46 protein-coding genes and 1 pseudogene (2 of these 47 cut by a window edge) are annotated in these 57,671 nt (G+C 35.5%); 22 read left to right on the plus strand and 25 right to left on the minus strand.

The genetic code is table 11. From position 1 onward, the window contains the following. From ACFSC2_RS17085 to ACFSC2_RS17110, 6 genes are all read left to right on the plus strand, one after another. Positions 1–2,926, plus strand: partial view of a TonB-dependent receptor domain-containing protein gene (locus ACFSC2_RS17085; RefSeq protein ID WP_379815547.1) — the 3' portion only. Its footprint begins 359 nt before the window's first position; only the last 2,926 of its 3,285 coding nucleotides appear in the window; its start codon lies off the left edge, out of view; the stop codon is at positions 2,924–2,926. Positions 2,927–3,340: 414 nt separating this feature from the next. Further along, positions 3,341–4,684 carry a hypothetical protein gene (locus tag ACFSC2_RS17090; RefSeq protein ID WP_379815548.1) on the plus strand — a complete coding sequence of 448 codons (1,344 nt, stop codon included), beginning with the start codon at positions 3,341–3,343 and terminating at the stop codon, positions 4,682–4,684. 71 nt (positions 4,685–4,755) lie between these two features. Continuing rightward, positions 4,756–5,772: a T9SS type A sorting domain-containing protein gene (locus ACFSC2_RS17095; protein ID WP_379815549.1), complete on the plus strand. Its 1,017-nt coding sequence runs from the start codon at positions 4,756–4,758 to the stop codon at positions 5,770–5,772. A 111-nt stretch (positions 5,773–5,883) separates the two neighbouring features. After that, entirely contained in the window at positions 5,884–6,627 is a 744-nt protein-coding gene (locus ACFSC2_RS17100) for a hypothetical protein (RefSeq protein WP_379815550.1), read from the plus strand. Between the two features lie 39 nt (positions 6,628–6,666). Next, complete coding sequence (locus ACFSC2_RS17105; protein WP_379815551.1) at positions 6,667–8,019, plus strand: S41 family peptidase; 1,353 nt, start codon at positions 6,667–6,669, stop codon at positions 8,017–8,019. Positions 8,020–8,072: 53 nt separating this feature from the next. Further along, positions 8,073–8,354: a hypothetical protein gene (locus ACFSC2_RS17110; RefSeq protein WP_379815552.1), complete on the plus strand. Its 282-nt coding sequence runs from the start codon at positions 8,073–8,075 to the stop codon at positions 8,352–8,354. Positions 8,355–8,450: 96 nt separating this feature from the next. On the opposite strand, the gene ACFSC2_RS17115 is transcribed toward ACFSC2_RS17110, so the two are convergent. The 17 genes from ACFSC2_RS17115 to egtD all read right to left on the minus strand — a co-directional run bounded on the left by ACFSC2_RS17115 (position 8,451) and on the right by egtD (position 32,972). Next, positions 8,451–8,855 carry a ribonuclease E inhibitor RraB gene (locus ACFSC2_RS17115; protein ID WP_379815553.1) on the minus strand — a complete coding sequence of 135 codons (405 nt, stop codon included), beginning with the start codon at positions 8,853–8,855 and terminating at the stop codon, positions 8,451–8,453. 277 nt (positions 8,856–9,132) lie between these two features. Then, the gene (locus ACFSC2_RS17120; RefSeq protein ID WP_379815554.1) at positions 9,133–9,315 is read right to left on the minus strand and encodes a hypothetical protein; all 183 of its coding nucleotides are present in this window, start codon (positions 9,313–9,315) and stop codon (positions 9,133–9,135) included. A gap of 282 nt (positions 9,316–9,597) precedes the next feature. Continuing rightward, positions 9,598–11,619, minus strand: a complete 2,022-nt coding sequence (gene ppk1 / locus ACFSC2_RS17125) for a polyphosphate kinase 1 (RefSeq protein ID WP_379815555.1) — start codon at positions 11,617–11,619, stop codon at positions 9,598–9,600. A gap of 242 nt (positions 11,620–11,861) precedes the next feature. Continuing rightward, positions 11,862–12,155, minus strand: a complete 294-nt coding sequence (locus ACFSC2_RS17130) for a hypothetical protein (RefSeq protein WP_379815556.1) — start codon at positions 12,153–12,155, stop codon at positions 11,862–11,864. 44 nt (positions 12,156–12,199) lie between these two features. Beyond that, positions 12,200–13,102 (minus strand): glycerophosphodiester phosphodiesterase family protein, encoded by a 903-nt coding sequence (locus ACFSC2_RS17135; protein WP_379815557.1) that lies wholly within the window; start codon positions 13,100–13,102, stop codon positions 12,200–12,202. Positions 13,103–13,115: 13 nt separating this feature from the next. Next, positions 13,116–14,690: a calcineurin-like phosphoesterase C-terminal domain-containing protein gene (locus tag ACFSC2_RS17140; protein WP_379815558.1), complete on the minus strand. Its 1,575-nt coding sequence runs from the start codon at positions 14,688–14,690 to the stop codon at positions 13,116–13,118. A gap of 10 nt (positions 14,691–14,700) precedes the next feature. Continuing rightward, positions 14,701–16,134, minus strand: a complete 1,434-nt coding sequence (locus ACFSC2_RS17145) for a SusD/RagB family nutrient-binding outer membrane lipoprotein (RefSeq protein WP_379815559.1) — start codon at positions 16,132–16,134, stop codon at positions 14,701–14,703. A 7-nt stretch (positions 16,135–16,141) separates the two neighbouring features. After that, positions 16,142–19,519 (minus strand): SusC/RagA family TonB-linked outer membrane protein, encoded by a 3,378-nt coding sequence (locus tag ACFSC2_RS17150; RefSeq protein WP_379815560.1) that lies wholly within the window; start codon positions 19,517–19,519, stop codon positions 16,142–16,144. 151 nt (positions 19,520–19,670) lie between these two features. Then, entirely contained in the window at positions 19,671–20,600 is a 930-nt protein-coding gene (locus ACFSC2_RS17155) for a FecR family protein (protein WP_379815561.1), read from the minus strand. Positions 20,601–20,690: 90 nt separating this feature from the next. Continuing rightward, positions 20,691–21,278 carry an RNA polymerase sigma factor gene (locus ACFSC2_RS17160; protein ID WP_379815562.1) on the minus strand — a complete coding sequence of 196 codons (588 nt, stop codon included), beginning with the start codon at positions 21,276–21,278 and terminating at the stop codon, positions 20,691–20,693. Between the two features lie 363 nt (positions 21,279–21,641). Further along, positions 21,642–23,459 carry an alkaline phosphatase gene (locus ACFSC2_RS17165; protein ID WP_379815563.1) on the minus strand — a complete coding sequence of 606 codons (1,818 nt, stop codon included), beginning with the start codon at positions 23,457–23,459 and terminating at the stop codon, positions 21,642–21,644. Positions 23,460–23,606: 147 nt separating this feature from the next. Then, positions 23,607–25,142, minus strand: a complete 1,536-nt coding sequence (locus tag ACFSC2_RS17170; protein ID WP_379815564.1) for a RagB/SusD family nutrient uptake outer membrane protein — start codon at positions 25,140–25,142, stop codon at positions 23,607–23,609. Positions 25,143–25,161: 19 nt separating this feature from the next. Then, complete coding sequence (locus ACFSC2_RS17175) at positions 25,162–28,479, minus strand: TonB-dependent receptor (protein WP_379815565.1); 3,318 nt, start codon at positions 28,477–28,479, stop codon at positions 25,162–25,164. A gap of 129 nt (positions 28,480–28,608) precedes the next feature. Then, positions 28,609–29,535: a FecR family protein gene (locus ACFSC2_RS17180; protein WP_379815566.1), complete on the minus strand. Its 927-nt coding sequence runs from the start codon at positions 29,533–29,535 to the stop codon at positions 28,609–28,611. Positions 29,536–29,647: 112 nt separating this feature from the next. Beyond that, positions 29,648–30,205 carry an RNA polymerase sigma-70 factor gene (locus tag ACFSC2_RS17185; protein ID WP_379815567.1) on the minus strand — a complete coding sequence of 186 codons (558 nt, stop codon included), beginning with the start codon at positions 30,203–30,205 and terminating at the stop codon, positions 29,648–29,650. A 537-nt stretch (positions 30,206–30,742) separates the two neighbouring features. Further along, on the minus strand, positions 30,743–31,924 hold the full coding sequence (egtB, locus tag ACFSC2_RS17190) for an ergothioneine biosynthesis protein EgtB (protein WP_379815568.1): 1,182 nt from the start codon (positions 31,922–31,924) through the stop codon (positions 30,743–30,745). Positions 31,925–31,973: 49 nt separating this feature from the next. Beyond that, positions 31,974–32,972 (minus strand): L-histidine N(alpha)-methyltransferase, encoded by a 999-nt coding sequence (egtD, locus tag ACFSC2_RS17195; protein ID WP_379815569.1) that lies wholly within the window; start codon positions 32,970–32,972, stop codon positions 31,974–31,976. Between the two features lie 269 nt (positions 32,973–33,241). Between egtD and ACFSC2_RS17200 the strand changes: the two genes are divergently transcribed. From ACFSC2_RS17200 to ACFSC2_RS17220, 5 genes are all read left to right on the plus strand, one after another. After that, entirely contained in the window at positions 33,242–33,469 is a 228-nt protein-coding gene (locus ACFSC2_RS17200; RefSeq protein WP_379815570.1) for a hypothetical protein, read from the plus strand. A gap of 77 nt (positions 33,470–33,546) precedes the next feature. Continuing rightward, entirely contained in the window at positions 33,547–34,938 is a 1,392-nt protein-coding gene (locus ACFSC2_RS17205; protein ID WP_379815571.1) for an MFS transporter, read from the plus strand. A gap of 124 nt (positions 34,939–35,062) precedes the next feature. Continuing rightward, on the plus strand, positions 35,063–35,284 hold the full coding sequence (locus ACFSC2_RS17210) for a hypothetical protein (RefSeq protein ID WP_379815572.1): 222 nt from the start codon (positions 35,063–35,065) through the stop codon (positions 35,282–35,284). 218 nt (positions 35,285–35,502) lie between these two features. Next, positions 35,503–36,078 carry a DUF421 domain-containing protein gene (locus ACFSC2_RS17215; RefSeq protein WP_379815573.1) on the plus strand — a complete coding sequence of 192 codons (576 nt, stop codon included), beginning with the start codon at positions 35,503–35,505 and terminating at the stop codon, positions 36,076–36,078. 45 nt (positions 36,079–36,123) lie between these two features. Beyond that, the gene (locus ACFSC2_RS17220) at positions 36,124–37,851 is read left to right on the plus strand and encodes an FAD/NAD(P)-binding protein (RefSeq protein WP_379815574.1); all 1,728 of its coding nucleotides are present in this window, start codon (positions 36,124–36,126) and stop codon (positions 37,849–37,851) included. A 358-nt stretch (positions 37,852–38,209) separates the two neighbouring features. Here ACFSC2_RS17220 and ACFSC2_RS17225 read toward each other — a convergent pair whose 3' ends face one another. Next, on the minus strand, positions 38,210–38,953 hold the full coding sequence (locus ACFSC2_RS17225; protein ID WP_379815575.1) for a trypsin-like serine protease: 744 nt from the start codon (positions 38,951–38,953) through the stop codon (positions 38,210–38,212). A 393-nt stretch (positions 38,954–39,346) separates the two neighbouring features. Next, entirely contained in the window at positions 39,347–39,703 is a 357-nt protein-coding gene (locus ACFSC2_RS17230) for a winged helix-turn-helix transcriptional regulator (protein WP_379815576.1), read from the minus strand. A gap of 122 nt (positions 39,704–39,825) precedes the next feature. Between ACFSC2_RS17230 and ACFSC2_RS17235 the strand changes: the two genes are divergently transcribed. The 4 genes from ACFSC2_RS17235 to ACFSC2_RS17250 all read left to right on the plus strand — a co-directional run bounded on the left by ACFSC2_RS17235 (position 39,826) and on the right by ACFSC2_RS17250 (position 43,174). Further along, a complete protein-coding gene (locus ACFSC2_RS17235) occupies positions 39,826–40,578 on the plus strand; it encodes an SDR family NAD(P)-dependent oxidoreductase (RefSeq protein WP_379815577.1) in 753 nt (250 codons plus the stop codon). 29 nt (positions 40,579–40,607) lie between these two features. After that, positions 40,608–41,378 (plus strand): SDR family oxidoreductase, encoded by a 771-nt coding sequence (locus ACFSC2_RS17240; protein ID WP_379815578.1) that lies wholly within the window; start codon positions 40,608–40,610, stop codon positions 41,376–41,378. Between the two features lie 371 nt (positions 41,379–41,749). Then, positions 41,750–42,328: a TetR/AcrR family transcriptional regulator gene (locus ACFSC2_RS17245; RefSeq protein ID WP_379815579.1), complete on the plus strand. Its 579-nt coding sequence runs from the start codon at positions 41,750–41,752 to the stop codon at positions 42,326–42,328. A gap of 54 nt (positions 42,329–42,382) precedes the next feature. Continuing rightward, positions 42,383–43,174 (plus strand): glucose 1-dehydrogenase, encoded by a 792-nt coding sequence (locus ACFSC2_RS17250; protein WP_379815580.1) that lies wholly within the window; start codon positions 42,383–42,385, stop codon positions 43,172–43,174. A gap of 105 nt (positions 43,175–43,279) precedes the next feature. On the opposite strand, the pseudogene ACFSC2_RS17255 reads toward ACFSC2_RS17250, so the two are convergent. Next, positions 43,280–43,438 (minus strand): annotated as a pseudogene (locus ACFSC2_RS17255) (tyrosine-type recombinase/integrase); the annotation flags it as partial. Between the two features lie 132 nt (positions 43,439–43,570). Continuing rightward, positions 43,571–44,971: a tRNA uridine-5-carboxymethylaminomethyl(34) synthesis GTPase MnmE gene (mnmE, locus tag ACFSC2_RS17260; protein WP_379815581.1), complete on the minus strand. Its 1,401-nt coding sequence runs from the start codon at positions 44,969–44,971 to the stop codon at positions 43,571–43,573. Positions 44,972–45,153: 182 nt separating this feature from the next. Between mnmE and ACFSC2_RS17265 the strand changes: the two genes are divergently transcribed. Together ACFSC2_RS17265 and ACFSC2_RS17270 are read left to right on the plus strand one after the other, a co-directional pair. Continuing rightward, positions 45,154–45,987: a universal stress protein gene (locus ACFSC2_RS17265; RefSeq protein WP_379815582.1), complete on the plus strand. Its 834-nt coding sequence runs from the start codon at positions 45,154–45,156 to the stop codon at positions 45,985–45,987. Between the two features lie 61 nt (positions 45,988–46,048). Then, positions 46,049–47,821: a MutS-related protein gene (locus tag ACFSC2_RS17270; protein WP_379815583.1), complete on the plus strand. Its 1,773-nt coding sequence runs from the start codon at positions 46,049–46,051 to the stop codon at positions 47,819–47,821. Positions 47,822–47,984: 163 nt separating this feature from the next. Here the strand turns inward: ACFSC2_RS17270 and ACFSC2_RS17275 are convergent, their stop codons facing one another. Continuing rightward, a complete protein-coding gene (locus tag ACFSC2_RS17275; protein WP_379815584.1) occupies positions 47,985–48,398 on the minus strand; it encodes a winged helix-turn-helix transcriptional regulator in 414 nt (137 codons plus the stop codon). Between the two features lie 122 nt (positions 48,399–48,520). On the opposite strand from ACFSC2_RS17275, the gene ACFSC2_RS17280 reads away from it, so the two are divergent. Together ACFSC2_RS17280 and ACFSC2_RS17285 are read left to right on the plus strand one after the other, a co-directional pair. Next, on the plus strand, positions 48,521–49,288 hold the full coding sequence (locus tag ACFSC2_RS17280) for an SDR family oxidoreductase (protein WP_379815585.1): 768 nt from the start codon (positions 48,521–48,523) through the stop codon (positions 49,286–49,288). A 12-nt stretch (positions 49,289–49,300) separates the two neighbouring features. Continuing rightward, positions 49,301–49,744, plus strand: coding sequence for a PaaI family thioesterase (locus tag ACFSC2_RS17285; protein WP_379815586.1), 444 nt, complete (start codon positions 49,301–49,303; stop codon positions 49,742–49,744). A gap of 92 nt (positions 49,745–49,836) precedes the next feature. Here the strand turns inward: ACFSC2_RS17285 and ACFSC2_RS17290 are convergent, their stop codons facing one another. Next, on the minus strand, positions 49,837–51,438 hold the full coding sequence (locus ACFSC2_RS17290; protein WP_379815587.1) for a Na+/H+ antiporter: 1,602 nt from the start codon (positions 51,436–51,438) through the stop codon (positions 49,837–49,839). 188 nt (positions 51,439–51,626) lie between these two features. Here ACFSC2_RS17290 and ribB point away from each other — a divergent pair, with 188 nt between their 5' ends. Continuing rightward, the gene (ribB, locus tag ACFSC2_RS17295) at positions 51,627–52,289 is read left to right on the plus strand and encodes a 3,4-dihydroxy-2-butanone-4-phosphate synthase (RefSeq protein ID WP_379815588.1); all 663 of its coding nucleotides are present in this window, start codon (positions 51,627–51,629) and stop codon (positions 52,287–52,289) included. Next, entirely contained in the window at positions 52,290–52,862 is a 573-nt protein-coding gene (locus tag ACFSC2_RS17300; protein ID WP_379815589.1) for a Crp/Fnr family transcriptional regulator, read from the plus strand. It abuts the gene before it with no gap. A 404-nt stretch (positions 52,863–53,266) separates the two neighbouring features. Here ACFSC2_RS17300 and ACFSC2_RS17305 read toward each other — a convergent pair whose 3' ends face one another. Then, positions 53,267–54,961 (minus strand): ribonucleoside-diphosphate reductase subunit alpha, encoded by a 1,695-nt coding sequence (locus ACFSC2_RS17305; protein ID WP_379815590.1) that lies wholly within the window; start codon positions 54,959–54,961, stop codon positions 53,267–53,269. Between the two features lie 18 nt (positions 54,962–54,979). After that, the gene (locus ACFSC2_RS17310; protein ID WP_379815591.1) at positions 54,980–55,954 is read right to left on the minus strand and encodes a ribonucleotide-diphosphate reductase subunit beta; all 975 of its coding nucleotides are present in this window, start codon (positions 55,952–55,954) and stop codon (positions 54,980–54,982) included. Positions 55,955–56,787: 833 nt separating this feature from the next. Between ACFSC2_RS17310 and ACFSC2_RS17315 the strand changes: the two genes are divergently transcribed. Next, positions 56,788–57,671 carry the 5' portion of an ankyrin repeat domain-containing protein gene (locus tag ACFSC2_RS17315; protein ID WP_379815592.1) on the plus strand. It continues 616 nt past the right edge of the window, so 884 of the gene's 1,500 nt are visible here — the first part of the coding sequence; its start codon is at positions 56,788–56,790; its stop codon lies off the right edge, out of view.

The raw sequence follows: 57,671 nt of genomic DNA on the forward strand, positions 1-57,671 counted from the left end.
CGTACTGCTTCCCGGCGCAACCCTGCAAATAACAGGACCAGTAAACCTAACAACTATATCTGGTAATGATGGTACTTATTCATTTTCATTACAACCTGGTACATACACCCTGGAAGCAAGGTATATTTCGTTTCAAACACAACGAATCACCAATCTGGTCGTAACCGAAAATAACACAACGCCTTTGAATATTGTTTTAAAAGACAACTCTGATCAATCTTTAAGTGAAGTAGTTGTAACCAGTACTTACAAAAAGACAGCCGCCTCTACAGATGGATTGTTTAAGCAGCAGCAAAAAGCGGCTCAAATGAGTGATGGTATTTCTGCCGAGCAAATAGCAAAAACACCTGATAATGATGTGGCAGCTTCACTAAAACGTATTACAGGAGTAACGACAATAGCCGACAAATTTGTAGTGGTACGCTCTCTGGGGGAAAGATGGAATACGGCGGTGATGGACGGAATAATATTGCCGAGTACGGATTTCAATAACAATTTCTCTTTTGATATAATTCCAACAGCAATGGTAGAAAGCGTGGTGGTAAGCAAAACGGCTACACCTGATATGAATGCGAGTTTTGCCGGCGGTTATATAGAAATTAAAACAAAAGATATTCCGAATAAAGATTTTTTCTCTTTCAATTGGGGATCATCTTATAATAGTATTGCTACTTTTCAGCCATTCCTTACTCGACAAAATGGCAAAAACGATTATTTCGGATATGATGATGGCACAAGAAATTTTCCGCAAGGACTGCAACCGTCCGATTTTAATACCGAGAATTTCTTTGAGCAGTCCAAACGTTTTACTAATGATAATTTTACTACATACAAAACTACAGGTGATCCTGGATCGAGTTTTCAATTGGCTTTTGGTAAAAAATTTGAGTTAAAAAATAATAATAAATGGGGTTTTGCCGGAGCATTAAGTTCTAGATACGAACAAACCATTTTAGATATAGACCATACTGCGCGTTCGAACTGGATGTATAATGCCATTCGAACAGACGATACTATGCCAACACGTTTTTTTAATTACAAAAACCAAGGAGCTAGTTATACAACAAGTTCGACAGTAGCAGGAATGCTGAATTTTGGACTGCAGTTGGGAAAAAACAGGTTTTCTTTCCGTAATTCCTATACCCATACAGCCGATATCAGCCTTACACAGATCACGGGTTGGAATGAACAGAGCGACTTCGCTTCGGATGATTCGTACTATTATTTCTATAACGGAGTATTGCCTGAAGGGACGAGTCTAGAATCGATCGCTTTACCGAGAACCACCCAATACAACTACCCTATCTATCAGCAATTGTTACAGAATAAATTGGAAGGAAATCATAAACTGGGAAATACGACAGATTTAAATTGGTTTGCAGCACGTACAGCGGTTGAATATGATATGAAAGACTTCACATCTAATATTAAATATTACGGACTGTCTGGGAACGAAATGTATGCATTTTACAGGATCTATAATCCAAGTACACCAATTGTCAGACAAAATATTGATAACGATTCAGAGGATTATAATTTCGGAGCAAATATTACTTTCCAACTCAATAAAGAGTATTTTAAAAACACGATTAAAGCTGGATATTTTGGTGCTGTGAGAGACAATACGAACCAACAAACTGCTGCGAGCTTGATAGTAGATGAAAACCGTCCCAACATTCCTGCCAGCGAAAGAAATATTTTACAGTTTTATTCATTAGCCGAACTGCTCGACGGCACCCATTATGAGCCAGGACAAGTAGGCTGGTCTGTAAAGAGTTTTTATGGCGGAAAATACCATGGTAAAGTTAGCCAGCACGCCCCTTTCCTAATGTTTGATCAGCGTATGGGCACCCAATGGAGGCTGGTATGGGGAGCAAGAGCCGAATATTATAAATACGAACTGCTGCAAACTCAAAGGGAGAATCCTGTAGAAGATGGCTTTGATGAGAAGCAGTTAGACGACAAATTGTGGGAGTTTTTGCCTTCGGCAAATTTTACTTATAGTCCCACTTCTAACATGAATATGAGATTGGCATATAGCCGTTCCGTGATTAGACCATCGTTTCAGGAACGCACCGCTATCCCCTTTTATGACCCTATTGCTTCGGCAAGAATAATTAATGCGAGCGGTGTGCTATCTACTATCGTGAATAATTACGATTTTAAGTGGGAATGGTTTCCGGGACTTGGCGAAATACTCTCTTTTGGAGTTTACCATAAGAAATTTATAAACCCTATCGAACGTCTTGGTTATCGATCTCCTGAAGGAAGTCTAGAGTTATATGTGGTGAATTCCAAACAGGCCGTTTTAACTGGTTTTGAAGCAGAAATACGAAAAAGTTTTGGTTTTATGGGACAAAACCCTTTTTTGGATCGGTTTTTTGTGAGTGCCAACTTTACTTTTAACGATACCAAAGTTACTGGATACATTGACCGATTTGGGAATTACGGACAAGAAGATGCCCCAACTTATAAAGCCAACAGACCTTTGTACGGGCAGACACCTTGGGCATACAATGTGGGATTTGCTTATGACGGAGAACGCTTTGGAGTCAATATTGTTCAGAATGCCAAAGGTGACCAATATATTACGGTGGGTCATAATTATATGGATGAAGAAATTCAGCGTCCATACAGCACTACAGATGCACAATTGAGTTATCGTTTCCTTAAAGATAAAAACTTTCAGGTAAAATTTAATGTGAAAAACCTGTTTAATACACCAATCGAAACTTATAACAATTATTTGAGCTATATGACCGTCAATCCAAAATGGGAAGATACTGAGGGAAATAATCTGGCGCCGAGAGATCGATATATATTATCAGCTGGAACATCAAAAAAATACGATAAAAATACAGACGAACTAATGTTCAAGGCATACAGAGGAGCAACTTTGAGTTTAAATATGACTTATAGTTTCTAGAAAATCGAATTTGACCTTATTACACTTGAAGCAAGCTTCAGATGAAATACAAACACAGCATTTATTTTGTTTATAAGCCAGTAAGAAAAGAGAAAAACAATGAAGTTCATAATTAGTATAATGCGCCATTGTATAGGTTTGTCCGCACCCAGATGGGCTGTAATCTAAAAGTTTATTGGTGAGTGCACCATCGGTAGTCCCAAGATTACAGTAGAAAAAACGGAACCTTTCCAGAATCGCTCACGCTGGTAAGGGAAGTAGGAAGAGACGCTTTGCAGAGTCTTGCCTCTGGCAATGCAAAGTGAAAAAGCACAGCCAAGTAACGAGGATACAGAGGCGGGTATCCTTTAAACAGTACAACGATCCGGATTAAAAACAAATCAACCGGATTAATAATTCTAAACAATTAATATTATGAAAAATTTATTTTTTGTGGCTCTTGTAGCACTATCGCTTACAGCCTGTAGTGACAATGAAGCAGGATCAGCTGCGGATTCGTTTGGTATGAAAAGAGCTTCTGCTGAATATTCAGCTGCGTGCTCTAAACCTGTGCAATCAGTTTCTGGAAACATCACTGCTTCTACAACTTGGACTGCAGACAAAATCTGGGAAATTAATGGTATAGTAAATGTACCAGACGGTGTAACTCTTACTATTGAGGCAGGAACTTTCATCAAAGGAAGTGCACCTAACGGTACTGCAGCTACTGGAGTATTGGTAGTGCAAAAAGGTGGTAAATTAAATGCAAACGGAACTGCTACTGCTCCTATAGTATTTACAAGCTATAATCTTTTGGATTGTGATGATGAAACTACAGCTAGTCCTGGAGATTTCGGAGGGGTTATCCTTTTAGGAAAAGCTCAGGTAAATACAGAAACAGATTCTAATGTAATCGAAGGGCTTACAGATCAATCTAATCCTTCTCAATATTACTATGGTTCTACTACTTCTGCTAATAATGCTGATAACTCAGGGTCATTAACTTATGTGCGTATCGAGTTTGCAGGAAGAGTATTGCCTACAGATCCTATTACTGGAAATGGTAACGAAATCAACGGATTAACAATGGGAGGAGTTGGATCTGGTACTACAATAGACCACGTTCAAGTATCTTTCGGTAAAGATGATTCATTCGAATGGTTCGGTGGTACAGTAAATGCAACCAATTTAGTGTCTTATGCAGCAGATGATGACAATTTTGATTTTGACAATGGTTATACTGGTACTATAACCTGCGCATTGGCATTAGCAAATTACAACTCTACTCACAGTTTGAGCGGTACTAGCCCTGATTCTAACGGAATTGAGTTAGATAACAATGCAGCTGGATCAGCAGCTACACCTTTTACACATCCAGTAATTAATAATTTGACTATTGTAGGTGCAAAAAATGGTGCAAATGGTGCTTCGTATGAAAATGCTATCCACGTAAGAAGAAGTGGAAAATTGACGCTTAATGATGCAGTAGTTACAGGTTATCCAGTAGGTATCTTGAACGAAACAGTGGGTGGTGCTCCTGTGAATTCAGCTGATCTTAACTTCACTAATGTGAGTGCACACGGATTTACGTATGCTACAGCTTCAAAAATAGGAAGCACTACAGCAGCGCTTGCTATTTCTGGTGTAACAGCAACTTCTACATCTAACCCTGCAACTGCTTGGGGGATGACACAGCCATTCTTTAATGAAGGATCATGGACTGTTTCTCCAAGAAACTGTGGAGATTTCCAAGGAACTTGGACAAATTATTCATTTTAATTTACCGATTTAAATTAACCTGAAAACGGGCGGATGAAAAATACCGCCTGTTTTCTTTATATTTTACAATTATGAAAAAATTATTACTCTTTACTGCTTTATTAGTATTTAGCCTTAGCAACGCTCAATTTATAGTATGGGAAAACACCTTTGACACCCCAGAGGAAAGAGCCGGATGGAGATTCTTTGACGGAAACAATAACAATAATACTTGGGACATAGGGAAACAAGTTGTTCGTAAAGCCGCAACTCCAAATATGTATGAGGAAGTATCGCCGGATAACGTTTTAAGATATAGCCGCTTTATACCGAATGTTGTTGGAGGTCCTGCCAATTTTAAGGCCGATTATAACAACGATATAGAAGACTGGGTTATTTCTCCTGAAATAGATTTAACAACAGCGTCAGGAGAAATTGTTTTGGCCGCTATGATAGGAAGAGTAATTACATACAATACTACTTCTACCGCTAATAATACGGACAGAAGTATTTTTGTTTATGTAAGCACTCCTACAAAACCTATTCCTGATTTAGCCGATTTTAAAGCACTGCGTGCCGATATTATAGCAGCTTACAATAGCAATCCTGCCGTTCTTCCTAAGATGCTTAAAATTACCAACGCAGATTATATCGCTGCAAGCAACGCATTATTCGCTCAAGCAACGGCAGACCTTTCTCAATATGCAGGAAAGAAAATCTATATCGGATTCTGGCAGAACAATACTGTTGCAAATAACCCTGCAGCAAACATTGGTGTTCCGTTTAATGATACCAATTCATCTGGTACGTTCCAAATTGATGAGATGCAGATTTTCGCTTCAGCGGTATTAGGAATTGATGATGTAACCGCCCCTAAAATTGTTACCATACTAGTTCAAAACCCTGTAATTTCAACTTTACAGTTACAACTAAATCCTGCTTTCGACCCAAATACTACTTTTGTTAAGGCCTATAACATGGCAGGTCAAGAAGTATTGGCTACAGCCTATAAAGACCAGATAGAAGTATCGGATTTAGCTTCGGGAACTTATATTATCCATATATCAGATGGAACAGCGGTAGAAAAATTGAAAATGATCAAAAAATAATATTGCTCTGAAAACAGCGAAGCTGAGCGCTTCAAAAAAATTCTGGTACTGCTGGTTTAGCTTCGGAAAACTAACACATCTTGAAAGAAATAAAAATATAACACAATATATATGAAAAGAGCAAGAGCTTTAATAATCGCCTTGTTAGTAGTTGCAACATCCTGCGACAGCGAACTTACCAATGAATTTGACGTGGTACAAAAGCCTGCAAAGGTAAATGTAAAAGGTTTTTCTACTCCCGATGAAATAGAAATTAGATTAGATGGTAAACCAGTAATCATTAAGGATAAAAGTTTCTACAGCCAAAATATCGAAACAACCCTCAATTTTGTGCTGGACAAAGGAGAAAAAAATCCCTTAACTATTTACAACCACAAAACAGGTCAGCAAATTGCATCTTACGAAATTACTTACAATAATAGTGCGGATTACGAGAATTTTAATTTCTTTAATCTACCCGATATTTTTCTCGAAGTCTATGCCATAAAACCTTCTATAAATGTAGGAAAAGTGGGCTTTAAGTTTCTATTTGCCAATATAGGTGAATTTTCAGGTACAAAATTGGAAAGTGTAAAAGGAATACTAAAAAGAGAAAACGGAGTGGTACTTGCTACATTTGAAAACATTGGTAAAGATGATTTTTCTGAATTTAAAACTTACAATTTTTTCAGCAGTACAGCACCCGTATTTTTAGAGCTTTACAAACCGGGCACTACAGAACCTTATATTGGCACAAGCCCCTTACAAGTACAAATCATTCAAACCTATGGTGTCAATATGATTGTGCTGCAGGAAAAACAAGAAAACGGAAAAGTAGTCGTAAAAGGAGATATCGATATTGCCGATTACCTGTAATTAATTGATCTTCAAATAAAATTAAACCCAAAATTAAGGATGAAGAAGTCAATTTTAATTCTCCTGTTTGCAAGTATCCTGTTTGCATGCCAAACCGACGATGATATTCCTTTAACCTATGAAGAAGGTACAAATGAGTATGTAAACGATTGGATTTACACTCAAATGAAACGCTATTATTATTGGAACGAAAGTATGCCTGGCAAAGGCAATTTATCGTTGCCGCCAAAGGAGTATTTTGCAACTTTAGTAAATAAGAATGATCGTTTTTCGTATGCGATCCACACTTCCTCACCAGAAACATTTCCTCAAAGTCTTCAGAATTCGTTTGGCTTTGACCTTTCTTTTATTGAATATGAAGGACAAGTATATGGCGTAGTCATGTACGCACTTTCGAATTCACCGGCAGAGAGAAATGGTCTTGAGCGTGGACAGTTAATAAATGCCATCGGCGGCACGGCTTTAAGTCAGGGAAATTATAACAGCCTTTATCAAAATTTGTTAACTGCTAAAGAGGTTAAGTTACAGGTAGTTTCTTATTCTGAAAAATCAGGGTTTACAGCCCCAAAACAGATTAATATTAGTCAGGGTTTCACTTTTTCACAGCCTGTCTTCAGTCAGGTTATTCCCTACCAGAATCATATAGTGGGCTATATTGAAATTCCCCATTTTAATGCTGGTCTTTCAAAGTCACTTCTAAAAGAATTCCAGACATTCAAAAATCAGTCTGTTAATGAAATTGTTGTGGATTTAAGGTATAATGGCGGCGGCGATGTTTCTTCTGCTGCGGCACTCAGCGTACTTTTAGCTCCCAATATACAATCCAGTAACCCGTTCATACGATTTAAGGGAAATTCTAACGGAGGGGAAGTGAACCAAACCTTCAAAGAGTCTTTGGAGATGAATGAATCCCAAGTAAGTTTTGAAGCACTTAGGGCTGCCCATCCGCAAACCCAAAGGGTTTATGTTTTGTGTGGCAGCCATACTGCATCGGCTTCTGAAATAATAATTAACAATCTAAAGCCATTTATGGAAGTGATAACCATTGGTGAGAAAACTGTGGGTAAGGACGTTGCCAGCTTTGCGGTTGAAGATGACAGGATTGTTGGTGCACAGGCAAAATGGGTTTTATACCCCGCAATTTACAAACTATTTAATGCTAATGGAGAGGGCAACTATGCTGCAGGTTTACAGCCAAATGTTGTATTAAATGAATTTCAGAAATTAGAAGTCTTCCCTTTAGGAAATACAAATGAAGTGTTGCTGCATCAAGCCTTGAATTCTATATCTGGAAATGGACGCATGATGAAAGCCATCACAACACAAACTCTTCAAAAACAGAATCTCAGTATAATATCAGAACCAATGGTCATTAAGAAAATATGGCATTGAAGATAACGAGCTAAAAACGAATCGTCTTAAAATATAAAAAAAACACAAGTAAAGTGCAGGGAATTGATGCAAGAGAGCATAAGAATCTACTGGAAACCTTTCGTAGGTTTGAAGAACTGTCTTCAGAATTTAATGATAGGATCACCATTGAAGAAGAAACCAAAACACGTGAAGGGATCAAAGAGTTAACAGGTAACTACAGCCAGTTCAAAAACCTTGTTTCTGAGCTGGAAACCTGTATAAAAGGGTACGAAAAGAAGAGAAAGTCGGTACAGAGCGTTATGTACAAAAGTATCCGTAAAATGAATTCTGATGTACAAAAAAAATCTCGCTAAATAAATCTATTCTTAAAAAGCATAAAAGCCCGGCAGTCTGTCCGGGCTTGTAGTTTTATATTTAATTTAAATAGATTATTCTTAGTATAAAATCTTTTATTTCACTTCAGAAACAATTCCCCAGCTGTCAAAAATACAGTCATGCATATATCCTATTTCACACATACCTGTAATCCACTTGCTTAAAGATTCATGCATCATTCGGATCTCTGTTGTTCTTCCAGAAATTACAAAAATATTTTTGTCGTGAGGTGCTATTCCATAATTCACTATATACCCCATATTTTGCATTTCCTTTTCCAATGCTTCAGCTTTTAGAAGTGAATCCGAATAAAAAAAATAATCAATTTGCAGCTTATCTTCTTCTTCAACTGCAGCATCGCGTAGACTCACCAAAGCTTCTGTAGCAAGTCTGTAATGCTTCACTAAATTTGCATTAAAATCATTTTCAGAAACTAATCTTTTGTCTTTTTTTGGCTTTAGGAAATTTAAAATACTCATTTTTACAGCTTATGTTTTAATTACTTTTAACAAACATATGTAAATATTTTATCACAATAAAGCTGGTAATAAAAACTTAACATTGAATATTTTAGCAGTAAAACAGCTTATCCAGACAAGTATTTTTTTTAGGCTTTTTTATTAAATGGTTACTAAAACATAAACTTTGAAAAAAGATATAATTTTAGAATCCGTTTAAGAAGCGAAAGATGATTTTAAAATTAAAACCTAGTTTATAGGCAATCGCTTTTTTTATTTAAAATACAGTCTCTTAATATCATTTTTGTTCGTCAATCATCTCGCGAATAATATCAAGAGTAAGCATTGTTTTTAACCTTGTACCGCAGCTCAAATATATCCAAGTGCCTTTAGACTCTTCTGCTGTAAACATACACGTTATTTGATCAACATTTACTGTATATTGAGTGAGATCATCTGTTCGAAACTGGATTGTTTTCATTTATGAAGACGTTATCAGGTTATTTTTAATTGATTTTGCTGTTTAATTCAGTATCTCAAAAATATACAATGTCATTTTTTTCTCATCTAAAATGAATTTAAAATAACATTATACTTGTTTGAATGAATCTTAAAGAAAAATAGATCAAACAGCTCCACAATCTCTTTAATGAGCTTGATTATTAACAGAATGCAAAATTAACCTGATCCGTCGGATATCTCTTACGGTATAAGTAACTTCAAAAAAAAATCTGAATATAAAATTCAGACTTTTCAAATTATTTTAGGATGTACTATTGGCTTCCGCTATCCAATTGTAAATTTCTGTCTGTGCCCGTCTTGGCGTTTCATTATCTTCCATTTCCAATTCATTATTACCTTGACTGTTTATAATTCTTCTTTTAGTATTATCTTCTAATTGTAGCTCAATGATCTTATTTATCTCTTTAATATGTTTTTCATCATACAAAGGAAAAGCCACTTCTATCCTCCTGTTTAAATTACGACTTAACATATCGGCAGAAGATAAATAGATTTTTTCCTGTCCGTTATTGGCAAATTTATAGATTCTGGAATGCTCTAAAAACATATCTACAATGCGATAAATTTTTATATTCTGTGATATTTTTTTAACTCCAGGTAAAAGTGTGCATATACCGCGCACTATTAATGTAACCTCAACACCTGCCTTATCTGCTTCAATAAGTTTATCAATAATATCCTTTTCATCGAGTCCGTTTACTTTTAAAAACACTGATGCTGGTTTATCTGCTTTTTTATTTTTTATTTCATTGTCTATTAGTTCCAGTAGTTTTTCTTTCATATTAAAACCAGCAGCTAAAATATGTTTTGGCTCTGCTCCTTTTTTCTTGGTCTTTAAAAATGCGAAAATCTTTTTCAAGTCATCAGTATATGCCGTTTCTGCTGTAAAAAAACCAAAATCTGAATAGATATTTGCTGTACTTTCATTAAAATTTCCTGTTGACAAATAACCATAATTCTTTTTATTGCCGTATTTGTCTTTCATGGTAACCATTGCGGCTTTGGCGTGCACTTTTAAATTAGGAAGGCTTTGAATAATTTTAATACCAGCTTTTTTCATTTCTTTAGACCAGAACAAATTATTATGTTCATCAAAACGTGCTTTTACCTCAACAAAAACAGTTACTTTTTTGCCATTTTTAGCCGCGCTGATTAAAGCATTTGCTATTAAGGATTGAGAAGAAATACGGTACAGGGTAATTTTAATTTCGGTAACATTTTTATTAATTGCCGCCTGATTAAAAAACTGAAGCACATAATAATACGATTGATAAGGAAAATGAAGCAACTGATTTTGCTTTTTTATAACATCAAAAATTGATGTTATGTTTTCAAAAGGCAGATGCGGCAGATTTGGATAAGAGCTTCCCTGAAGTTTTGGTTTAACAGGATTCGGAAATTTGAATAAATCAAAAAAATTGTGATGGCTGCCGCCTTTTATCATTTCACTCTTATAAAGTTTAAAGGCTTTTTTGCATATCGAAAATGAATCTGCATCCATATTCGAATCGTACAGAAATCTTGTGGCAGAACCTCGTTTGCGTTCTTCTATTTTTTCTTCAATTTTAGCTATCAAATCACCAGAGTTTTCATCTTCAATTAGATAATTTTCGTCTCGATTTAATTTTATAGCATTACATGAAATAATTTTATCGGCTGGAAATATCAGTGACAGACATTTTCTAATTATGGTATCAATTGAAATAATATAATGCCTGTTTTCAACACTTTGTAACTGCTTAAAACGATCCAATTTATCAGAAGGAATATTTAAATACGCAAAATTATAATTGCCTTTGCTGTCTTTTAGTTTTACCAAAAAATACAGCGCGCGATTATTCAAAAAATAAGTTTTTGGCTGGCTAAGTGTGATATACACTACCTGAATGTATGAAAGGATAATGCTTTTAAAATAATATTCAATCTCTGTTAAATGTTCTGGCAGCAGTTCCTGATACTCATAATATAGTATATCATTTAAAGCTAATTCGGTGAGGATTGAATAGCTCCATATTTTTCCAAATCTATTTTGCTGCAGATTTACCTCTCTTAATACATCTTCTAAAAGATCGCTGTTTTTCTTCGTTTTCTTTTTCTGCAGTTTATTTATTTTAACCCTGAAAAACTCGTCAAGGTTAGAAGAATGAATAGCTAGAAATTTGATTCGGTCATATACAGCATTATTGATGTCTGCGGCTTCGTCCAGAATACAGTTATTAAAAGAAAGCCAAGAGATTTCTGAAGGTATAAGATGGTTTTGCACGTTCTATATTTTGATGGTTAAATCTAAATTAACAAAATACTAACTTCGGAAATTTAAATCATTATTTTTTCTTTGTTTTATTACAAACCAAGCAATTAACTAAAAAATAATCTATTGCTAACATATCCTTCTATATCCAATATCATTTAAGAAAATGGTCAAGATTTCTGACAGTAAAAAAGCCTCCAAGAGTATATACTTGGAGGCTTTCGAGTTTTATTTTTTTTTGAATAAAGACAATATTAGATAATTAAAGGAATTGGATTTTTCTGCAGTTCGCAAAGCAGTTTTCGGTTTCCTTTATTTACTGCTGCCCGAACCTTTTTTTTCTTCACTTCATATTCTCTTATACATCTTTCGAGTTCACTGTACAGCATGTTATATTTTTCATACAACCTCTCAAGTGATTCCATTCCCTCTCGGATATCTGCCTCTTGAGGTTCCTCTAGTAAATACGGAAATGCTGATGACATTGCTTCAAATTTATCAAAAGCTACTGCCAGAACCCTGTGCTCTCTGGAATTTATCCCATTCATTATCAAATAGTATATAGTTAAATTATTATTCAAAAAAATAACGCTTACAAAACTGCTTTTTTCAATACCCTTTCCGGATAATCAGTAATAATTCCGTCAACCTGAAGCTGTATCATATTGTCGATAGCTTTATCATCGTTAACAGTCCAAGGAATAATTTTCATCTTTAAAAATCTTAAAGAATCTACAGCATTTTTGTTGAGCAGTTTATAATGCGGACTATAGATTTCAGGTTTAAAATCAAGCAGTGAAAGGTTTTTAGAAATCGAGCCTTCTCCAACCAGATAAGCCATTTTTACTTTTGGAAATTTATTATGCATCACATTTAAAACAGTCGGATCAAAAGATTGAATATTGATCTTTTGCTCAATACCTTTTTCTTTAATGATTTGCATTACCATTTCTGTAAAAACTTCAGGATTTGGCTGTGTTTTGCCATATTCTGCTTTTTCAGATTTGATTTCGATATTGTATCTAACTGGTTTTAGATTGTTTTTGGCAATATAAGCTTCGACATTAGTAATAACCTCAGATAACAAAGGTTTGTATGTTTTTTGTTTTTGCTGCTGCGGAAAATTAGCATTTCCTCTAGAACCGCTGTCAAATTTTCTGATGCTGTCATACGTCATTTCGTAGAGATTAAAACTCTTTTCTTTTTCTTTTGAAATTGGTTTCCCTTCAGAATCCGACATATATAACGAAGACATAAAAGGCTCGTGAGAAACTACAACTTTTTGATCTTTAGAAATAACAACATCAAGTTCCAAAACATCAACGCCTTTTTTTACAGCACTGAGAAAAGCCGGAATCGAATTCTCTGGAAAATTACCGCGGTCGCCACGATGTCCTTGCACTTCAATTTTTGAAGTTATTGCTTTTTGACTTCCGCACGAATATATCGCTGAAACCGCTACTAAAACGCAGATACTCTTTTTGATTTTTAACATCTTTCTAAATCGATTATTTTACTTTATCAATTCTGTAAGTGGTATTCGCTGTGTGCGTTTTACCAAACATATCGGTTGCTTTGATTTCGATTGCATGTTCGCCAATAGGCAAATCAGACGGAATATTTCCTCTCCAAACGTGCGTACTTTTTTCTGGATCGGATGAGCGTTTTCCCGGCATTAATACTTCTGATAATTCCCATTCGTAAACCAATTCTACGTACGATGGATCTTGTACTTCAACATATTCCATTTCTTTCCATTCTCCCTGATCAACTCGGTACATTACTTTGTCTTTTTTGCTTCCCATAAAGAAATTAGCAAACACACCTGATTTGGTACGTTTGGCTTTTGCCACGACTTTTGGAGCGAAAACTTTCATTTGATAATTGTCTGGTTTTCCCGCTACTTTATAATCAACTGTATATTTATTTCCATTAAAATGAATAAATGCATACCCTTTTGGCGTTCCGTCTCTCATAACCGAAATTGGAATTCCTTTTTCATCCAGTTTTCCAGAATACCAGTCGCCCGAAGTTGTTCCGATGTTATAATGATGATGCGGATTATCTTGTAACCATCCGTCTTTTTTATCTAAAAAATCCTGTCTCTGCATGTGCGTATGAGCAGAAAGCGAAAGTGTATTTGGGAAATCTTTCAATAATTCGAATAACTTTTTTCGGTCTTCATCTCTAAAAGAATCGTCTTTAGGATCTGGCTCGCTTATTGGAATATGGAATGCCATTACAATTAAATTGTCTTTTGGAACTGTTTTAAGATCGTTTTCTATAAACTGCATCTGTTCTTCTGTAAAACCTCCCCAATAGCCTTCATGATCTCTTGGGTCTGGATACAAAACATCATCTACAATAATAAAATGGACTTTTCCGTAATTGAAAGCATAATTGGCCGGACCAAAATGCGCTTCATACGTTTCATCGGCTAAATTATCTGCTTTTGCATCAAAATTTAAATCGTGATTTCCTAAAAGATTGTACCACGGAATTCCGACTTTTTTAACGGCCTGAATGTACGGATTGAATAGGCTCAAATCATTTCCAACCAAATCTCCCATACTTAATCCAAACGGAATGTTTTTAATTCCTTCTACTTCAGCCACAATTCCTCTTGCAAAAAAATCTACTTCTTCCAGATTATAAGGCTGCGGATCTCCGAAAATCAATGCCGTAAAATCTGCCGTTTCTTTTTGCGGAATCAATCCAAAATCTACTGATTCTGGGAGTTTTCCTGTTGGCGCAACCCCTTCAAACTTACCTTTTGGAGAACCTGCCGGTTTGTGGTTGTAGAAAAATTGAGGCAGATTATCTTTATTTACCTGAATTTTATAAGCCGAAGGTTTGATTACAGCAATAATAGCGTCTTCTTTTAACGGAAGTTCATAGTTTCCTTTTTTGTCTGTCAAAACCACTTCACGTCCATTAGTAACAGCAACGTTTGCAATTCCTTTTTCTTTTTTTTCTTTTTTACCGTTCTGATTTAAATCTTCATAAACGATTCCTTTTACAGTTGTCTGCGCTGTCAAAACACCACAAAACAATACTGCGCTATATATAAATGTTTTTTTCATTTTTCAATTTTTATTTATCCCACCAAACTTTAGTATTGATATTATCACCGCCAACCATTTCAACTGCTTCCAAATAATTTTCATTATTTTTAATCTGCTGGTTATCTGGATAAGTGAATCTTGACGGCATAATTCCGTCATTCAGCATTGCCGTTGTTGTTGGCAGTACTGGAAATCCTGTTCTGCGGTATTCAAACCATTGCTGATAATCTGTAAAATACAAGGCGTAGTATTTTTGCAGCATGATTCTTTCTAATGTTCCATCGTACTGCGCTTCTGGTTTAGCAAAATAAGTAGTCGGAGTAACCGCTTTTACATGTTCTATAGCCGATCTCACACCTTTTTCATAATGTCCTGCTGCATCTGCAATAAGACCTCTCTGTGCTAATTCTGCTTTAATAAACTCAACTTCCGCATACGTTAGAATATAAATCTGCATTGGGTTTTGTGCCTGTACATTTAAAAGTGTAGATGCATTGTATTTAAACTGAGAATCTGCACCAGCGTAACCGCTTGTAATTCCTTTAAATCCAATTGGTGCATTGGTTACTAAAGCAGTTGCGCCTGTTGCAATTATCGCTCTTCTCGGATCTTCAAGTGTATTTAAATTATCAATAAAGAAAGAAGCCATTTTGATGTTCAGATTAAAATCCTGCGGTCTTCCCCACGGAGAAACATTGGGAGAAACGCCTGTTACTTTCAAAATTGTGCCTTCTGCTGTATTGGCAAAAACAGGATAAATTTCCGGATGATCAGACATATAAGCCAGTTTTTGGAAAGCTCCCATTTCTGTTCTGTTTGAAACTCTTAAAAGCAATCTCATTTTTAAGGAATTGGTAAACTTTTTCCATTTCAAAACATTATTTTGAAACAAAATATCCTCAATATAAATCATTGGTTTACTGGTATCATAAAGCGTATTAGCTCTCTCTAAATCAGCCAATAGTGTTTCATAAATAAACTCTTGTTTATCGTATTTTGGATATAAAATACCATCTTCACCGCGCACGGCCTCAGTCATAGGAACGGGACCAAAAAGATCAGTAAGATTAGCGTACACCAAAGCATTAAGGGTTAAGGATATGGCTTCATAATTAGTATCTCCGGCTTTTACAGAAGCTATACGCATTTCTCTAATATTAGAAAGCCATTTGTAATAGTTATTCCACGCCGAGTTACCAATGTTATTACTTACATCGTAACGATGAAGTCCTCCTGTGATACTTGGAAAAGGAAGCGAAACCTGCATTAAATTGAAGGTCACATCTACACTCTGTGTTGCGTTTTGTGAAGCGATTCCGTAAATAATTGGGTTTAATAATGTTCCAGGGCTTATTTCGGTAATCAAATTAGGATTCTCGTTTAGTTCTTCAAAACCATTTGAACACGAAATACTGATTCCTGTAAGTAAAAGGATTAGTGCTGTAATTTTTATCTTTTTCATTGTCTTATTATAAAGTCAAACTTAAATTGAAACCATAAGTTGCGGGAGATGGCATCTGTCCCATTTCTATACCTGGTAAAATTGTATCTCCGTTTAATGCTGCTGTTTCTGGATCATAAATTGGAAAATCGGATACGGTTGCTAAATCTCTTCCGAAAATTGAAAGCTGCAGCGATTGCAATCCTGTGTTTTTCAACCATCTTTTCGGCATATTGTATTGCAGGCTGACTTCACGAAGTTTTCCATAAGAAGCGTCGAATGAGTTTGATTCTATATTGGCTCTTCGGTAATAACGAACATACCAGTCAGCAGTGGCCACTTTTTTGGTATTTGGAGAATACGTTCCGTCTGCATTTTGAACGACACCGTCTCCTATGATAAAGCCGTCTGCCCTGCCCATTTCATTAGAATTTAATTTCCCCTGCTCAGAAAGTTTGTGATGTGTCTGCGAATAAATAATACCGCCGTACTGACCGTCAATAGTTACATTCATGGTAAAATTTCCAATTGAGAAACTATTGGTAAAACCCGCTTTCCATTTCGGACTAGCATCGCCGATATATTGAATTTCTTCAGGATATGCCGGAAGGCCTGCATTATCGTACACGATTTGTCCATCAGGAGATCTCACAAATCCGAAACCATAAATAGCACTTGTAGTACCACCCACTTTTGCTATAATTGATGCTGTTCCTCCAGTTCCAATGATTTGTTGCCCGTCAATTCCTTCTGGTAATTCCATTACTTTATTCCAGTTACGTGACCAGTTTACAGTTGAATTCCATTTGAAATTTTCACCATCAATAATTTTTCCACCAAGCGTAAGTTCAATACCTCGGTTTTTTACTTTCCCTCCGTTTAAAACGGCACCGCTGTAACCCGTTGAAAAATCCATCGGAATATCGATAATTTGATTTTTCGTCACACTTTCGTAAACTGTTGCGTCAGCTGTAAGTCGATTTTTAAGCATTCTGATTTCAAAACCTGTTTCAAAACTAGTAGTGATTTCAGGTTTAAAATGGTCATTATATAAAACCGTTAAGGTCTGTGCAGAACTAGGAAAAGCACTTTGTCCGTAATATTTCTGCGTTTTATAAGGTTCAGTATCATTTCCAACCTGAGCAAAAGAAAGTCTGTATTTCAGGTAATCAATTGATTTTGGAAGTGAAAACATTTCAGAAATAACCGCACTGGTATTAACCGACGGATAAAAGAAGGAATTGTTTTCTACCGGAAGTGTACTTGTCCAGTCATTTCTTCCTGTAATATCTACAAAAAGCATGTCTGCGTACGACATCGAAACCAAACCATATAAACTGTTCATTTTTTTGTAAGCATCACCCAAAGTCAAAATTGGTGCACTTGAACCATTTGAAAGTTTGTAAACACCAGGAACCACTAAACCTGTAACTTCAGCTTCTGTTCTTCTGTATTTATAGCTCATCGCGTTTCCTCCAGCTGAAGCTGAAAGAGCGAATTTATTTCCGAAATCTTTTTTATAAGAAAGCAAAAAGTCCGAGTTAATTTCTTGTTTGAAAACATCTTGTCTTTCATAAAAACCTTTAGCATATCTGTTGATACTGTAAGGTCTTTTTTGCTCTCTGGTCTGATTGTACGTATTCATCGAAGAACGTAACATCAATTCCAAGTTTGGAGACAAAGTAATATTGGCAAAAATATTCCCAACAATCTGATCGCTGTCTAAAGTATTCGTAGCTTCATAAGCAATTAAATACGGATTATCAATAAAAGAGCTAAACGGATGTAACTGTGCAATCTGCTCTTTTCCTTTCTCCCAAATCGGACGGTACCAATCCAAATCAATATTGGGCTGTTGGAAAATCATAAAATAAGCAATCGAACCATTGTTGTATCCTGTAGAAGGAAGGTTATCACTATTTCTGGTATTGTAATTTACCGTTGTTCCCAATTTAATTTTATCCGAAACCTGGTAATTGGCGTTCACAGCAGCTGTAACTCTGTCAAAACCAGTATTCGGCATGATCCATTCATTCTTTTGATTTCCTAACGAAAGACGCATCGATCCTTTGCTGTCACCACCCTGAATAGAAACATTATTATTTAAAGTTACACCCGTTCTCCAGAAATCTTTACGATTATCTCTGTAAGACTGCCACGGAAGTCTTTGTGCCGATTGTCCTTGCAAAGCCGGATCGTACTGATAAAAATTTTGTCCTGTAAAAGCGGGTCCCCAAGCACTGCTGGTACCGCTTGTTGAAGTTCCGTCAGCAGAATTTCCATAAGAATAATATTGGCTGCCATCTGCACCTGGAGAATTTCCAGTTCCTTGTCCGTATTTGTATTGGTAATCCGGCCATCTTTGGATGACATCGAAAGTCGCTCCAGTGTTGAAAGAAATTCCTAAACCTTTATTTTTCTTTCCTGATTTTGTCGTAATAATCAAGGCTCCGTTTGCAGCACGGCTTCCGTAAAGCGCAGTTGCACCTGCACCTTTAAGTACTGTAACGGCATCGATATCATCTAAATTAAGATCAGAAATTCCGTTTCCGTAATCAATTGGAGAGTCTTCTCCCATATAAGCGCTTGTGGAACCAGATGTTGTCATTTCGGCATTTACCGGAACTCCGTCTACTACAATAAGGGCGTAATTTCCTTTCGGACTTAATGATCTGTTTCCTCTAAGGGTAATCTGCTGCGAATTTAAAGGTCCAGAACCTGTTGAAGTAATGCTTAATCCTGCTACTTTACCTTTCAATCCAGACGACCAGTTATTAGGTCTTCCCTGCGATAAATTTTCAGATTTAATCGTTTGCTGCGAAAATCCTAAACGTTTTTCTTCTCTTTTAATTCCCAGCGCCGTAACTACAACTTCATTCAATTCACTTGTACTTGGTTTTAATGTTATGTTAATTGGATTAGCAGTTGCAGCAACTTCCTGAGAAACATATCCCATATACGAAATAACCAAAACAGCCGAAGAACCTACAGCAAAGCTGAAATTTCCTTCCATATCGGTCATAGTCGATGTTTTGGTGCCTTTTTCCAGAATCGTAACTCCCGGCATCGGCATACCGGTTTCGTCCAATACTTTTCCGCGAACATTCATTTGTGCGCGAAGATTGTGTGTAACGGCAATCGTATTGTTGAGTTTTTTAAATGATAATCCTGTTTTAGCTGCAATTTTTGACAGCACGCCGTCGAGACTTTCTTTATCAGCATAAATCGAAATGCGTTGTGAAGTTCCCGTTATTTTTTCATCAAAAACAAAGGTAAAAGTCGTTTTCTGTTCTACTGCTTTAAAAAACTCAGTGATCGTAGCATCCTTTAAATTCAGGCTTATTTGTACGTCTTTAGCAGATTGTCCTAAGGCAAATCCGTTAAAGGAAAAAATTAATAAAATCATTAAGTAAAGATTTTTCATCTTGATATACTTATTGAAAAAAAATTGTAGTTTCGTGTTCATTACTATTAGGCTATAAATTGTATTTTTAGTCTGTTTTAAAAGCCCGTTTCCGTTGCACCGGAGGCGGGTTTGTTTGTTTTTTTTGCGTTTTTTATTTTTTCTGTTTTCTTATAGTGATTTGGTTTTTAGTGGTGTAACTTATATTCAGCTGTTTTAAATAGGCGATACTTTCTAATACGTTCTCTAATTTTTCATCCTTAAACTTTCCTGAAATCGTAAGATCATTCAATTCCTGATCTTCGATAGTAATATCTACATTGTACCAGTTTTCTATGATTTTAACCGTTTCAGAAAGCTTAGTGTTTTTAAGAATAATGGTATTGCTGATCCAAGCGATTTTATCATCGCTGTTTTCTGTAGAAATCTGTAAATCCGAATTCTTAATCAAATCGGCTTGCTGGTTTTTGGTAATCTGTACTTTTTTGCCGTTTGGCGAAGTCACTTCAACTTTTCCGGTAATAACACTTACTTTAGTATCGTGATGGTTATACGAATTGATGTCGAATGAAGTTCCTAAAACCCTCACTTTTACATCGTGAGTTTGTACAATAAAAGGTCGTTTGACATCTCTGAAAACTTTAAAATAAGCCTGACCCACAAGTTTTATATTTCTTGTCGATTCAAATTCTTCTGGATAGGTTACACTGCTGTTGGAGTTTAGTACAACGACACTACCGTCTTCAAGGAAAATCTCTTTCTTTTCTCCTTTAGCAGTAACTTGGGTAATTTCGTTAGGTTTGAAAGCAAACTTGGCGGCAGTAAATGCAATGGTTAGTCCAGTCACTAAAACGGCAGCAACTTTTAAGACTTTACGGATGGAGTATTTTTTTGGTTTAACTTGTAATTCTGAAAATATCTTATCTAGAATTACATTGCCTTTTTCATCAGATAATTGATTTTCTATATCTAATGTTTGATCCTGCATCTTATCAAAAAATGCTTCGACAGCTATTTTTTCTTCGGGTGTGCAGTTACCTTCTTCGTATTTTTTTGCCAGAAGCAAAAAGTGTTCTTTTTTCAAAATTATGTGCTTTTATATACAAGTCACATTTTTTGAATCGAACAAGTAGTCGAAAATACAGGCTTAACGTTTTCTTAAAACCAGTGTTTTTTAGTTAACATAAAAGAAAGCTGCCCAGTAAAAAAGAAGGTAATTATAGGATGCCGAATTTAAGCGAAGTTGCTTCAGGGCATTGCTGATATGTTTTTCTACGGTATGAATTGACAGGTTTAATTTTGAAGCAATTTCAGCATTCGTAAAATGATCCATTCGGCTTAAGAGAAAGACTTCTCGGCATTTGGGCGTTAATTTATTAATCTGCTCGTTGATATTTTTCTCAAAATCAACATATTCTAAGTCATTTACAGAAAAGCCGGGATCTGGAATGGTTTCCAAAACTTCAATATGCTGCTGATCAAATTTCAGGTTTCGAATCTGATTGGCAATTTTATATTTTACAGCCCTAAAAAGATAAGCTTCAAGGTTTAAGATTACGGTACTTGAAGCGTTTTTCCAAAGACTTATAAAGATTTCCTGAACTATGTCTTCGCAAATCGCTTCGTCTTTATAAATCTTAAAAGCATAAGCATAAAGCTTTTTCCAATAGCGGTTAAAAATAATTGAAAACGCAGCATCGTTTCCTTCAAAAATTAATTTTTGAAGTTCATCGTCTGTCATTTTCAAAAGATCTTTTTCCATAAGTGATAAAAAAGCAAATGAAAAACAACAGACAAAAAATACCTAAGAAGTTAATTTATCTTTATGTTAAATTAGTTTTATAAAAAATCAAACTACTATTTTACTGTCATTTAATATTTTAGGTTTAAAATGGGTAATGGCAACAAAAAAAATAGACAAAGTATTAATTACTGGACAGTCGATGTTTTAAAACTAACAAACTAATTTTTCCAATTAAATCAACTTCCCACTTCTGTCGACGGCCCCTTCCGCTAAAATCATCATAAAAAAAGGATGTAGTGAAACAAAAAATTGAAATAACATCATAAAAAAAACCGCAATTATAACGTACAATTGCGGTGTTAAAAAAATCATTGATAAGAATTATTTTCCAACAATAAGCTCCATTATCTTATCATAAATCGCTGCATTCTGATAAATTCCGGTGAATTTTTCAGAACCTGGACCATATGCAAAAACTGGCACCGGAACAGAAGTATGATCATTTGTACTGAAACTTCCATGAACGTATCCTTTTTCTATACTTCCATCAATTAAAGATAATCCGCCTGTTTCATGATCTGCTGTAACAATTAATAATGTTTCACGATTATTATCTACAAACTCCATTGCCTGCCCTACTAATTTATCAAAATCAAGCATTTCACGAACTACATATTCTACATTTGTCTGGTGCCCTCCGTAATCGATCTGGGCACCTTCAGCCATAATAAAAAATGGATTTTTAGTTGTAGAAAAAATATTTGTTGCTTTCGCTAAAGATTTTGTTAAGAAATCACCTCTTCCTTTTTTCATAGAAACAACTGCTGCATCTTCTAAAACCACAAATCTGTTATTTTTGATGGTATCTAAACTTGAGAATTTATCCGAGAAAGTGTACCCTTTTTCCTTTAATATTTTTGACAAATCCCTGCCGTCTTTTCTAGATATAAATGACTTCTGTCCTCCTCCAATCAAAATATCTGACGGACTCGAAAGAAAATCATTTGCAATAGGCTCGCTTAGACTTCTTTCAGACTGATGCGCATAAAAAGCCGCTGGAGTCGCATCTGTAATATCTCCCGCCGAAATAATGGCTGTTTTATAGTTTTTCTTGGCTAATTGTTCTGTAAGCGATGTAAGTGGTTTTCCTTTTTCATCTACACTTATAAAACGGTTATTGGTTTTATGTCCTGTTGCCATTGCAGATCCTCCTGCCGCCGAATCTGTAATATAACTATCAAAAGATTTTGTGATAGAAAATCCCTGAGTAGGAATATTAAATAAATTCAATTGTCCTTTATTTGCAGTATATCCAGAATAGATTTGTGTTAATCCCATTCCGTCTCCAATCAAGAGAATGACATTTTTAGGACGTTTGTTTTTAAAAACATTTTTAGGAACATAGACCTGATGAAATTCTGTATTCTGATAAAATGTGTTTTTTAAATTATTGATGAATTGAGTCAATTCAGCCACTTTATCGGTTCCGATAAAATCAACTTTTAAATTCATCAAAATCATGTACGTATTTACATTATCTTGTGTTGCCCAAAATCTTATTTTCTTATTCTGATCATGGACTTTTTTAATAATGGCCTGAATTTTTTCAGTATCCGGCTGCGTCAAAACTCCTTTCCCATTCCAAACTGTAATTTCATGAAGATCTTCACTAATCATTTCCACTCTGGCTAATTGGTCTGGAGTGTAATTTTCATTCAATCTTCCGTCAAAATAAATAAAATCTGGATACTCTTTCCAAAGCGACTGCAAAGGCCTATTTCCAGAAATGACCACCTTTATGTTTTTATTCGAAATAATGTCAGGAAAAGTTTTTAACTGCTGCACAATTGCTTTTAATGTTGAATCTGCATCCGACTTAATATCAATCATTAAAATTAAAGGTTTTCCGCTTGGATATGCTTTTCCTCCTAAAGCTTTCAATTTAGAAGAAAGCGGTTCCAAATACATGGTTTTTAATGTATTGTGCAACGCAATTTCTTTAGAAGTATGCGCCACAAACAATTCGTTATTTACTAAAAAAACATCGGCTTCAATAACACCGCTTTCATTAGAATAAGCACCATAAAAAGGTAATTTACTATCGTAATCATTATGTGAATGTATGTTTGAAGAACTGTATTCCTGAGCTTGAACAAATAGGAAAAATTGAAGGCAAAAAAGGGTGATTATTTTTTTCATTGAAAATAAATTAAACAGCAAAAAGCAGTAGGTTACTTTTTGATATATTGAAACAAAAAAAAAGGTTTCCTTAATTTTTTACAGCTGCAGTCTCCTTCACAAAGACTGCAACGTAAAAAAACTAAAAAAACACAATGAAATTATTGATTACCAGCCTTGGTTTTGAGTCAAGGCACCTTTACTAACTGCGATTTCATCTGGAGGTATCGGCCATACATGGTGAATTGCAGGATTAAAATTACGAGCAGGATAAATTACACTTCCATCATAATGGTGTAATGGTTTTGCATAGGCTTCTTTGGCATCTCCCCAGCGTACTAAATCAAAGTGGCGGTCTGTCCACTCCCCAGCCAACTCACAACGTCTTTCCCTTTTTAAATCAACCATTGTTGCTCCTGCAAGATCTGTAAGACCAGCTCGGTGACGAATCATATTGATCTCTGTATCTGCGTTCTGCCCTTTCATTAATTTCGCTTCCGCTAACATCAAAATCACATCTGCATATCGTAAAAGCGGTACATTTAAAGCTGTTGAAGGTTTATCTCCGTTTGCATTTACATAACGAATATCTACAGCACCTGCTCCCGTTTTTGGATAACTAAACGGCTCCATATATTTTTTAAACTGATAACCTGTTCTGTTGCTTGAACTTACAATATGATTTCCTTCATTAAAGGTTACTTGTTCTCCAAAATAAACAAATTTGTCTCCTTTTTGTAAAATCGTAGCACTGCGTCTTTTATCGTTTGCCGCATAAGTATCAAATAATTCTTTTGTTGGATAAAAATTTCCCCAGCCATTATAAACTCCCCAGCCTTTATCTTCTAAACAAACTCCAGGAAAAATTGATCCTAAAGAAGTATTTTCTGCACTTGAAGTTACCGACCAAATATATTCTGAAGACCAGTTATTTTTAATCGTAAATACATCTTCAAAATTATCAAGCAATTTGTGCTTTCCGCTTGCTACGATCATGTTGGCATATTTAATAGCATTGTCCCAATCTTTTGCATACAAATAAGTACGAACCAAATATGCCCAAGCTGCAGTTTTATGAGCACGTCCGTAATTGTCCGGTGTAAGCTGATCGAAATAAGGCAATAAATCGGCAGCTTTGATTAAATCAGCAGCAATGTAAGCATAATTTTCTGCCACATTTTTGGCACGCGGCACATATACATTTGTAAAATCTGCTCTATCCTGAATTGGAATTCCAGCACGGTCGTCTCCATAATGATAAGCCAATTCTAAATGCATTACAGCGTGATTAAAATAAGCTTCGCCCAACATTCCGTTTTTTGTGCTTTCGTCTAAAGGTATATTTGGAATATTACGAATTACGTCGTTGCAGCGTTTCATGATTTCGTAATGAATTCTCCAGATATCTTTTGTATCTGATTCTGCACCATCAACAATAAAATTTTTGATACGTTCTGCATTTTGTCTTGGTTTTGTTCCGATATCGTCACTGGCATTATTCAGCCAGAAAAAACCACGACCATACATATTATCATCAGAATACAAAGCGTAGATTGCATTTACTCCTGCTTGTGCATCTGCTGGAGTTTTCCAGAAATTTCCGCTTGACGGAGCTCCTTGCGGAATCACATCAAGTTCGCTTTCGCAAGCTGTAAAACCAGCCAAAAGCGCAAAACTCAATAATAAAAGACTTATTTTTTTCATTTCAATTGTTTTTTATTTTTTAAAAAGTTGCGTTAACACCTGTCATATAAATACGAGAAAGCGGGTAACGTCCTAAATCCATTCCGAAATTTCTAAGACCAACTTCAGGATCCATTCCAGAATATTTTGTGATTGTAAATAAGTTTTGTCCAGAAATAAAGAATCTTAGTTTCGCTTTTCCGTTTAACCAGCTTTCTTTTACCGTATAACCAATTGAAACGTTTTTCAATCTTAAGAAAGAAGCGTCTTCAATAAATAGATTAGAGATGCGTCCAAAATTGTTATTATTATCTGTAGATGAAAGAACTGGAACATCTGTATTTGTATTTGTCGGCGACCAGGCATCTTTAGATTCTGCTAATAAATTATATCCTGGAAAAGAAGCATTTAAACCTGTATGTTTTACAGCATTAAAAACACTATTTCCCGCTGCTCCAGTAAAGAAAATATTCATATCAAATCCTTTGTACTTAAAATTAGCGTTCAAACTATAAGTTGTTTTTGGAAAAGGACTTCCTAAAATTACACGGTCGCTGTTATTGATAACGCCATCACCGTTTTCATCTTTAAATCGAATATCACCTGCAACTGCATTTGGCTGATATGCCACTCCATCTTTATTTACATATGCTTTTGCTTCGGCATCACTTTGAAATAATCCGTCTGTTTGATATCCGTAGAAAGCGCCAACCGGACTTCCAACTTGGTAAATATTTGCTAAAGGCAGACTGCGGACCCTGCTTAAACCAAGAGGCTCAAGTGAACTCAAATCGTCTTTAATCGAAACAATTTTATTACTTAAGAATCCTGCGTTTGCTGTTACATCAAATTTAAATTCTCCACGTGTTTTTTGGTATGTTAAACTTACCTCAATACCTTTGTTTTCAACATCTCCAGAGTTAACGATTCTTCCCTGCGGTGTTCCAGAAACACCTGGCAATTGATCACGAACCAACATGTCTTTATTTTTTTTCACATAAGCATCAACAGATCCTATTAAACTGTTATTCAACATTGTAAAATCTAAACCAACGTTAGTCTGTTCAGAACTTTCCCATTTCAAATTAGGATTTGACAATTCGCTTTCCGCATAGCCGTAATTAATTGAAGGCACAGAGCCGATTAAGGCTTGAGTTTGCACTAAAGGCACACTAAATTGGTAAGGCCCAAGATTTCCTAAGTTTCCGATTTGTCCCCAGCTTGCGCGAAGTTTCAAATTGCTGATGATTGGTTCAATACCTTTCATAAAACTTTCTTCAGAAATTAACCAACCTGCAGAAAATGAAGGATATACTTTCCAGCGGTTATCTTCCAATAATTTTGAAGTTCCGTCGCGGCGAACAATTCCTGATAATAAATATTTTTGATTGAAATCGTAGTTGATTCTTCCCACATAAGAAGAAATAATTTCATCTGATCTTCCTGCAGCGGTCTGCTGAATCAATTTTGCATTCAATAAATAACGCTGTGATGCATCTTCATTGTCAAAACCAGTTCCTTCAACAGTATAAAAATCTCTTTTTGTTTCCTGATACGTATATCCTGCCAAAGCTTTCAGATTGTGTTTTCCAAAAGATTTCTCATAAGAAACAGTTTGCTCACTCAATAAATCGGTTGTCGTTATATTTTTCAGAGTCAATCTATTAAAATCAAATATTTTTCCCGGCTCTGTAACTTTTACAGTAAAATCTGTTGCATTATCCTGAATTCTGGTATACCCCCAGTTTGTTTTCAGTTTTAATCCCGGAATAACTTCCCATTCTGCATATGGATTGATCAAAATCGTAGAAATTGGATTTTTATTATCCAATCTTTTTAAATACGCCACTGGATTGATAACATCTCCATAAGAACCAATATATTTTTCAGGAACTCCACCAAACTGTCCAGAACCATCTTCTCTGTAAATAGTAGCATTTGGGGGATACAAAATCGCAGCCTGAATTGCTCCTGTGTACGAACTAGAAGTATTGGCAGTTTGACCATTTGTTAACGAGTATGATAAATTTTCTCCAATAGTAAAATTATCAGCCAATTTAAAAGATGAATTAGCTCTTACAGTATATCGTTCTCCATAAGTATTCAACAAAATTCCTTCGTTTTTTCTATAACTTCCTGAAAGAAAGAAATTTGATTTTTCTGTTTTTCCGTTTACAGAAAGAGATAAATCCTGAATTTCTCCTGTACGGAAAATTTCGTCCATCCAGTTTGTTTTTGTTGTTCTTGCCGTTGGTTCAAATGCAGGATCGAACGCGGGAATTCTTGGCAGACCTGCATTATCTCTTGCAAGATTCATAGCATCTGCATATTCTGCAGCATTTAAAACCTCTAGTTTTTTTGCTACATTTTGAAAACCTCCCTGATAATTTACGTTTACATTAATTTTATCAGAAATTCCTTTTTTAGAAGTAATTAAAATTACACCTCCGGATGCTCTTGCCCCATAAATTGCTGCCGAAGCCGCGTCTTTTAGAACACTGATTGAGGCAATATCATTTGGATTCAAAGTATTTAAAGAGCCGCTGTAGATAATTCCGTCCAGAACTATTAATGGCGTTTCAGCATTCAAAGATCCAATTCCGCGAATATTAATTGTCGGAGAAGCAGTTGGATCACCACCATCGTTGATAACAGTAACTCCTGCAACAGTTCCCTGTAATAATTCAGCAGCATTGTTATACGTTCTGCTCGAAGTTTCTTTCATAGAAACAGAGCCTACAGCACCTAAAACTTCATTCTTTTTTACACTTCCGTAACCCATTACCACAACTTCTTGAAGCTGTTTTACATCAGCAGCTAATTTTACAGTAATAGTTTGTGAGCTTGTTACTTTTACTTCTTGTGTTACATAACCCACATAAGAAAAAATAAGCGTAGCTTCTGAAGCGTTGATTTCCATTTTGAATGTTCCGTCAAAATCTGTTGCCGCAGTTGCATTAGAACCTTTGTCTTTAATTCCAACACCTGGAAGCGGCATATTATCATCTCCACCAAAAACAGTTCCCGAAATAATAATTTTATTTTGATCTCCTGATTTTTGATTTTTCTTGATCACGATATTATTACTCACAATTTCATATCGTAATGCTATACCACAGATTTTATCCAACGCCTGTTCTAGCGTTACATTGCTTAATTTTAAACTTAATTTCTGATTGGTATTTATCTGGCTGCTTTCGTACATAAAATGCACATCAACCTGATTTTCAATTTTCTGAAAAATATTTTTTATACTTTCATTTTCGACTTTTAAAGTCACTCTTTTGTTAATGTCAACATTTTCGGCGTTCATTGTAAGCGTCGCAAAAAACAAAGTCATAAAGAGGAATAATTTCATTCCTAGTGTCTTTATGGTCTGAGACTTGTGGGCATACCGCTTTTGTTTTTCATTCATAATTTTTAGATTTAGCTGTGATTGTTTTTGTTTATTAGTTTGCTACGTAGTTTTTTGTGATACAATAAAGGATTACTCTATTTTGTAGATTCCAGAATCTAATTTATAATCGGCATTAATAATCTTACAGACCAACCCAATTACCTGATCGGCAGGAAGTTCTTTAAAATAAGCGCTTATTTTTAACGCATTTAAATCTTTGTTTTTGACTTCAATTGCGACATTATAATTGCGATTTATGGTGGCAACAACTTCAGATAAAGGTGTTTCTTCAAAAACCATAATATTTTTTCGCCAGAGTGAAATCGTGTTTACCGGAACATCCTTAAAAGCCTTGAGTTTGTTGTCATGCGATTTAAAAATCACTTTTTGTCCCGGAGTTACGTAAACATTCTCCTCTGTTACAGTCGATTTCACGTTTACTCTGCCCGTCATAACCGAAACTTCCTGCATGGTTTGATCTGGATAAGCCTGAACATTAAAACTGGTTCCAAGAACTTTGGTATCCATTTTATTGGTGTGAATGATGAAAGGATGCTTTTTATCTTTTGCTACATCAAAAAAAGCTTCGCCGCTTAAATACACTTCTCTTGTATCTCCTTTAAATGCTGTAGGATATTTCAACACACTTCCTGCGTTGAGCCAGATTTGTGTTCCGTCGCTTAATTTTATTTGAGCATGCTGTCCTAATTTTACTGCTAATTGTTTGTTTTCAACAGAATTTGACGATTGATAAAAAAACAATGATAGTCCGATCAAGAAAATTAGAGATGCCGCAACAGCCCAGTTTTTATATTGAAGAACAATAACTTTAGTATTCTTGATTTCTCTTAATTCTTTTTTCAGTTTAGAACGATCGGATTGAATCAATTCCATATTATCAAAAAAATCATCAGTACGATCGTACCATTTATTCCACATTTCTTGTCCTTTCGGAGAATACTTTCCTTCTAAAAAATTTTTGATTTCGTTGTTTTCTTTATTTGAATTTTCAGGCATTATAATTTCTTTATGTCTTTAATAGTATGTCTTGGGAATTGCATTTTTAGGTAGGCGCAAAAGGTTACGCTTCTGTTAAGAAAAAATGGAGTTCTTAATCTGAATTTTACTTTTAATTAAATTCACCTAAATAGGTGCGCATAAATTTCAGCGCATAAGTAATATGATATTTAACCGTATCAATAGAAACATTTAATTCTTCGGCAATTTCTTTATTGGTGTAATGTTTTACACGGCTGAGAATAAAAACTTCTTTTGATTTTTTAGGAAGTAACAACGCTGCCTTATCTACAGCTTTTTGCAGTTCATCATAATAAAGTGCATCTTCTGTGGCGTTATGACTTGTATAAGCCACCGCATTTTTGTCTAAAACTTCCTGAATATACTGATCGGTAACTTCGTGCGCTTTAATATAATCTAAAGTCATATAACGCACTGATGTGTAGATATAAGCCGCAAAACTCTTCTGAATTACAATAGTTTTACGTCTTTCCCAGATTGAAGTAAAAACCTCTTGAACAATTTCTTCTGAGATAGCGATTGATTTCATTCTCAAATAAACAAATCGAACAAGTACGTCTCGGTATCTAAAATAAAGTTCATCAAAAGCTTTATCCTTGCCCGATTTTAACAATTCGACAAGTTCTTCGTCTGTAAACTTTTTATACATGAGACATTATGTTTGCAGGATTAATCAAATGAAAAATACTTACGGAAGTACTTTTTCTGATTTTTTTTGAATAATGTTCGTGTTCTTTAAAAAATGACATATACAAAGTATTGAGTTCTTCTTATATGTCTGTAAAATTAAATCCTTGGGTAGGTCGATTAGGTTACCTTTATATTAATAAACCGCCTTCTAAACGAAACATATTATTAACATTTGAAGTGTCAAAATAAAAAAATTAAAGATTGTTCTTCATAGCCATCTCTGCTTTGAGCTGCCTTCAATCTTGTCGCAAAAGGTTAAGCCAAATTTTATACTTCTTTCACCACTTTAAGTTTTGTGGCAGAATCATAGCACTTGAGTTTTAAAAATTAAAAGTGCAGGCAATGTGCTGTTTTCCAGCCTTAGATTCGAATCCTGCTTTCCCCAGCAAAAAAAATTCATACCACAAAGATTAATGTTATGAAATAAAAAAAATACCTGATAGATACACTGTCGCCGCGGGCTTCTTTGCCCTGTCGGCGACTCAAAGATCCCGTTTTATTTCACCAGGCGGATACCGGAAAACTGCCACTGGTGTCTGGGATGGAAGAAATTACGGTAACTCGGACGGCTGTGTCCTTCTGGAGTTGCAATTGAACTGCCTCTCAGTACCATCTGATTCACCATAAACTTTCCATTGTATTCCCCAATAGCTCCCGGTGCCTTACTGTACCTTGGATAAGGCAGATATGCACTGCCGGTCCACTCCCATCTTCGGCCCCAGTTGAAAAGACTGCTGGCCGCTTCCCATTCTTCTTCCAAAGGCAGACGCATTGCTTTCCAAGAAGCAAAAGCGGATGCTTCATAAAAATTGACATGGCAAACTGCCTCAGACCATTCAATATCCTGAAATCCGGACAGTTTATAGTACTGCCATTTCCCATCCATGAAATGCCAGTACAAAGGAGATTTTACCTGTTGTTGCTTTACCCAGTCCCATCCTTCCGAATGCCAGTGCCTGAAATCGTCGTAACCGCCATCCTTCATAAATTCAAGGTATTCGGCATTGGTAACCAGAGAGGAAGCGATCTCAAAAGCTTCCAGATATTTTTTATGAAGGCCAGATTCGTTATCAAAACTGAAGCCTTTGCCATTGAACCCAATCTCATAAATTCCTTCCGGCAAAGCGATAAATCCAGAATCTTTTTTCACATCCCAATTAGCCTCAATTTCTTTTTCACTGTAGACAGGAAAAAGCGGATTGTGTCCCAATATGTATTTGATATCGGTCAAGAGCAGCTCTTGATGCTGTTGTTCGTGGTTCAATCCTAGTTCTAAAATGCCAAACAATTTATCGGAAAGCACAGCTTCGGCTAAAAAGTTTTCCATCTGCTCATCCACATACCTGCGGTAAGCATAAATATCCAAAACTGAAGGACGGCTTAAATTACCGCGGTCTGTACGGACTACCCTTGCCCCTACAGTTTCATAATAGCTGTTAAATACAAAGTTATACAATGGGTTAAATTCCTTATATTCTTTAAAATGAGGCATCAGCACAAAGGTTTCAAAAAACCAGGTCGTGTGTCCCAGATGCCATTTAGGAGGACTTACATCTGCAACGGGCTGCACCACATAATCCTCTGTCTGCAAAGGACTGCAAATGCTTTCGGAATGTTTACGTATTTTTTTATACTGCGCCAGCAGTAGCTGTGCATCGTTTTTTACTGCTGTTTCCATGTTTTATTTTTTAATCACTGTTAAAAATCCTGTTTGATTCTATCTTTCACTATACCGCTGTCCAGAATGCATCTAAAAACCATCCTCTGCTGTCCATAATGCTTTTGTGCGGTTCAAATCCAGATTGGGAAGCCATCTTTCGGGAATCCTCCAACGAGAATTTCTGGGATACTTCCATGTAAACAGGTTCATTTTCCGAAAAATGAAATACTTGATTACCAACAGTAGCCTGCTGTTCTTTTAGACTTATCAGATAACTGCGGCAGGCACCGCTCAGCGGGTCATAGGTTTCATAATGTTCAAACTGATCTACAACAAAATCAGCATCTAGTTCTCGGTTAATACGCTCCAGCAGATTTAAATTAAAAGAAGCCGTAACACCTTTGGGATCATTATAGGCATTCAGAATAGTATTGGGCTCTTTTTTCAGGTCAAATCCAATCATGACCACATCCCCCTTGTTGAGATTCTTGCGGAGCTCAAAGCAAAAACGATAAGCGTCTTCCAATTCCATATTTCCTATATTACTGCCCAGAAACAGGATTACCTTACGGCGTGAGGAAAGCTGTGAAGCTTTGTAAAGCATGTCAAAGTATTCGCCTTCCAGGCATTCGACATTCAAATCAGGAAGATCCCTAATGAGCTTCTGCTTCAGCTCCGAAAGAATATTTCCCGAAATGTCAATGGGCATGTACCGGAAATCAGTACCCTGTTCTTGTAAATATTGTAGCAGATGCACAGATTTGGAAGCATCCCCAGCTCCGAGCTCAATTAAGTCGAAAGGCGTATCCGCGCTTCTTATCCCTTGCGCTATCTCGGCAGTCTTATTCTCAAAGATATCCATCTCACAGCGGGTCAGATAATATTCCGGCATAGCCATGATCTGTTGAAAAAGACGATCTCCAAGCTGATCATAAAAGTATTTGGACTCTAAATGTTTTGGAGACCGGTTTAATCCTGCAAGGACATCTTCCATAAAATGCACAGTTTTCCCATTTGTAGTTTCTATATTTTCGTCTATGGCTGTAGTTGTAGTTGTTACTTTCATTGTTTTGTTTTTTGATATTTTCAGAAAGGAAGACTTTCTCACTCTAAGTTACATTTGATTTACGGCAGAAAAGGTTCTGATAAAACAGAAAATTAACTCAAAAAATTTATAGACCCCACAGTTTCCTGTCCGCTGCCATAAGAAATACCATAGTATTAAAATCCTGTAAATAAAACTCCCGCAGACTGTAACCGCATCATTTGAATTATACGTAACTTGCAGTGAGCCGTTTAAAGCACAAACTGCAGAAAATTTTCAAACTTACCGCCATGAATGATCTTATAGAACAATTTGAATCTGAACTCAAAGCCTTTCTCGAGTTCCGCTACAATTTATCCCTGCAGCAGGATACCGCTGAAAGGTTTAACGAGACCGAAAAGGCCGCATTTGCATTTGTGGACGACTACCTGCTGAAATCACCGGATCTTATTGCGGGCGACGTGGAGCGCTCCACCCAGAACATTTTAAATGATTTCATCAATAAGAAAATCCATTAAGGCACTGCTCAAAACCTTTGCCGAGAAACCGGACCTGATACCCTTTCTGCTACTAACTCATCAACGCAGCTGCCGACATGCAACCAATCGAAACAATTAAAAAAGCATTACCCGTTCTTCTGGCTACTTCCATTTTTATGCAGATGCTGGATTCAACTATTTTAAATACATCTATAACAGCCATTGCCAGAGATTTACAGGAGTCGCCGCTCGAAATGCAAAATGCCATTATCAGCTATGTATTAACGTTGGCACTCTTCATGCCCGTCAGCGGTTTTCTATCGGACAAGTTTGGCACAAGAAAAGTGTTTATTCTTGCCCTGATGCTATTCAGCATCGGATCTTTATTATGCGCACTCTCACAAAGCCTGAATCATCTGATATTTGCCAGGGTCATCCAGGGCGTCGGCGGAAGTTTAATGACTCCAGTGGGCAAACTTGCCTTGATTAGAACATTCCCAAAAAACGAATTATTGAAGGCAATGAATTTTGCCATTATCCCGGCTTTAATCGGTCCGGTTTTGGGACCCTTGGTTGGAGGCTATATGGTCGATTATCTGTCCTGGCACTGGATCTTTCTTATAAATATTCCTTTTGGCATCGTCGGCATTATCTTAAGCCTAAAATACATGCCGGACTACAGATCTCCTATAATCGATTTTGATCTTAAAGGCTTCCTGATTTTCGCGGCCGCATCCCTGCTTTTGTCTGTTTCCTTGGAATTATTTGGAAATACTGTACGCGTTACACCAGTTTTGCTTATTCTAATGTCTGGATTTCTAATGTTGTACTGGTATTACCGTCATGCCGCAACAGATAACAATCCTCTTTTTCCATTAAATCTTTTCCAGGTCCGCACTTTCCGTGTGGGCATGATCGGCAATCTGGCAACCCGATTGGGTTACAGTTCCATCCCTTTACTGCTACCCATGATGATACAGATTGCCTACCGTCAGTCGGCAGTCACATCTGGATGGATTGTAGCGCCAATGGCACTCACAGCAATATTTGGAAAATCCTTTGTAATTAAAATTTTAAATTCTTTCGGATATCGAAAAACTTTAATGGTCAATACTTTCATCATTGGAATATTGATCTGCGCATTGGCCATTCCTTCAATTCATACTTCCATTTATTGGTACATTCCCATTATTGCAGTTTTAGGTTTCTTTAACTCTATACAGTTTACATCGATGAATTCTATTTCTATAGCCGACTTGAGAGTTTATCATACAAGCAGCGGCAATTCACTGGTTTCCGTAAATCAGCAGCTTGCAATTGGTTTCGGAATTGCTTTGGGATTATTAGTCCTTAAATTTTTTCAGGGAGATGTCAAGCTCATTCACAACGAAATTCATAATGCATTCCGATACACCTTTTTGGTTGTAGGATCATTAACCATTTTGTCTGGTTTGGTTTTTAGAAGACTGCATTTTAAAGATGGCGATAATTTAAAATCTGCTGTCTAAAGCTGCAAAGCCAGTAAACTTCAAAACACTGCGCCGCATACAAAGAGAAGACATCTGATAGAATCACCGAATTTCCAAATCTGGATAATTTTTCTTATATTTAAGAAACATTAAATTTAAAATTATGAATTCATCTAAAATAATAGGCATTGTACTTATATTGATCAGCCTGGCGGCCGGTTACGTTGGATTAAACAAAGTGGCGGACAGCACCAAGGAAATTAACTTTTTAGGCCTTAAAATTGACGCTTCAAACGAATCCGGCCAAATGCAGGGTTTCCTATATCTGGGAGCCGCGGTAATTCTTTTGGGCGGCGGACTATATGTTATCAAGAAATCTAATTGATAAAACTAAAAAATCAAAACAGAAAAGCCTGCAGCCCAAACTGCAGGCTTTTTGAATTATTCATCTCTGCAACCGTATTGGTGCGGAATTAATCTATACCCCATTCACAAGCAGGTCATTTTTATAAAATTCCCTGAAAATTAAGCAACTATTTTTTTATCATGGTTTCGTAAATTTGATAATAGCGCTCTAAGTGCTTAACAAAATTGATAGAAATTATGAATGATATCTTTTTTCAAGACTGGCTGGGGATTATAAGGTGTGCCATTACAACTGTTACGGCATTTACTACACTTTTTCTTTTTGTACGCATCTCAGGTAAAAGAACACTTGCCAAACTAAATGCTTTCGACTTTATCGTTTCCATCGCCCTTGGTTCTACCCTTTCCGATATTATGCTCGCCACAATACCGATTGCGGAAGGCTCGGTGGTTCTTCTGCTTATTATTCTGCTTCAGTATATTTTTGCATGGCTGGCAAGATCTTCCACACAAGTGGAAAAAATCATTAATACAGAACCGCGCATTGTTTTTTATGATAATAGATTCATAGAGAAATCAATGGCACTTGAAACCATCACAAAAGAAGAAATTTATGCTGCCGTACGATCTACAGGAATTGATAAGCTGGATGACGTGAAGGCTGTAGTAATGGAGCTGAAAGGAACATTGAGTGTTGTAAAAAAATCATCCGCAGAGGGACCAAGCTCGCTGGATGACTTGGATTTATCCAAAGCAAAAATAATTGCTGGCCCTGACAGTAAAATTTTAGACAGAAATCACAAAATTTTGTAAGGGATCTTGTAGTAACCTACAGTACTTTTCGTTTAAAAATTACAGATGCAGCGAAATATAAAAAAGATAGCAATTTTAGGAGGCGGTCCAAGCGGACTGTTTCTTTATAAAAGACTTGTTGAATATGGGAGTACTGACCTTGATGTGACCATCTATGAAAAAAAGAGCATGCTGGGTGCCGGAATGCCTTACAGCGGTGAAGGCGCCAATGATGAGCATGTAACAAATGTATCTGATAATGAGATACCCTTCATTGTCAATTCTATAGAAGAATGGATCAAAACTGCCCCAGCCGAATTATTGGAAAGGTTTAATATCAATTCGAGCAATTTTAATGAATACAAAGTACTGCCCAGAATTCTGTTCGGCCATTACCTTTCTTCACAGTTCGATCTTCTGCAGCAGATTGCTGCGGTAAAAGGAATCACGACCACTATTCTTTATGACACAAATGTAACCGATGTAATTTACAAAAAAGAAGACCAGAAAGTTTGTGTCGTAACAGGGAATGATAAAACAGAATTTGATTATGCCATAATTTGTACGGGACATAACTGGCCTGAAAAATATGAAGGAAAGGTAAAAGGGTATTTTGATTCTCCATATCCGCCTTCAAAACTGAGATCAAAATTAAATCATGCCGTCGCTATACGAGGATCCTCTCTTACCGCCATTGATGCCATAAGAACCTTGGCCCGCTGCAACGGTAGATTTATAAAGGACGATGATGGAAAAATGAGCTTTGAAAAAGCGGCTGACTGCCCAGACTTTAAAATGGTCATACATTCCAGAAGCGGTATGCTGCCTTCTGTCCGATTCCATCTGGAAGATTCTCATTTATCACACGATTCTCTGCTTACCAGGGAAGAGATAGACGAGCATCGTAAAGAAAACAGCGGGTTTCTTTCGCTTGATTTTGTTTTTAAAAGAAATTTCACTGAAATCTTCCGTACAAAAGATCCGGATTTTTATGACCGCATCAAAGATCTTTCCATTGAGGAATTTGTGGAGGAAATGATGGAACTCAGAGAACGCTTGGAACCTTTCCAGCTGTTGAAGGCCGAATATATTCAGGCAGAAAAATCCATAAAAAGACAGGAATCCATTTACTGGAAAGAAATGCTGGCAGTTTTAAGCTTTGCGATGAACCATCCGGCTAAATACCTTTCTGCCGAAGATATGCAGCGTCTGCAAAAAGTACTTATGCCTCTTATTTCTATTGTGATTGCTTTTGTACCGCAAAAATCCTGCAGCGAGCTCCTGGCCCTGCATCATGCGGGTGTATTGGATATTACGGCGGTAAACCAGGATAGTGCTGTTGAACCCCAGCATGGCGGCGGAATAATTTATAAGTACCTCGATGAAAATCAAAACAGGAAAGCTGAATATTACACTACTTTTGTAGATTGTGTTGGACAGCCGCATTTATCTTATGAAGATTTCCCATTTAAAACATTGCTATCCCAGAAAGCTGTAAGTCCCGCATCTTTAAAATTTAAATCAAATGAGGCGGCAGAAACAATTTTGGAAAACGGAAGTACCCTGGTCGAAAAAAATTCGGATGGAAGCTATTCCCTACAGGTTTCCGGAATCGCAATTAATGACAACTTTCAGATCATTGACCAATACGGATCTTATAATGAATATATCTACATTATGGCTGTACCTTACATTGGGGGGTTTAATCCAGATTATTCAGGCTTGGATTTTTGCGAAGCTGCTTCTCTGAGAATTGTAGAAGATATTTTTAAGGAAGAGCCTTTTGAATTATAACTATTTTTTGATTACAGATACGGATTAGTGCTGAGCAAAAATAAAAAAATAGAATTCACAGTAAGCAGCAAATCCGGCACTATGCTGTTTCTATCGAAAAAGCGATTACTGACAAAGAAATGACATCTTCCTTTACTGCCGGTTCTGCCGCATATGCTCTATATATCTGAAGTAGGGACAAGCATGGCCTAAATAAAATTAACTTCATCTAAAACCAACCGGCAAAACACTTAAACAAAAAGAATATCATAAAATAAAAAAACAGCCTTAAGGCTGTTTTAATTTTTATGGGGTAGTATTGTAAATTTATAATTAGTAAATGCGGGATGCAGTAATTAACAGCCGGTATACTGCGGGCCTATTGTCTGCCATGACTTCTATTTTCCAGAAAAGCAGCTAGATTTGTTACTGAACATGGAGAGAAAAATTTCTTATTTGAATCCGGATCAGCCGTCGCGTTCGAGACAATCCCGACGAGCAGTCCGTTCTCATCCACTAATGGAGCCCCGCTGAGTCCCCCGAATTTCTCCGGCACAAGGATATCTTTTAGTAAAATACGGTTTGAAACTGTTTTGTAATATTCGAATTCATACACTCTTTGGGAACCGCTTTCCATCGTCCTGGTCCAGCCCGCAACATATAATTTTTCTCCCTTAGCTAAAGGTGTACTCCTTATTTCCAAAGGCACTATACGGGAAGAATTCTCCCTTATTGAAAAAACCAGCCAGTCATTGTCATAACTGGACTTGGCATCCAGTAGCTCAGACTTGTCTTCATTTAATAATCTATCGCACATTACAATTTCCGACTTATTGTTTAAGGGGTATAATATCCAGTTTTTAATACACCCTTCCAGTGCCAAGGTATTCATGCTTTCCGGCTTAACGACCTTGAGAATATGTTTTGCCGTGACGGCAAAAATTTCATTATTGTATTTTAAAAGAAAGCCGCAGCTGAATTTCGGCTGGTCATATTTTGGGTCTACAAATTCTATCCCGTTGACCAGGGCTATTTCTTTAAATGTCTTATCGGAATAAACCTCCTGTCCGAGACAGCCCGCCATCCACAAAAATGAAAGAGCAGAAAAAAGATTAAATTTCATAATACTACCAGATTTACATTATGCCATCAGCTATGGCGAAACTTCCGTTTCATATATGTCACATTTCAAATATAGCAAAACAATTGCTGCAAAATATTCAAAAAGCATTCCTTAATACATACAGTAAAAAATACGGCCGCACTGCATTAATAAGGAACTGAAGCTGACCCGACCCATTCATAATCCAAATATTGTGGCGGAATTGCCGCACCGAAGCCAGAAAATAAAATTTAATTAATTATTTCTTTTAAATTCGGACTCAGATCCATTCCCATTAAATTTTCATGTATTTTTTATTCCTCCTTACGATCAGTTTGAAGAAAAAAGATGTTTGAATCATCATATGTCCGAGATCAATTTGAAAAGCCTATAGCATAAGAACTAGCATGCACATCAATCTTCTGCAATCTTTTTCCTGTGATCAAGTCCCCATTGCGTCAAATTCTGAATTATAGTTTGAAGTGTTTTGCCGTGCGAAGTAAGTTCGTATTGAATCGTAACTGGATACGTATCTAGAATCGTCCTTTTCACTAATTTATTTATTTCAAGTTCTTTTAATTCCTTACTCAGCATTTTGTTCGAAATCCCGGCAACATCATTCAAAATATCTGAAAATCTTCTTTTATTATAAAAACAGATTGATGATATCACGGCAATTTTCCATTTTCCATTCAATACATCCATAGAATCCTGAACAGCCATCATCTCTTTCTTGTGCTGTTCTTTTTCAAGCATATTACATTCTTCCATAGGTTACTTTGTTACTTTAAGGTTACAACGTTAATTCAAGGTTACAGTTACTTTTAGTTACAAAGTTACTAAAATTAATCAAACCGATATACATTTGCTGGATTAACATCATACATGAAGTCATGAACAAATTAAAAAACAAAGTTGCAATAGTTACAGGAGCTTCAAAAGGAATTGGAGCATCTATTGCACAACATTTTGCTTTGGAAGGAGCAAAAGTCGTAGTCAATTATGCATCAGATAAAACTGGTGCCGAAAAAGTATTGAAATCGATACAAGATAATGGAGGAACAGCCATTCTGGTACAAGGAGATGTATCAAAAGCCTCAGAGGTTGCTGCATTATTTGAAGAAACCAAAAAAGCATTCGGCACTTTGGATATTTTAGTTAACAATGCTGGAATATATCAATATGCACCAATCGAAGAGTTATCTGAAGAATCTTTTCATCAGCAGTTTAACATTAATGTGTTGGGCTCTTTATTGACTATTCAGGCTGCTTTACAATTATTTAGAAATGGAGGAAATATTATCAATGTGAGCTCCGAAGCATCAAAAACGCCATTACCAACAGGATCTGTTTATTCAGCAACTAAAGCGGCGCTTGATGCCATTACCATCTCATTATCCAAAGAATTCAGCGGTAGAAATATTCGCATCAATTCCATTTTACCTGGCGTAGTTGAGACGGAAGGTTCTCGAAGTGCAGGTTTCATTGGCAGTGCTGCCGAAACAAAATTTGTTGCCACTACTCCACTTGGACGAACAGGTCAGCCCGAAGATATTGCTAAAGCAGCTGTATTTCTGGCTTCTGAAGATTCTGGATGGATTAATGGTGAGAAAATTTCAGTTTCAGGAGGAATCTACGGTTTATAATTTTATACAACCATTTATACATTAAACAAATGAACAGATTACAAAATAAAATCACTGTTATAACAGGCGGAAACAGCGGTATCGGATATGGTATTGCAGAAGCATTTAGCAAAGAAGGCGCTCTAGGAACCATCACAGGAAGAAATTCTGAAACCTTACATAACGCTGTTGCTTCATTAGGAAATAATTTTATTGGCATTCCCGGGGATGTTACAAATAATGATAATCTGGAAAATATATTTCAGAAAACCTTTGATAAGTTTGGCAAAATTGATGTTGTTGTCGTCAATGCCGGAGGAATAGTAGATGGGGTTCCAATGGGGACGATCTCGGAAGTTACTGAAGAAAGTTACAACAAATACATGGATTTGAATTTAAAAAGTGCCTATTTTACAGTACAAAAATCGCTGCCCTACCTTAATGACGGTGCTTCTGTTATACTTATCGGATCTAGTGCCGCACATCGGGCTGCGCCTGGAATGGCAGTTTATTCTGCAGCAAAAGCCGCTATAATTTCATTAGCAAAGGGATTATCGCTGGATCTTCTGTCAAGAAAAATTCGCGTAAATGCACTTTCTCCTGGTTCTATTGATACTCCTGTTTTTGAGAAACTAGTTCCTCAGGAACACTTGAAACAGGTAAAACAAATGTGGATAGATATTACACCTGCAGGCCGACAAGGCGTTCCGTCTGATATTGGAAATGCAGCAGTTTTTTTAGCTTCGGATGAATCGTCTTTTATTGTGGGCACCGAAATTCTTTCGGACGGCGGCATGACGAACATCAGCCTGATGAAATAATATTAAAAATCAAATGCAAAAAAAACAGCCTGGGAAATAAAATCTTCTCAGGCTTTTAGCAAAAAACAAAGAAGAAGCTGTAGAGTCGGTGTCTGTCTGTCAGATACTTTAAAACTTACAGCCTTAGGAGTAGATCAAAGCAATCAGTGATTTCGAAGTGAGGATCAGACTACATATTCTTGGATTTCGGCTTCTGCTCTTATCCGACTTCCGATTGTATTATTAAAACCCGCCAGTGAAAATTACTCCAAAGCATTCATTTTTAAAGTTTTAAAATTGCAGTACTAATCATGAGCAGTTAATTCCTTAAAGAAAAGTTATAATTTATTTATTTTTTTTTAAATGAATATTTTTTCATTTAAATTTACGGTATGAGACCATTAGATCCTGATAAAAGAGCGAAAATTTTGCAATCCGTATATACGCTTACCGGCAGACAAGGACTTGCAAGCGTAAACATTGCTGGAATAAGCAAAACAGCCGGAATTGCTGCCGGCACACTGTACATTTATTTCAAAAACAAAGAAGAAGTAGTACAGCTGGCTTATGCGGCAGTAGAAGATCGAATGGCACATGCCATGTATTCTAACTTTGACATCAATTCCCCTATAAGACAATCTCTTAAACAGATTTATATCAATATGCTTAACTACAGGCTCAATAACTATGATGAAACCATATTTATAGATCAGTACCAGCAGTCAGGCTACATACAGCTAAATTTCGATAAACAGCTGGCAGAATACGAGAAACAGAATAGACCATTGTACGAACTTCTGGCAAAGGGCCAGCATGAAGGAATTATAAAAGAAGTAGATGCCATTATACTGATCAGCTTTTTTGATGGTGCAGTGCGATCCTGCGCAACAGGCATTATCCAAAAACTGTTTGAGTTAAATCAGAAGGTGATTGATGACTCCTTTGATATGGTATGGAGAGGCATGAGCTAATTTTTTTACATTTTAAATGAATATTTTTTCACTAATAATTTAATATTATATATTATGAGTACTTTCAATGACAAAACAATTATAATTACAGGAGCCGCTATGGGGCTCGGACTGGCAGCAAGTAAAGCCGTTGCACTTAAAGGAGCCAATCTTTCTATTGTAGATTACAACTCAGAAGCACTAGAAAAAGCAAAAGCAGAAATCAATTCAGTTGCGCCGAATGCTAAAATTATAACCATCGTTGCTGACGTTTCTGATGAACAGGCAGTCAAAAATTATGTAGACAAAACAGTCGAGGAGTTTGGACGCGTCGATGGATTGTACAATAATGCCGGTATCGAGGGAAAACAAGCGTCAATAGTTGACTATGATGTCAATATATTCAAAAAAGTAATTGACATCAATCTTATGGGGGTTTATTACGGTTTAAAATATGTGATTCCAGTAATGCAGAAACAAGGCGGAGGAAAAATCGTAAACGTTGCCTCTGTTGGCGGAATCAGAGGTGTTGTTAATCAGATGCCTTATGTGGCAAGCAAACACGCCGTTTCTGGTATGACCAAAAATGCGGCAATAGAATACGGTAAAGACGGAATATACACCAATGCAATCGCACCAGGCGCTATCCTGACTCCAATGGTGGCAGAAGCTTTTAAACAGGTAAATCCAGCTGATCCAAAAGCTGCTGAAACAGAATACGCGCAAAGAAACCCAACAAGACAATTAGGTAAACCTGAAAATGTAGGGAACCTTGTAGCCTTTCTACTTAGCGATGAATGCCAATATGTGAATGGTCAGACGATTGCAATTGACGGAGGTGAATCAAACCTGTATGGTAATTCATAAATCAATTTAGTTTATTTTAGAACGGATCAATAGGACTTACTATGATCCGTTTTTTATTAATTTTATTGTCATTCCAAGGCATTGGAGTGTTGAAAAATCTTTATTCTAAAGAAATCCTACCTGCTGCGCCCTTTTCTTCTGATCAATTACTTTCGCATATATCTGTGTTGTCTTAACACTCTTATGGCCAAGCATTTTAGAGATAGTAAAAATATCAGTTCCTGCCGTCAGCTGTAAAGCAGCGTAAGTATGGCGGAAACAATGAAGGTAATATGCTTATTGATGTAAAAAAACACCCAAATATTACAAAAATCATCGCAATAAAAAAGAGCTAAAATATTAATTACCTACATTTTAGCTCTTTTATTATTTTTCCTTTGTTTTTATTTGCGTCTTTTATTTTCCGATACAAAAGTTTGCAAAAATATTCCCCAGCAACTCGTCATTAGAAACTTGCCCCGTAATCAACCCGAACTGATACAAAGCTTCCCGAATATCAAGCGCCATAAGGTCGCTTGAAAGACCCGATTCTAATCCGAATTTTACTTTTTGAATTTCATCTAAAGCTTTTAGTAACGAATCATAATGCCTTGTATTCGTTACAATTGTTTCGTTATTTCGAAGTGCACCAGTATTTACAAAAGACAATAATTCATTTTTTAAATCCTCAACTCCTATTTTTTCTTTTGCAGAAATCAATAACAGTTTTGCATTAAGATTTTCAAGCTTGTTCGTAATATTTAATACTTCATCTGGAGATAAAATATCTTTTTTATTAACGACAATCAGCAAAGGCTTTAATGGGTATTTATTCTTGATTTGTTCAATTTCATTAACGAATTCCGAACTTGAAACTTGGAATTTCAAACCATCAAATAAGTAAATTACAACTTGCGCCTGTTCTATTTTTTCGAAAGTTTTTTTGATTCCGATGCTTTCTACAACATCTTTTGTATCACGAATTCCTGCAGTATCAATAAAACGAAAACCAATTCCGCCAATAACCAATTCATCTTCAATTGTATCACGTGTTGTTCCAGCGATATCAGATACAATTGCGCGTTCTTCGTTCAAAAGTGCATTCAGCAAAGTCGATTTTCCAACATTTGGTTCGCCTACAATCGCAACTGGAATACCGTTTTTAATTACATTTCCAACTGCGAATGAATCAATTAAACGTTTTAAAACGAATTCGATTCTGTTTAATAACTCATGAAATTGTGTGCGGTCGGCAAACTCAACATCTTCTTCTGCAAAATCTAATTCTAATTCAATTAAAGAAGCAAAATTTAAAAGTTCTTCACGAAGTTTAGCAATTTCATTACTAAATCCACCGCGCATTTGCTGCATGGCAATTTGGTGCGAAGCTTCATTATCAGACGAAATCAAGTCGGCAACAGCTTCTGCCTGCGATAAATCTAATTTTCCGTTTAAGAAAGCTCGAAGTGTAAATTCTCCCGCATCGGCCATTCGACAGCCATTTCGAAGCAATAACTGAATAATCTGCTGCTGAATATAAGTTGATCCGTGGCAAGAAATTTCGATCGTATTTTCGCCTGTATACGAATTCGGACCTTTAAAAACTGAAACTAAAACTTCATCCAGCGTTTTATTTCCGTCAACAATATGCCCTAAATGCAGAGTATGTGTTTTCTGTTTCGTTAAATCTTTGTTTTTAAGAGATTTAAAAACCGAATTTCCAATTATAATGGCCTCGGCTCCTGAAATACGAATTATGGCGATAGCTCCAGCTCCCGAAGGCGTAGCCAAAGCAACTATAGAATCTTGATTTATCATGTTGCAAAGGTATAAAAAAAGACAGAATTTCTTAAAAGGGAAGCATCTCTTAAAATTAGCATCAGAAATCATAAAAGCAAAGAAGATTAACAAATTATTAAGTGTTAAATAACTGATAATTATCAGGTTGATTTCCTTGCAGAATGAGTAAATTTGAGAGACAAACCTTAATCTTAATAACTATGAAAAAGATATTATTCCCTACCGATTTCTCTGATGCTGCTACAAATGCATTTGTCCACGCTTTAGAATTTGCTAAAATTGTAAAAGCCGAATTGATCTTGCTTCATACATTTGAGATTCCCGTTTACGACAGCCAATTCTTTCCAGAGAATTATGCTTCCATATACAGTTCTATCGAACTAGCTAAATTCGAAATGTTCAAAGATGAAATTCCGAAACTGAGAACCATCGCAATGGAACGAAAATTAGAAGATATTGTGATCAAACACCGTTTAATGGACGGCGATCTAATTTATAACCTTAAGAATGCCGTCGAAGAAGATCAAATAGATTTTGTTATAATGGGAACAACCGGCGCTTCTGACTGGACAAAATTCTTTACAGGTTCTAATACAAGTTCTGTTATTTCAGGAGTTGATGTTCCTGTTTTATGTATTCCTGAAGAAGCTAAATTCAAAAAAGTAAAAACGATTGGTTTTACAACACGTTATCGTGAAAAAGACAAAAAGGAATTAAAAAAAGTGCTGAAAATTGCTAAAAAAACAGATGCAAAAGTGAGAAGCCTTTACGTGAAAACTTCTAATTCTGATGTGGCAGATACGACTATTAAAGAATGGGAAAAAGAGTTTACCAACGAAAATGTCGAATTCTTAGTTCTTCCAAGTGACGATGTAAAAGAAACAATACTGGATTTTATTTTGTACAAAGACATTGATATTTTGACCACAATCACGCACAAAAGATCTTTCTTTGAAGGATTATTTGATTCTAGTTTTACAAAAAAAATATCAAAAGAAGTTCCGATTCCGGTTTTGGTAATGCACGAAGATTAAAATTAATTTTTGATGATTTTGTGACTTAAAAGCTATATTTGTCTTTCAGCAAATAATTACAATGAAAGCATATTTAGACAACGTTACAGAGTATTCAGAACTATATCAAAAAACCAACAAAAAATACAACAGCATAAGCCTTTTGAGGTTATTAAGTATTTCTCTATTTCTGTTTTTCATGTTTTACTACATCAAAACAAGCGAAATACTTTTTATTATTCTTGCTGTACTGTCCTTTGTTGGTTTTATTATTTTAATGAGAATTCATTCCAAAATATCTTTTCAAAGACTCTTTGCAGAAACGCTTCTAAAGATTAACAAAAACGAAATCACTTTCTTAAAAAGGGAAAAAACTCCGTTTGAAAATGGAGTTGAATTCATCGATTTTCATCACCCCTATGCTTACGATTTAGATATTTTTGGAGAACATTCTTTATTTCAAAACTTAAATAGAACTGCCTCTTTTATTGGTAAAAAAACATTAGCAGAAACATTATTACAAACACTTCCCGAAACTTCAATTTTAGAAAATCAGGAAGCCATTAAGGAATTAAAAAATAAATTAAACTGGAGACAAGAATTTCAAGCTTTATCCATTTTAAGTGATGATTCAAAATCTTCTTATGAAGCTATAAAGAACTGGATATCTTTTAAAAATGATCCTTTATCTAAAGTTTTAGTTTCACTTTCAATTATACTTCCAGTTTTATTTTTCGGATTTGTAGCTGCATATTTTATTACTTCAAAAGCGATTATTCTTTCGTATGTTACTTATATTTTTATTGCCAATTTAATAGTTTTAGGAAGAGCAGTAAAAAGAATTCAATCAGAAATTGCCAAGGCAGATAATATCGATAAGATTATTAAACATTATGGCTTATTAATTGAAAAAATAGAAAATGAAACTTTTCAATCCAAAAAATTAGTAGAATTACAGCACCATCTTACTTTCAAAAGTATTAAAGCAAGTCAACACTTAAAGCAACTTTCTGAACTGTTTTCCAGAATGGATACGATAAATAATTTTGTTACCGCGACACTATTTAACGGAACGTTTTTATTTAATCTGCATGTTCTAAGAGCACTTTTGAAATGGAAAGAAAATTATGCTTCTGAAATATCTAATTGGATGGATATCATTGGTGAAATAGAAACACTGGATAGTCTTGCCAACTTGGCTTATAACAACGAGGATTTTGTTTTCCCTGAAATCAATTCTGATTATAAAATTGAGTTTAAAAATCTAAGTCACCCATTGCTAAATCCCGCGACAAGAATCGGAAATGACACGCAATTTTACCCACAGTCTTTCGTGATTTTGACTGGTTCTAACATGTCGGGAAAAAGCACCTTTTTAAGAAGCTTGGGAATCAATATGGTACTTGGTGGAATCGGTTCAGTTGTTTGTGCTACAGAAGCTAAGCTACATCCACTTCCAGTTTTAGTTTCAATGCGATTATCTGATTCTTTATCGGATAGCGAATCGTACTTTTTTGCTGAAATAAAACGTTTAAAACAGATCATGGAAGCTCTTGAAAATCAGCCTGCTTTTGTTTTATTAGATGAGATTTTAAGAGGCACAAATTCCGATGATAAAAGAAATGGAACAATTGAGGTCGTCAAAAAGGTAATTGCTAAAAAAGCTATCGGTGCAATCGCAACGCATGACATCGAAGTCTGCTTAACTACGAATGAATATCCAGATGTTTTAATCAATCAATGTTTCGAAGTCGAAATCCAAAACAACGATTTACATTTTGATTACAAACTAAGAAATGGAATTTGTAAAAATAAAAGTGCTACTTTTTTAATGCAGAAAATGGGGGTTATTTAAGAATTTTAGATTTTAGAGTGTAGATTTTAGAATATAGATTTTAGAATTTAGATTTTAAATTTTTTAACCGCAAATTTCACAAATTTTCACAAATTGTTTTTTAGTTTAATACAGATAAAATTTGTGAAAATTTGTGAAATTCGTGGCAAAAAACAATTCAGATTTACAACTCTTCCTTCATCTTTTTTATTCCTTTTTCAATAAAAGCAGCCTTATTCTTCTTTGCTTTTTCAAGAACTAATTTTCTGTCTTCGGGAATTTCATAATATTTCTCTGCCCATAAACTTACCTCGATTAATACCGGAAACAATTCTATTCCTTTTTCTGTTAATTGGTATAAAACTTTTGCTTTACTTTCTGGATGTTCCAGTTTTACGATGATATCATTTTCTTCTAAAGTCAAAAGTCTGCTTGTCAGAATGTTTGTCGCAATCTTTTCTGGTGATTTTAAAAAATCGCCATATGTACATTGTTTTTGAAACATCAAATCCCTGATAATCAACAACGACCACTTATCTCCCCATATTTCTAACGATGTGCTTATTGGGCACAACGATCTTTTTTTTGAACCTGCCATAAAATAATTTTAAAAACCACTTGCTTTTTGCAAGTAATTAATATCTTTGTACTTGCAAAATGCAAGCAAATTTACTTAATACTATTAAACAAAACAAACTATAGACTTTAAAATCACACAAAATGAACTTAAAAGGAAAAACAATATTGATCACTGGCGGTGCGTCAGGAATAGGTTTAGAATCTGCTAAACAATTTTTAAACGAAGGTGCGAAAGTAATTATCACAGGTAGAAATCAGGAAAAACTAGATTTAGCAAAGAAATTATATCCACAAATTACTGCAATTCAAAACGACGTTTCTAATCCAGAAGATGCTCAAAAACTTTATAATCAGATAGAATCTTTGGGTGGCATTGACATTTTATATAATAATGCCGGCGTTTCTAATCCGACTAATAATTTGGCTAAACCAAACGATAAAATAACGGATATGGCAGCTTACGAAATGAATATCAATTATCTGGCAATTGTAAGATTGAATAATTTATTTCTAAATATGCTGCAAAACCGAAGCGAAAGTGCGATCATCAATACGACTTCCATTTTAAGTTATGTTCCGTCAAACCTCGCTCCTACTTATTCGGCTACAAAAGCAGCTTTGCGTTTCTACACCGCTTCACTTCGAAATCATTTAGAAATCGCGAAAACTTCTGTAAAAGTATTTGAGTTACTTCCGCCCTTGGTTGCAACCGAAATGGCAAAAGGAATTGACGCTAAAACAATAAGTCCAGAAACGCTCGTAAAAGCTTTGATCGACAGCATTCACAAAAATAAATATACTGTACGTGTAGGAGATACCAAAGTAGTATATTTCTTGAGCCGATTTTTCCCAAAAACAGCTTACAAACTGATTAATCCAATTAAAAATTCACTTAAACTCGCTTCTTAAATTCAATTAAAAATGGAAAATACAAGATTACAATTTCTTCAAAGTTTTATTGGAAAACATTTCACAGGAAGTCCTTCTCCTTTTGCACATTGGCTGAACGGGAAAGTAATTTCGGTTGAAGAAAAAGCCGTCGAATTTGAATTTGAAATCAGAAAAGAAATGACAAATCCAGTCGGGATGCTTCACGGAGGTGTTACAGCTGGAATTATTGACGACTGTATCGGCGTTAATTTTATGGTTTTAGGTTTGGAGAAATTCTATCCAACCATTAACTTATATATTGATTATTTTAATCCTGCGTTTGAAGGACATACCGTTATTGCAAAAACAAAAGTGGAAAAATTAGGTAAAACGATCATCAACATCAAAGCTGAGATTATCAATAAAAATACTTCTAAAATTGTTGCGCAAGCCAGCGCCAATTTAGCTTTAAGCGACGTGAAGATTCCGAGCTAAAACATCTAAAAAGAAAAAAGCTTTGTCAAAGTTTAAAATTTTGACAAAGCTTTATTTTGGAATTTGGCATTTATAAATTGGTATTAAAAAATTTATTCTTCATACATTTCCATCCACAAACGTGTTTCTTCCAAATCCAATTCTTTTTCAATTTTACGGAAGATTTCTTCGTTTACCGAATCAAATTTATGCATTGATTCTAATTTGGCTCTTTCGACATTTAGCAAATCAATTTGAATTTTGGTAAACTCATTAAAAATCTGTCCGCCTAATACTTTTCCATTTCCAAAAAAGTTAGCAGGAAGTTCCGTTTTTTGAAGTCGGTTAAACTTTACTTCATATTTGCTTTTAATATTGTGCAGTAACTCATCATCTAATAAAGAAAAATTATCCTCGATATGAGCAATTGTTTGAGAAACGATCTTATTTCGAATATCATATTCTTCTGCTAAAATGGAATAACGTTCAATTTTCAGCTTCTTTATAAGCCACGGAAGCGTAAGTCCCTGAATCACTAAAGTGGAAAGAATCACGCAGAAAACAAGATAAATAATTAAATTACGAAGCGGAAATTCTTCTGTTTTGTTCAGCATTAACGGAAGTGCCAAAGCGGCAGCCATAGAAACTACACCGCGCATTCCAGACCATCCAAAAATGATCATATTACGATAATCGAATTCTTCCTTTTCGCGAATCTTTTTACTAAGCATTCTTGGAATAATCGTAGCTGGGACAACCCATAAAAAACGTACCAAAATAACCACAACACTTATTACAGCTCCCCAGATAAATAATGAATTTCCAGAGTAATTACTAATCCCTTCTATGATTTGTCTTAATTGAAGTCCGATTAAAATAAAAATCAATCCGTTCAGAATATTATTTAAGACATCCCAAATCGTATTGGTCATAATTCGGCTTTCATGAGAAAAAATAGTTCCCGATCTTGCTGCTAAGAAAAGTCCTGTGGCTACTACAGCCAAAACTCCAGAACCTTCAAAATGCTCTGCAAGTAAATAAGAAGCAAATGGCGTTAATAAAGTAAGTGTTACCTCAATAATATCATCGCAAACAAATCTTTTATGAATGTAATACATGATGTAACCAACTGCCAGACCTATAGCGATACCGAGAACCGACATTAGAACAAAATTTAATCCTGCCTGCCATAAAACAAAATTTCCGGCTGTAATGGCTGTAAGAGCGTATTTATAAGCAACAAGTCCGCTTGCATCATTTACCAAACTTTCCCCTTCTAGAATAGCAATTAATCTTGGATTAAGCCCTAAACCTTTTGTAATCGCTGTGGCAGAAACCGCATCGGGCGGTGAAACAATAGCGCCAAGTAAAAAAGCTAACGGCCAAGAAATATCATCAATAAGCCAATGTGCGACAACAGCGACCAATCCTGTTGTAAAGAAAACCAAACCAACGGCCGCTAAAGTAATCGGACGAATGGTCTGTTTAAAATCTGACCAGCTGGTATGCCACGCTGCGTGGTACAAAAGCGGCGGTAAAAATATAATGAATACTATTTCGGGACTCAAAGCAATTACAGGAAGTCCGGGAACAACACTAATTACAACACCACATAAAACAAGAACAATCGGAATTGGGAAATTATATCTTTTACTAACAAGACTAAGAAATGCAACGCCAAAAAGCAGCATTATAATTACGGTAATATTCTCCATTTACTGGTTGGTATTTATTGATTTTGGATTATAAATTCGGGCACTAAATTACTATTTTATGGCAACTAAATTAGAATAACATTAAAAAAAGCACATTAGCATTTATTGACTTATATCAAACTTTTTCATTTCAAACAAATTTAGATTTGCTGTTTCGTCTATTCCAAATAAGTTTAAAATATATCAAAATGATAAGTACAGAAATAAGTCCGTTAGTGCAATTTGGACTAACCAGTAAAGAACGTGTTGAAAATGCATTAGAAGAACTTAAAAACGGTAAAGGAGTTCTGGTAACCGATGATGAAAATCGAGAAAATGAAGGCGATCTTATCTTTTCTGCCCAACATATAAATGTTCAGAATATGGCTTTAATGATTCGCGAATGCAGCGGGATTGTATGTCTTTGTTTAACCAATGATAAAGCTGATTCGCTAAATCTTCCGTATATGGTAAAAGAAAATACGAGTAGTTTTCAGACTCCATTTACCATCACCATTGAAGCCAAAAACGGAGTCACAACTGGAGTTTCAGCCCAAGATCGAATTACCACTATTAAAACAGCTGCAGCGCCCAATGCAAAACCAAGTGATTTAGCTCGGCCTGGACATATTTTTCCGCTTAGAGCGAATGACAATGGCGTTTTAGGAAGAAACGGCCACACAGAAGGAAGTGTTGATTTAATGAAATTGGCTGGTTTACAGCCCGAAGCTGTTCTTTGCGAATTAATGAACGAAGATGGCAGCATGGCAAAATTGGATAAAATCGTTAGCTTTGCACATGAACACAATTTGATAGTTTTATCTATTGAAGATATTATCTATTACCGCAAATTCGTTAGAGATTACAAATAAATGATATACGAACAGCTTGGCAATTCCATTCGAAAAAGCATTGATGTTTCTGATGAAGATTTAGAAACCATTCTCTCCTATTTCAAATTAAGCAAAAAGGATAAAAATGAGATTTTATTAGCCCAAGGACAAATTAGTCATGAAACTTTTTTTGTTGCAAAAGGCTGTCTTCGAATCTTTTTTATTAATGAAGAAGGAAAAGATGTTACAAGATATATTGCTTTTGAAAATCAATTTGCAACAGCTCTGGTTAGTTTTATTACTAAAATGCCTTCTGTAGAAAATGTTCAAGTCATTGAAAAATCAGAATTGCTGACTATCTCACATGAAGATTTTAATCATTTAATGAAAATTATTCCGCAATGGCGTGAGTTTTACAGTAATTATCTTGAGAAAGCTTATGTCAACAATGCCAATCGTTTGATGTCTTTTACAACTATGGATGCTTTGGAAAGATACAATCAGCTTTTGAAAATAAATCCAGCGATTGTGAAACGACTTCCGAATAAAATTGTGGCTTCTTATATTAATATTTCTCAGGAAACTTTGAGCCGATTGAAGTCTAAGGTTTAAGTTTTTTTTTTAGCTTCTAAGTCGCTGAGATTCTAAGTTTTTTTAGCCATGGCTCGAGCGATAGCGAACAGGCGAAGCAATTCACAAATTTAATCAAATCATTATTTTAATATGAATTGCCTCCAGCTTTAGCTGGAGGTTTTTGGTTTAAGTTGTAAAAGGCTTTAGCCAAATTCAAAGTTTGGCTAAAGCCCAGTCCTTCTTACTTTCTTTTACCTCCAGCTAAAGCTGGAGGCAATTCATACTTATTTAATTCGCGAAAATTTGTGTAATTGCTTCGCCTGTTCGCTATCGCTCGAGCTGTGGCAAAAAAACTTTGCAGAGTTACTTGCAGAGGCATGAAACCTTTTAACGCATTTTAAATAAAAAAGCCGAATCTTAAATTAGATTCGGCTTTATGATTTTTATGATTCACAGCTGCTACAAGAAACAAGACTTGTAACCAATTCTTTAGAAACACTCTGGCTTCTTTGGTAGTACAAACTTTTTACACCTTGCTGCCAAGCTTCGATCATTAAACGGTTTACATCTTTAATTGCCAATTCTGCTGGAATATTAAGATTTAAACTTTGTCCCTGATCTACAAATTTCTGACGAATTCCTGCCTGCTGTACAATTTCTAACTGACTGATTTCTTTAAAAGTTTTAAAAACATCTTTTTCTTGCTGAGTCAGTTGTTCCATATGCTGTACGCTTCCTCCATTAAGCATAATTCCTCTCCAAACTTCTTCGTTATCCAAACCTTTTTCTTCAAGGAGTTTTTTAAGGTATTTATTTTTACGCATAAAATTACCTTTACTCAATCCCGCTTTATAGTAATTACTGCTGAAAGGTTCAATTCCTGGTGAAGTTTGTCCTAAAATTGCAGAAGAAGAAGTTGTTGGAGCAATTGCCATTGTTGTGGTATTACGTCTTCCGTAACCTTTTAACAATTCTGGTTCGCCGTAAATTCTAGCCAATTCCTGACTTGCTTTATCGGCTTTATCGCTGATATGTTTGAAAATTTCTGTAGTCTTCATTTTCGCTTCCATTCCTTCAAACGGAATCATATTTTTTTGCAGGTAAGAATGCCATCCTAAAACGCCTAAACCTAGTGCGCGGTGTCTTTTAGCAAATTTATTCGCTGCAGAAAGATAATAATTGCCCTCTGTTTTTTCGATGAATTCCTGTAAAACAGCATCTAAGAAAAAGATGGCTAGTTTTACTGCTTCTGTATCTTTCCATTCTTCATACAATTCTAAATTCATAGAAGAAAGACAGCAGATAAAAGATTCATCGGCTGTTGAAGGAAGCATAATCTCGCTGCACAAATTACTTGCGTTAATTCGAAGATTTTGATCTTTATATACTTGTGGTTTGTTTTTATTTACGTTATCACTAAAGAAAATATAAGGCAATCCTTTTTGCTGACGACTTTCTAAAACTTTTGCCCAAATTTGTCTTTTTTCAGCATCACCATCAATCATTTCCTGCATCCAGTAATCTGGTACACAAATCCCTGTAAACAAGTTCTGAATTGGGTTTCCGATACTTTTAATTTTCAAAAACTCTTCGATATCTGGGTGATCTACATCAAGATAAGCTGCAAACGCCCCGCGGCGTACACCGCCTTGTGAAATCGTATCCATTGCAGTATCAAAAAGCTTCATGAAACTTACCGCTCCACTGCTCTTTCCGTTATCAGTTACCGCACTTCCGCGCTCACGTAATTCTCCAAAATAACCAGAAGTTCCCCCGCCAATTTTAGTCTGCATGATAACTTCACCCAATTTATGTGTAATTCCTTCAATCTTATCTGGAACGTGCACATTAAAACAAGAAATTGGTAAACCGCGTTCTGTTCCCATATTGGCCCAAACCGGTGAACTGATACTCATCCAGCCTCTTTCGATCATTTCCATAAAAGACTCTTTCAATTCTGGTTTGTAAAGTCTTTTTGCTGCGGCCGTACAAATTCTGTCAATGGCTCCTTCTACCGTTTCACCTTTTAAAAGGTAACCACGGTTTAAGATCTGCTCACTTTCAGAGTTTTTCCACCACATTTTTCCTTCTGTTTGTGCGTCTAAATTTTCTGCTGGGTTTGTGTCTATCGTATTCATATTTTGTATGGGCGTGTATTAAAAAAGGTCGTTTGCTGTAATACTCTTATCGTGTTTTGTATATTCTACAGGACGTTTTGCAAAGAAATCATCTAAGCTGTTCGCAAAAACTTCTTCTTCAAACCAAGTCATTTTACTGTAATCATCTGGCGAAACATTAAAGATTGTTTCGATATTGATTTGTTTTAAACTTTCGTCAATTCTAAATTTCATAAAGTTTACCAAATCTTCTTTGTTTATCGTTTCGATTGCACCGTCTTCAAAAATCCAGTCCAAAATATCGGCTTCAACACTAATAGACTCTTTTACTGTAGTTCTAATTAATTCTAAAGTTTCAGCATTAAAATACTCTGGAAATTCTTCACGGATTTTATTAATGATATAAATACCGCCATTCGCGTGAATTTGCTCATCGATAGAAGTCCAAGCAATAATATTGCTCACATTTTTCATATATCCTTTGAATCTTGTGAAAGACAATAAAATGGCAAACTGACTAAATAAAGAAACATTTTCAATCAAAATACTAAACAAAATCAGCGAAACCATATATTTCTGATTGTCCTGAGATTTGGTATCTTTTAAAACATTCGAAAGATAATCTACACGTCTGCGAACCACGGGAACGTCTAATAATCTTTCAAATTCGTCATTATATCCTAAAACTTCCAACAAACGAGAATACGCTTCAGAATGTCTGAATTCACATTCTGCAAAAGTAGTTCCCAATCCGTTGAATTCTGGTTTTGGAAAATGCTCATATATATTACCCCAAAAACTTTTTACGGCTACCTCAATCTGTGCAATCGCCAAAAGACTGTTTTTGATTGCTGTCTTTTCTGCTGTGTTTAAATGAGCGTGAAAGTCTTGTGTATCGGCAGTAAAATCTACCTCTGTATGAACCCAGTATGCTTTGTTAATGGCTTCAGTAAATTGCAGAACCTCAGGATATTCGAAAGGTTTATAGTTGATTCGTTTATCGAAAATGGACATATATATAGAATTTTAAGTGACTTTTTTAAGATAGAAAACCGAATACTGAATTTGGGGAAGTGGCAGCTTGTTTTTCTATTTATACAAATTTAAGTCGCATAAATTCTCTTGTCTAGTTTTTGTTGTTAAAAATCTGCTCAATTATCAACAGTTTGAAAACTCGAAAAAAATGAAGGTGCAGAATTTTTATCAACAGCTCGCGAGCATTTTGTAATTTGCATTGAACTAGCAGTTTCTATATCATCTTCGTTAAGTTATCAACTCCAAAAAGTACCGATTTTGGAATGAGTCAGAAAACAAGTTATCAACAATGCTTTTTTTTTAATCGATTTTTAAACCTTTTTTTGAGAGGAAAAAAACGTCTAATTATTAATAATGATTCTAAATAGATTTTTTAATTCGTTCAAAAAATACTTACAACATATTTTATAACAACAACTTACATGAAATCGAGTAAAATCTAAAATAATTCATTTTAATAAACTAATGATTTAAATCAACTTTAACAGTTAAAATTTAACGACGTCAATTTTAGATCAAAAAACGTCTTCAAAAAAAAATTTTCATTCGATATTCATTTCTCCAAATATACTTTTGGTATAAAATCCATTTTCTAAAAATAAGCAGCCACATAACATTAAAGAAAAATTAAAATGAGCTTAAGTGATTCTTAAAATTGAGCAAATATCAATCAAAAATGGCTTTTTACTGCAAATAGTTGTTGGTTTAAAAATATTAATCTCTACATTTGCTTTATTTTTATTTATTCTAAATAGACGAAAAATAATTCCGAAAAATAGATTATTCTAAACAACCATAAATTACATTTCAATATGAAAAAGAATCTACTTGTTTCTTTTGCATTTGCCACTACTCTATTTGTGAGTGCACAGCAAAAAAATACACTTTTAGACGCCGCTTTCTGGAAAACTTCTCCTAATACTGAAACTGTTAAAGCTGAAATTGCAAAAGGAAATAATCCTTCTGAAGCCAATGTAAATGCTTTTGACGTTACTACATTAGCAATCAATAACGATGCACCTGTAGAAACCATCAAATTTTTAATTGATCAGCCAGGAAATTCAATCACAAAATTAACCCACGATAATCGTATTTATTTACACTGGGCTGCTTATAGAGGAAATACCGAATTAGTACAATATCTTATTACTAAAGGTTCTGATATAAATTTTGAAGACAGCCACGGAACTGCGCCTGCAGATTTCGCTGCTTCAAACGGACAATCAAACCCTGCGATGTATGAAGCCTTTTTTAAAGCAGGTGTAAATCCGACTAAAAAGTACAATAATGGTGCTAACCTTTTGCTTTTAGCAATTGCTTCTGACAAAGATTTAAAAGCAGCAGAATATTTTTCTACTAAAGGAATGTCTCTAAAAGATGTTGACGCTAACGGAAATACAGCTTTTACCTACGCTGCAAGATCTGGAAATATTGCCCTTTTGAAAAAACTACTTGAAAAAGGGATCAAACCAACTGACGAAGCACTTTTAATTGCTGCACAAGGAAGCCGTAGAGAAACGAATACTTTGGAAACTTATAAGTATTTGGTTGAAGAAGCAAAATTGAAACCTACTGCTCAAAATAAAGCGGGTCAAAATGTATTGCACATTTTAGCTGGAAAACCAAATCAGACAGAAATTATTAAATATTTCTTAGACAAAGGTGTAGATGTAAACAAAGCAGATAAAGAAGGAAA

Origin of the sequence: Flavobacterium artemisiae, assembly GCF_042678225.1 — a bacterium.
GTDB classification, from domain to species: domain Bacteria; phylum Bacteroidota; class Bacteroidia; order Flavobacteriales; family Flavobacteriaceae; genus Flavobacterium; species Flavobacterium artemisiae.

Excerpts from the sequence above, each read along its gene's own strand:
- ACFSC2_RS17090 (WP_379815548.1), top strand. The coding sequence starts at position 3,341 with ATGAAAAATTTATTTTTTGTGGCTCTTGTAGCACTATCGCTTACAGCC.
- ACFSC2_RS17095 (WP_379815549.1), top strand. The coding sequence starts at position 4,756 with ATGAAAAAATTATTACTCTTTACTGCTTTATTAGTATTTAGCCTTAGC.
- ACFSC2_RS17100 (WP_379815550.1), top strand. The coding sequence starts at position 5,884 with ATGAAAAGAGCAAGAGCTTTAATAATCGCCTTGTTAGTAGTTGCAACA.
- ACFSC2_RS17105 (WP_379815551.1), top strand. The coding sequence starts at position 6,667 with ATGAAGAAGTCAATTTTAATTCTCCTGTTTGCAAGTATCCTGTTTGCA.
- ACFSC2_RS17115 (WP_379815553.1), bottom strand. The coding sequence starts at position 8,855 with ATGAGTATTTTAAATTTCCTAAAGCCAAAAAAAGACAAAAGATTAGTT.
- ACFSC2_RS17120 (WP_379815554.1), bottom strand. The coding sequence starts at position 9,315 with ATGAAAACAATCCAGTTTCGAACAGATGATCTCACTCAATATACAGTA.
- ACFSC2_RS17130 (WP_379815556.1), bottom strand. The coding sequence starts at position 12,155 with ATGAATGGGATAAATTCCAGAGAGCACAGGGTTCTGGCAGTAGCTTTT.
- ACFSC2_RS17135 (WP_379815557.1), bottom strand. The coding sequence starts at position 13,102 with ATGTTAAAAATCAAAAAGAGTATCTGCGTTTTAGTAGCGGTTTCAGCG.
- ACFSC2_RS17140 (WP_379815558.1), bottom strand. The coding sequence starts at position 14,690 with ATGAAAAAAACATTTATATATAGCGCAGTATTGTTTTGTGGTGTTTTG.
- ACFSC2_RS17145 (WP_379815559.1), bottom strand. The coding sequence starts at position 16,134 with ATGAAAAAGATAAAAATTACAGCACTAATCCTTTTACTTACAGGAATC.
- ACFSC2_RS17150 (WP_379815560.1), bottom strand. The coding sequence starts at position 19,519 with ATGATTTTATTAATTTTTTCCTTTAACGGATTTGCCTTAGGACAATCT.
- ACFSC2_RS17160 (WP_379815562.1), bottom strand. The coding sequence starts at position 21,278 with ATGGAAAAAGATCTTTTGAAAATGACAGACGATGAACTTCAAAAATTA.
- ACFSC2_RS17165 (WP_379815563.1), bottom strand. The coding sequence starts at position 23,459 with ATGAAAAAAATAATCACCCTTTTTTGCCTTCAATTTTTCCTATTTGTT.
- ACFSC2_RS17170 (WP_379815564.1), bottom strand. The coding sequence starts at position 25,142 with ATGAAAAAAATAAGTCTTTTATTATTGAGTTTTGCGCTTTTGGCTGGT.
- ACFSC2_RS17175 (WP_379815565.1), bottom strand. The coding sequence starts at position 28,479 with ATGAAATTATTCCTCTTTATGACTTTGTTTTTTGCGACGCTTACAATG.
- ACFSC2_RS17180 (WP_379815566.1), bottom strand. The coding sequence starts at position 29,535 with ATGCCTGAAAATTCAAATAAAGAAAACAACGAAATCAAAAATTTTTTA.
- ACFSC2_RS17185 (WP_379815567.1), bottom strand. The coding sequence starts at position 30,205 with ATGTATAAAAAGTTTACAGACGAAGAACTTGTCGAATTGTTAAAATCG.
- egtB (WP_379815568.1), bottom strand. The coding sequence starts at position 31,924 with ATGGAAACAGCAGTAAAAAACGATGCACAGCTACTGCTGGCGCAGTAT.
- egtD (WP_379815569.1), bottom strand. The coding sequence starts at position 32,972 with ATGAAAGTAACAACTACAACTACAGCCATAGACGAAAATATAGAAACT.
- ACFSC2_RS17200 (WP_379815570.1), top strand. The coding sequence starts at position 33,242 with ATGAATGATCTTATAGAACAATTTGAATCTGAACTCAAAGCCTTTCTC.
- ACFSC2_RS17205 (WP_379815571.1), top strand. The coding sequence starts at position 33,547 with ATGCAACCAATCGAAACAATTAAAAAAGCATTACCCGTTCTTCTGGCT.
- ACFSC2_RS17210 (WP_379815572.1), top strand. The coding sequence starts at position 35,063 with ATGAATTCATCTAAAATAATAGGCATTGTACTTATATTGATCAGCCTG.
- ACFSC2_RS17215 (WP_379815573.1), top strand. The coding sequence starts at position 35,503 with ATGAATGATATCTTTTTTCAAGACTGGCTGGGGATTATAAGGTGTGCC.
- ACFSC2_RS17220 (WP_379815574.1), top strand. The coding sequence starts at position 36,124 with ATGCAGCGAAATATAAAAAAGATAGCAATTTTAGGAGGCGGTCCAAGC.
- ACFSC2_RS17225 (WP_379815575.1), bottom strand. The coding sequence starts at position 38,953 with ATGAAATTTAATCTTTTTTCTGCTCTTTCATTTTTGTGGATGGCGGGC.
- ACFSC2_RS17230 (WP_379815576.1), bottom strand. The coding sequence starts at position 39,703 with ATGGAAGAATGTAATATGCTTGAAAAAGAACAGCACAAGAAAGAGATG.
- ACFSC2_RS17235 (WP_379815577.1), top strand. The coding sequence starts at position 39,826 with ATGAACAAATTAAAAAACAAAGTTGCAATAGTTACAGGAGCTTCAAAA.
- ACFSC2_RS17240 (WP_379815578.1), top strand. The coding sequence starts at position 40,608 with ATGAACAGATTACAAAATAAAATCACTGTTATAACAGGCGGAAACAGC.
- ACFSC2_RS17245 (WP_379815579.1), top strand. The coding sequence starts at position 41,750 with ATGAGACCATTAGATCCTGATAAAAGAGCGAAAATTTTGCAATCCGTA.
- ACFSC2_RS17250 (WP_379815580.1), top strand. The coding sequence starts at position 42,383 with ATGAGTACTTTCAATGACAAAACAATTATAATTACAGGAGCCGCTATG.
- mnmE (WP_379815581.1), bottom strand. The coding sequence starts at position 44,971 with ATGATAAATCAAGATTCTATAGTTGCTTTGGCTACGCCTTCGGGAGCT.
- ACFSC2_RS17265 (WP_379815582.1), top strand. The coding sequence starts at position 45,154 with ATGAAAAAGATATTATTCCCTACCGATTTCTCTGATGCTGCTACAAAT.
- ACFSC2_RS17270 (WP_379815583.1), top strand. The coding sequence starts at position 46,049 with ATGAAAGCATATTTAGACAACGTTACAGAGTATTCAGAACTATATCAA.
- ACFSC2_RS17275 (WP_379815584.1), bottom strand. The coding sequence starts at position 48,398 with ATGGCAGGTTCAAAAAAAAGATCGTTGTGCCCAATAAGCACATCGTTA.
- ACFSC2_RS17280 (WP_379815585.1), top strand. The coding sequence starts at position 48,521 with ATGAACTTAAAAGGAAAAACAATATTGATCACTGGCGGTGCGTCAGGA.
- ACFSC2_RS17285 (WP_379815586.1), top strand. The coding sequence starts at position 49,301 with ATGGAAAATACAAGATTACAATTTCTTCAAAGTTTTATTGGAAAACAT.
- ACFSC2_RS17290 (WP_379815587.1), bottom strand. The coding sequence starts at position 51,438 with ATGGAGAATATTACCGTAATTATAATGCTGCTTTTTGGCGTTGCATTT.
- ribB (WP_379815588.1), top strand. The coding sequence starts at position 51,627 with ATGATAAGTACAGAAATAAGTCCGTTAGTGCAATTTGGACTAACCAGT.
- ACFSC2_RS17300 (WP_379815589.1), top strand. The coding sequence starts at position 52,290 with ATGATATACGAACAGCTTGGCAATTCCATTCGAAAAAGCATTGATGTT.
- ACFSC2_RS17305 (WP_379815590.1), bottom strand. The coding sequence starts at position 54,961 with ATGAATACGATAGACACAAACCCAGCAGAAAATTTAGACGCACAAACA.
- ACFSC2_RS17310 (WP_379815591.1), bottom strand. The coding sequence starts at position 55,954 with ATGTCCATTTTCGATAAACGAATCAACTATAAACCTTTCGAATATCCT.